General features: G+C 71.4%; 45 protein-coding genes (2 of these 45 cut by a window edge). 29 read left to right on the top strand and 16 right to left on the bottom strand.

The annotated features are described in order from the left end of the window. The 3 genes in view from KYK13_RS29290 to rsmA are tightly spaced (at most 52 nt apart) and all read left to right on the top strand, a layout consistent with a single transcriptional unit that may run on beyond the window. Positions 1–1123: the final stretch of a DUF4388 domain-containing protein gene (locus KYK13_RS29290; protein ID WP_223636278.1), read on the top strand. It extends 1640 nt beyond the left edge of the window; 1123 of the gene's 2763 nt are visible here — the last part of the coding sequence; its start codon lies off the left edge, out of view; its stop codon occupies positions 1121–1123. Between the two features lie 52 nt (positions 1124–1175). Then, positions 1176–2174: a tRNA (adenosine(37)-N6)-threonylcarbamoyltransferase complex transferase subunit TsaD gene (tsaD, locus tag KYK13_RS29285; protein WP_223636276.1), complete on the top strand. Its 999-nt coding sequence runs from the start codon at positions 1176–1178 to the stop codon at positions 2172–2174. Between the two features lie 10 nt (positions 2175–2184). Further along, a complete protein-coding gene (gene rsmA, locus KYK13_RS29280) occupies positions 2185–3063 on the top strand; it encodes a 16S rRNA (adenine(1518)-N(6)/adenine(1519)-N(6))-dimethyltransferase RsmA (RefSeq protein ID WP_223636274.1) in 879 nt (292 codons plus the stop codon). Between the two features lie 9 nt (positions 3064–3072). Here the strand turns inward: rsmA and KYK13_RS29275 are convergent, their stop codons facing one another. After that, positions 3073–3360 (bottom strand): hypothetical protein, encoded by a 288-nt coding sequence (locus KYK13_RS29275; protein WP_223636272.1) that lies wholly within the window; start codon positions 3358–3360, stop codon positions 3073–3075. 183 nt (positions 3361–3543) lie between these two features. Here KYK13_RS29275 and KYK13_RS29270 point away from each other — a divergent pair, with 183 nt between their 5' ends. The 5 genes from KYK13_RS29270 to KYK13_RS29250 all read left to right on the top strand — a co-directional run bounded on the left by KYK13_RS29270 (position 3544) and on the right by KYK13_RS29250 (position 7207). Further along, positions 3544–4185 carry a deoxynucleoside kinase gene (locus KYK13_RS29270; protein WP_223636268.1) on the top strand — a complete coding sequence of 214 codons (642 nt, stop codon included), beginning with the start codon at positions 3544–3546 and terminating at the stop codon, positions 4183–4185. 170 nt (positions 4186–4355) lie between these two features. Beyond that, positions 4356–5264 (top strand): 3-methyl-2-oxobutanoate hydroxymethyltransferase, encoded by a 909-nt coding sequence (panB, locus tag KYK13_RS29265; protein ID WP_223636264.1) that lies wholly within the window; start codon positions 4356–4358, stop codon positions 5262–5264. 3 nt (positions 5265–5267) lie between these two features. After that, positions 5268–6122, top strand: coding sequence for a pantoate--beta-alanine ligase (panC, locus tag KYK13_RS29260; RefSeq protein ID WP_223636261.1), 855 nt, complete (start codon positions 5268–5270; stop codon positions 6120–6122). A 17-nt stretch (positions 6123–6139) separates the two neighbouring features. Then, a complete protein-coding gene (gene smpB, locus KYK13_RS29255) occupies positions 6140–6625 on the top strand; it encodes an SsrA-binding protein SmpB (protein WP_223636257.1) in 486 nt (161 codons plus the stop codon). Between the two features lie 36 nt (positions 6626–6661). Beyond that, positions 6662–7207, top strand: a complete 546-nt coding sequence (locus KYK13_RS29250) for a ClpXP protease specificity-enhancing factor SspB (RefSeq protein ID WP_223636254.1) — start codon at positions 6662–6664, stop codon at positions 7205–7207. A gap of 31 nt (positions 7208–7238) precedes the next feature. Here KYK13_RS29250 and KYK13_RS29245 read toward each other — a convergent pair whose 3' ends face one another. The 6 genes from KYK13_RS29245 to KYK13_RS29220 all read right to left on the bottom strand — a co-directional run bounded on the left by KYK13_RS29245 (position 7239) and on the right by KYK13_RS29220 (position 13606). Continuing rightward, a complete protein-coding gene (locus KYK13_RS29245) occupies positions 7239–9197 on the bottom strand; it encodes a serine/threonine-protein kinase (protein ID WP_223636251.1) in 1959 nt (652 codons plus the stop codon). Between the two features lie 31 nt (positions 9198–9228). Beyond that, positions 9229–9615, bottom strand: a complete 387-nt coding sequence (locus tag KYK13_RS29240) for a DUF971 domain-containing protein (RefSeq protein ID WP_223636248.1) — start codon at positions 9613–9615, stop codon at positions 9229–9231. 57 nt (positions 9616–9672) lie between these two features. Continuing rightward, a complete protein-coding gene (locus tag KYK13_RS29235) occupies positions 9673–11388 on the bottom strand; it encodes an HD domain-containing phosphohydrolase (protein WP_223636245.1) in 1716 nt (571 codons plus the stop codon). A 26-nt stretch (positions 11389–11414) separates the two neighbouring features. Further along, positions 11415–12266 (bottom strand): peptidoglycan-binding protein LysM, encoded by an 852-nt coding sequence (locus KYK13_RS29230; RefSeq protein ID WP_223636243.1) that lies wholly within the window; start codon positions 12264–12266, stop codon positions 11415–11417. Further along, positions 12263–12673, bottom strand: coding sequence for a FecR family protein (locus KYK13_RS29225; protein WP_223636240.1), 411 nt, complete (start codon positions 12671–12673; stop codon positions 12263–12265). The genes KYK13_RS29230 and KYK13_RS29225 overlap by 4 nt, the downstream gene beginning before the upstream one ends. A gap of 129 nt (positions 12674–12802) precedes the next feature. Next, positions 12803–13606 carry a carbon-nitrogen hydrolase family protein gene (locus KYK13_RS29220; protein WP_223636237.1) on the bottom strand — a complete coding sequence of 268 codons (804 nt, stop codon included), beginning with the start codon at positions 13604–13606 and terminating at the stop codon, positions 12803–12805. 209 nt (positions 13607–13815) lie between these two features. On the opposite strand from KYK13_RS29220, the gene rimP reads away from it, so the two are divergent. The 16 genes from rimP to purB all read left to right on the top strand — a co-directional run bounded on the left by rimP (position 13816) and on the right by purB (position 33044). Continuing rightward, the gene (gene rimP, locus KYK13_RS29215; RefSeq protein WP_223636234.1) at positions 13816–14301 is read left to right on the top strand and encodes a ribosome maturation factor RimP; all 486 of its coding nucleotides are present in this window, start codon (positions 13816–13818) and stop codon (positions 14299–14301) included. A gap of 70 nt (positions 14302–14371) precedes the next feature. Further along, positions 14372–16072 (top strand): transcription termination factor NusA, encoded by a 1701-nt coding sequence (gene nusA, locus KYK13_RS29210; RefSeq protein WP_223636231.1) that lies wholly within the window; start codon positions 14372–14374, stop codon positions 16070–16072. A gap of 17 nt (positions 16073–16089) precedes the next feature. Further along, positions 16090–16386 (top strand): YlxR family RNase P modulator, encoded by a 297-nt coding sequence (locus tag KYK13_RS29205; protein WP_370645185.1) that lies wholly within the window; start codon positions 16090–16092, stop codon positions 16384–16386. Between the two features lie 120 nt (positions 16387–16506). After that, complete coding sequence (infB, locus tag KYK13_RS29200; RefSeq protein ID WP_223636227.1) at positions 16507–19722, top strand: translation initiation factor IF-2; 3216 nt, start codon at positions 16507–16509, stop codon at positions 19720–19722. A gap of 120 nt (positions 19723–19842) precedes the next feature. Further along, positions 19843–20448: a DUF503 domain-containing protein gene (locus KYK13_RS29195; protein WP_223636225.1), complete on the top strand. Its 606-nt coding sequence runs from the start codon at positions 19843–19845 to the stop codon at positions 20446–20448. Next, positions 20445–20804: a 30S ribosome-binding factor RbfA gene (gene rbfA / locus KYK13_RS29190; protein ID WP_223636223.1), complete on the top strand. Its 360-nt coding sequence runs from the start codon at positions 20445–20447 to the stop codon at positions 20802–20804. The genes KYK13_RS29195 and rbfA overlap by 4 nt, the downstream gene beginning before the upstream one ends. A gap of 10 nt (positions 20805–20814) precedes the next feature. Beyond that, on the top strand, positions 20815–21678 hold the full coding sequence (gene truB / locus KYK13_RS29185) for a tRNA pseudouridine(55) synthase TruB (protein ID WP_223636221.1): 864 nt from the start codon (positions 20815–20817) through the stop codon (positions 21676–21678). Positions 21679–21706: 28 nt separating this feature from the next. Beyond that, the gene (locus KYK13_RS29180; protein WP_223636219.1) at positions 21707–22009 is read left to right on the top strand and encodes a hypothetical protein; all 303 of its coding nucleotides are present in this window, start codon (positions 21707–21709) and stop codon (positions 22007–22009) included. 125 nt (positions 22010–22134) lie between these two features. Then, positions 22135–22404, top strand: coding sequence for a 30S ribosomal protein S15 (gene rpsO, locus KYK13_RS29175; protein ID WP_014398807.1), 270 nt, complete (start codon positions 22135–22137; stop codon positions 22402–22404). Between the two features lie 414 nt (positions 22405–22818). After that, the gene (gene pnp, locus KYK13_RS29170; protein WP_223636217.1) at positions 22819–24975 is read left to right on the top strand and encodes a polyribonucleotide nucleotidyltransferase; all 2157 of its coding nucleotides are present in this window, start codon (positions 22819–22821) and stop codon (positions 24973–24975) included. Positions 24976–25426: 451 nt separating this feature from the next. Continuing rightward, complete coding sequence (locus tag KYK13_RS29165) at positions 25427–26224, top strand: hypothetical protein (RefSeq protein WP_223636215.1); 798 nt, start codon at positions 25427–25429, stop codon at positions 26222–26224. A 12-nt stretch (positions 26225–26236) separates the two neighbouring features. After that, on the top strand, positions 26237–27247 hold the full coding sequence (locus KYK13_RS29160) for a M23 family metallopeptidase (protein ID WP_223636213.1): 1011 nt from the start codon (positions 26237–26239) through the stop codon (positions 27245–27247). A gap of 61 nt (positions 27248–27308) precedes the next feature. Next, positions 27309–27764, top strand: a complete 456-nt coding sequence (dut, locus tag KYK13_RS29155) for a dUTP diphosphatase (RefSeq protein WP_223636211.1) — start codon at positions 27309–27311, stop codon at positions 27762–27764. A gap of 113 nt (positions 27765–27877) precedes the next feature. Further along, positions 27878–30778 carry an SUMF1/EgtB/PvdO family nonheme iron enzyme gene (locus tag KYK13_RS29150; protein ID WP_223636208.1) on the top strand — a complete coding sequence of 967 codons (2901 nt, stop codon included), beginning with the start codon at positions 27878–27880 and terminating at the stop codon, positions 30776–30778. Next, positions 30775–31734: an ABC transporter substrate-binding protein gene (locus KYK13_RS29145; protein ID WP_223636205.1), complete on the top strand. Its 960-nt coding sequence runs from the start codon at positions 30775–30777 to the stop codon at positions 31732–31734. The genes KYK13_RS29150 and KYK13_RS29145 overlap by 4 nt, the downstream gene beginning before the upstream one ends. Then, positions 31731–33044 (top strand): adenylosuccinate lyase, encoded by a 1314-nt coding sequence (gene purB / locus KYK13_RS29140; protein ID WP_223636202.1) that lies wholly within the window; start codon positions 31731–31733, stop codon positions 33042–33044. Before KYK13_RS29145 ends, purB begins: the two co-directional genes overlap by 4 nt. 30 nt (positions 33045–33074) lie before the next feature. Here the strand turns inward: purB and KYK13_RS29135 are convergent, their stop codons facing one another. Beyond that, a complete protein-coding gene (locus KYK13_RS29135) occupies positions 33075–34031 on the bottom strand; it encodes a phosphoribosylaminoimidazolesuccinocarboxamide synthase (protein WP_223636199.1) in 957 nt (318 codons plus the stop codon). Positions 34032–34109: 78 nt separating this feature from the next. After that, entirely contained in the window at positions 34110–34700 is a 591-nt protein-coding gene (locus KYK13_RS29130; RefSeq protein WP_223636196.1) for a hypothetical protein, read from the bottom strand. Positions 34701–34751: 51 nt separating this feature from the next. On the opposite strand from KYK13_RS29130, the gene KYK13_RS29125 reads away from it, so the two are divergent. Continuing rightward, positions 34752–35492: an RNA methyltransferase gene (locus KYK13_RS29125; RefSeq protein ID WP_223636193.1), complete on the top strand. Its 741-nt coding sequence runs from the start codon at positions 34752–34754 to the stop codon at positions 35490–35492. A 38-nt stretch (positions 35493–35530) separates the two neighbouring features. Here KYK13_RS29125 and KYK13_RS29120 read toward each other — a convergent pair whose 3' ends face one another. From KYK13_RS29120 to KYK13_RS29110, 3 genes are all read right to left on the bottom strand, one after another. Continuing rightward, positions 35531–35803, bottom strand: coding sequence for a vegetative protein (locus KYK13_RS29120; protein WP_223636190.1), 273 nt, complete (start codon positions 35801–35803; stop codon positions 35531–35533). Between the two features lie 151 nt (positions 35804–35954). After that, the gene (locus KYK13_RS29115) at positions 35955–37190 is read right to left on the bottom strand and encodes a S1C family serine protease (RefSeq protein ID WP_223636187.1); all 1236 of its coding nucleotides are present in this window, start codon (positions 37188–37190) and stop codon (positions 35955–35957) included. Between the two features lie 129 nt (positions 37191–37319). Next, positions 37320–37610, bottom strand: a complete 291-nt coding sequence (locus tag KYK13_RS29110; RefSeq protein WP_223636184.1) for a hypothetical protein — start codon at positions 37608–37610, stop codon at positions 37320–37322. A gap of 114 nt (positions 37611–37724) precedes the next feature. Here KYK13_RS29110 and KYK13_RS29105 point away from each other — a divergent pair, with 114 nt between their 5' ends. The 3 genes from KYK13_RS29105 to KYK13_RS29095 are packed head-to-tail and all read left to right on the top strand — an operon-like array spanning position 37725 to position 41215. Beyond that, the gene (locus tag KYK13_RS29105; protein WP_223636181.1) at positions 37725–38789 is read left to right on the top strand and encodes a CFI-box-CTERM domain-containing protein; all 1065 of its coding nucleotides are present in this window, start codon (positions 37725–37727) and stop codon (positions 38787–38789) included. Beyond that, complete coding sequence (locus KYK13_RS29100; RefSeq protein WP_223636178.1) at positions 38786–39367, top strand: TlpA disulfide reductase family protein; 582 nt, start codon at positions 38786–38788, stop codon at positions 39365–39367. Before KYK13_RS29105 ends, KYK13_RS29100 begins: the two co-directional genes overlap by 4 nt. Positions 39368–39376: 9 nt before the next feature. Further along, positions 39377–41215, top strand: coding sequence for a DHHA1 domain-containing protein (locus tag KYK13_RS29095; protein ID WP_223636175.1), 1839 nt, complete (start codon positions 39377–39379; stop codon positions 41213–41215). A gap of 3 nt (positions 41216–41218) precedes the next feature. On the opposite strand, the gene trxA is transcribed toward KYK13_RS29095, so the two are convergent. The 3 genes from trxA to KYK13_RS29080 form a co-directional block, all read right to left on the bottom strand. Continuing rightward, positions 41219–41545 carry a thioredoxin gene (trxA, locus tag KYK13_RS29090; protein ID WP_223636172.1) on the bottom strand — a complete coding sequence of 109 codons (327 nt, stop codon included), beginning with the start codon at positions 41543–41545 and terminating at the stop codon, positions 41219–41221. A gap of 116 nt (positions 41546–41661) precedes the next feature. Then, entirely contained in the window at positions 41662–42552 is an 891-nt protein-coding gene (locus tag KYK13_RS29085) for a LysR family transcriptional regulator (RefSeq protein WP_223646817.1), read from the bottom strand. 85 nt (positions 42553–42637) lie between these two features. Then, complete coding sequence (locus KYK13_RS29080; RefSeq protein WP_223636170.1) at positions 42638–43321, bottom strand: PKD domain-containing protein; 684 nt, start codon at positions 43319–43321, stop codon at positions 42638–42640. Positions 43322–43457: 136 nt separating this feature from the next. Here KYK13_RS29080 and KYK13_RS29075 point away from each other — a divergent pair, with 136 nt between their 5' ends. Continuing rightward, a complete protein-coding gene (locus KYK13_RS29075; RefSeq protein WP_223636168.1) occupies positions 43458–43928 on the top strand; it encodes an FBP domain-containing protein in 471 nt (156 codons plus the stop codon). Between the two features lie 37 nt (positions 43929–43965). Here KYK13_RS29075 and KYK13_RS29070 read toward each other — a convergent pair whose 3' ends face one another. After that, a protein-coding gene (locus tag KYK13_RS29070) for a non-ribosomal peptide synthetase (RefSeq protein WP_223636166.1) crosses the window boundary here: on the bottom strand, positions 43966–57671 show its 3' portion. It continues 145 nt past the right edge of the window; only the last 13706 of its 13851 coding nucleotides appear in the window; its start codon lies beyond the right edge, outside the window; the stop codon is at positions 43966–43968.

Genomic DNA, 57671 nt, shown 5'->3' with positions numbered 1-57671 from the left:
GGTGGAGGAGTCCGCGCCGCCGCAGCTCGCGCTGCCGCCGTATCCGGGCCACGGCATCGTGCCGCCCCAGGTGGCCCCGGTGGCGCTCAACGTCGAGTTCCCCGCGACGACGCCCTTCGACGCGCAGCCTGCCGCCCTGGAGCCGGTGGAGCCCGCCGCCCCACAGGACGTGCCCGCGTCCGAGGCGTACTTCACGGAGCCCGAGGCCCCCGCTCCCGTGGCGCCCCCCGCCGCCAGCCCGAGCCCCACGGCGCCGGCGAGCCCCGCGTCCACGCACGGCCCCGCCGCCGCGGCCAGCACGACCTCCGCGAAGCCCGCGAGCGCGAAGCCCGCGCACGACGAGGACGACGCGGAGCTCATCGCCGCGATGAAGCCCAAGCGCACGGGCCTCTTCGTCGCGGGCGGCCTGCTGCTCGTCGCGGCCGTGGCCGCGGTGGTGATCTCCAAGGGCTCGGGCGGCACCGAAGCGCCGCGGCCCACCGAACCCAAGGTGACGCAGCCCACGAAGCCCGTGGAGGCGCCGAAGCCGCCGGAGGCGACGCCCAAGCCGCCGGACGTCGCGCCGCCGCCCGCGAAGACCGCGGACGCTCCGGCCGACGCGGGCGCCCCGCCGGCGAAGACCGTCACCGCCCCGGAGGACGCGGGCGCGGCGCCGGTGAAGACGGCCACGCCCGAGCCCGCCGCCATCCCCGACGCGGGCATCGCCGTCGCGCCCACGCCGGAGGCGACGCCGCCCGTGGCGCAGGCGAAGGCCACCTACGCGGACTACATCAAGGACGGCCGCACGTTGCTGGCGCGCAAGAGCTTCAAGTCGGCCATGGGCGCGTACCGCAAGGCGCTGGCGCTCGATAACGACTCCGTCGAGGCGAAGACGGGCCTGGCCATCTCCCTGGCCAACAACAGCAGCACCAGCGAGTCCGGCTACCGGGAAGCGGCCAGGCTGCTCCAGGACGTCGTCAAGGCGGAGCCCAAGAACGCGAAGGCCTGGTTCTGGCTGGGCAGCTCGCTCCAGTTCTCCGGTGATCAAACCCGAGCGGCCGAGGCCTATAAGAAGTATCTGTTCCTCGAACCGACGGGAAGCTCGGCGGACGAGGTGCGTGCCCTGCTCAATGGGATGAAATGAGCAGGGGAGGCGGCCTGTCCGCCTCCTGCCCGCCCTTGTTGTCGGAGTCGTCGTGCTCGTCCTGGGACTTGAAACCTCGTGCGATGAAACCGCCGCCGCCGTCGTGGAGGACGGGCGGCGCGTCCTGTCGGACGTCGTCTCCACGCAGGTGGACATCCACCGCCGCTGGGGCGGCGTCGTCCCGGAGCTGGCCAGCCGCAATCACATCGTCCAGGTGATGCCCGTCATCCACGAGGCCCTCACGCGCGCGAACCGGACGCTCGACGACATCGACCTGCTCGCGGTCACATCCGGCCCTGGCCTCATCGGCGCGCTGCTCGTGGGGCTCCAGGTGGCCAAGGGGCTGAGCCTCGCCACCGGCAAGCCCTTCGTGGGCGCCAACCACCTGGAAGGGCACCTGCTCGCCATCCGCCTCCTGGAGGACGCGCCCGCGCCGCCGTTCCTGGGGCTCGTCGTCTCCGGCGGACACACCAGCCTCTACGAGGTGCGCGACTACGGGAACTACCGCCTCGTGGGCCGCACGCGCGACGACGCCGCGGGCGAGGCCTACGACAAGACGGCGCGCATCCTCGGCCTGCCGTACCCGGGCGGGCAGCCCATTGATCAGCTGGCGCAGAAGGGCGACCCGGAGGCCATCCGCTTCCCGCGCGCGCTGCCGGGCGACAACTTCGACGTGTCCTTCTCCGGCCTGAAGACGTCGGTGCTGCACCACGTCCAGAAGCACGGCGTGCCGGAGGGCCAGGCCCTGCACGACCTGTGCGCGTCGTTCCAGGAGGCGGTGGCGGACGTGCTGTCGAAGAAGCTCGTCGCCGCGGCCCGGAGGCTGGGCCACAATCAACTGGTGCTGTGCGGCGGCGTGGCGGCGAACTCGCGGCTCAGGGCGCTGTGCAAGCAGCGCGCGGAGGAGCGGGGGCTGCGCATGTTCCTGCCGCCGGTGCGGCTGTGCACGGACAATGGCGCGATGATCGCCGTCGCGGGGTATGAAGCGTGGCGCCGCGGCTTGCGCGGTGACTTCCGCCTCGCGGCCGACCCCGCCTGGCGCATGGAGTAGGGACCTGACAGTGGATTCTCCGCGCGACATCCTCAAGCGCCACGGCCTGCGCGCCAAGCACAGCTGGGGACAGAACTTCCTCGGGGACCCGGACGCGCTCCAGGCCATCGCGGACGCGCTCGCCCTGCGCGAGGGCGAACCCGTGGTGGAGCTGGGCCCCGGCCTGGGCCACCTCACGCGCTTCCTCGCCGCCACCGGCGCGCGCGTCACCGCCGTGGAGCGCGACCGCGACATGGTGGCCGTGCTGGAGAAGGAGGCCATCCCCGGCGTGCGCGTGGTTCCAGGCAACGCCGCCACGGTGGACTTCGCCCAGGTGGCCGGCGCGCCGGAAATCGCGCTCGTGGGCAACCTGCCGTACCACCTCACCAGCCCCATCCTCTTCCAGGTGCTGGAGCAGCGCACCCGCATCTCGCGCGCCGTCTTCACGCTCCAGAAGGAGGTCGTGGTGCGGCTGGCCGCGGAGCCCGGCAACCGAGACTACGGGCTGCTCACGGTGCTGCTCGGCCTGCACTTCGACGTGGAGAACGTGCTCACACTGGAGGCGTGGCGCTTCCATCCGCCCCCGAAGGTGGACTCCGCCGTGCTGCGCCTCACTCGGCTCAAGCAGCCCCGCGCGCCCCTGGTGGATGAGGCCCGCTTCACCCGGCTGGTGAAGGCCGGCTTCGCGCAGCGCCGCAAGACGCTGATCAACTCGCTCAAGTCCGACAAGGGCCTGGCGCCGCCGGAGGTGCTGCTCGCCGCGCTCCAGACGGCGGGCATCGACCCGGGCCGCCGCGCGGAGACGCTCTCCCCGGAGGAGTTCGCCGCCATCGAGCGCGCCCTGGGCCCCATCACCGCCATGGCGCCGCCGCCCCCGGACGCGCCGGAAGAGGACACCGCGCAGGAGTAGGGGAGCCCTTCAGCGCTTCTGGCCCAGCGCGGCCAGGAGCCCACCCTGCTGGGAGAGGAACTCGCGGAACGCGTCCTCGTCGATGCGCATGCGCGCGAGCACGCCGCTGAGGACCTCGTCCACGGAGCCCTCGGGCCGGCGCTTCAATTCGAAGGCCGTCTTCAGCAGGGCCACGCCATACAGTGGATCCGCGTCCACCGGAGGTGCGGGAGGGGCCGTGGCCGGACGGGCGACGGGCGCCGCTTCCGGCGTCTCCACCAGGTCCACCACCGTCTTCACCCGCTGCCTGCCGCGCATCTGTGGCCCGCTGCTCCCGCTGTCCGTGTGCGCGGGCACCGTAGGGGATGACCCCTTGGGGCGCAAGGGTGGGGTGGGCCCGGCGAAAATTGCCGGATGCACGGGGGCATGGTTGTGTTATCCGCCCCCCGCGCGCGCATGTGTCTCATGCGTGGCATTTCCGGGGGCGGAGGCCTCGGGCCGATGGACCACCGCTACATCGTCGTCGAAGGCCCCATCGGCGTGGGCAAGACGAGCCTCACCAACCTCCTCACGGAGCGACTGGGCAGCCGCCGCATCCTGGAGGTGGTGGAGGAGAATCCCTTCCTCTCCAGCTTCTACGCGGACCGGCAGAAGTTCGCGTTCCAGACGCAGGTGTTCTTCCTGCTCTCGCGCTTCCGCCAGCAGCAGGAGCTCTTCCAGCAGGACCTGTTCCGCTCCGTCACCGTGAGCGACTACCTGTTCGCGAAAGACCGCATCTTCGCCAACCTCACGCTCGCCTCGGACGAGCTGGCCCTCTACGACCGCGTCTTCGAGGCCCTGGGGCCCCGCGTCCCGCAGCCCGACCTGGTCATCTACCTCCAGGCCCAGCTGGACGTGCTGCTGCATCGCATCAAGAAGCGCGGCCGTGAGTTCGAGCGCAAGTTCGACGCGGGCTACCTGGAGTCGCTCACGCACGCGTACAACGACTTCTTCGCGCATTACTCGGATACGCCGTTGCTCGTGGTGAACACGTCGGACATCGACTTCGTGCACAACGAGGCGGACCGCGAGGACCTGATGAACGTCATCGCGAGCGTGAAATCCGGCGTTCAGCACTACACCCCCAGGTCCCGCCGGGGCTGACGGCCGACGCCCGCCTGGCTGCCTGGCGTGGGTTGATCCCCCACGCGGCGCCGAGGGCGTTAGAGTGCATCCCCGTGGAACCCCGGCCTCCGGCGATCCCCCCTGGGGACGGTGAGGGGCCTGACGTTCCACGAGGCTGTCCCACCCGTCTCACACACAGGAGGTGAACCGTGAAGGACAAGGTCACCATCCACACGCTGAAGCGCCTGAAGCAGTCCGGTCAGAAGATCTGCATGGTCACCGCATACGACGCGACGTTCGCGCGCATCCTCGACGAGGGCGGCGCGGACGTGCTGCTGGTCGGTGACTCGCTAGGCATGGTCATCCAGGGGCAGGAGTCCACGCTGCCCGTCACCATGGACCAGATGGTCTACCACTGCGCGGCCGTGAGCCGCGGCGCCAAAAGGGCGCACGTGGTGGGCGACCTGCCGTTCATGAGCTACCAGGTGTCGCCGCAGGAGGCCGTGCGCAACGCCGGGCGGCTCGTCGCCGAAGGCAACGTGGGCAGCGTGAAGCTGGAGGGCGGCGCCGAGTTCGCCGACACCGTGCGCGCCATCGTGCGCGCCAGCATCCCCGTCATGGGCCACCTGGGGCTCACGCCGCAGTCGGTGCACAAGATGGGCGGCTACGTCGTGCAGGGCCGCGACGAGGATGCCGCGCGCCGCATGCTGGAGGACGCGCTCGCGCTGGAGGCCGCGGGCGCCTACGCGCTGGTGCTGGAGGGCGTGCCGCTGGAGCTGGCGCGCACCATCACCCAGAGCCTGAAGATCCCCACCATCGGTATCGGCGCGGGCAAGCACTGCGATGGCCAGGTGCTGGTCTGCTACGACCTGCTGGGAATGAACCCGGACTTCAAGCCCAAGTTCGTGAAGCGCTTCGCCAACCTGCACGGCAACATCACCGAGGCCACGAACACGTTCTTCTCCGAGGTGCGTGCGGGCACGTTCCCGGATGAGGAGCACAGCTTCAAGGCCACCAAGGGCATCCGGCTGGTGACGCCCACGCCGGTGGCCCCCGACGCGGCGGGCGCCAGCGAGCCCGCGGAGAAGGTCGGCGGCATCTACGGGGCTCCGGTCTAGGCCATGGCACCCCACGTCCTGCGCACCGTCGCGGAAGTGAAGGCCTGGGTCGCGTCCCTCCAGAAGGAGGGCAAGACCCTGGCGCTCGTGCCCACCATGGGCTTCCTCCATGAGGGCCACGTCTCGCTCATGAGGGAGGGGGGCCGGCGCGCGGACGTGGTGGCTGCCTCCATCTTCGTGAACCCCACGCAGTTCGGCCCCCGCGAGGACCTCGCGCGCTACCCGCGCGACTTCGAGGGGGACCTGGCCAGATGCGCGAGCGCGGGCGTCGCGGCCGTGTTCGCGCCCGAGCCCGCGGCGATGTACCCCGCGGGCTACCAGACCTACGTGGAGGTGACGGAGGTCAGCCAGGGGCTGTGCGGCGAGCGGCGTCCCGGACACTTCCGGGGCGTCGCCACCATCGTCACCCAGCTCCTGGCGCTGTTCCGGCCCGCCGTGGCGCTGTTTGGAGAGAAGGACTACCAGCAGCTGCAGGTCATCAAGGCGCTCAACCGCGACCTGCACCTGGGCGCGGACATCGTGGGCATGCCCACCATCCGCGAGGCGGACGGGCTGGCCATGAGCAGCCGCAATGCCTATCTGTCCGCGGATGAACGCCAGCGGGCGCTCGCCCTGTCGAAGGGCATCCGGGCGGCCCAGGCCCTGCTTGCCTCCGGAACCCGGGACGCGCGGGCGCTGGTGGACGCCGCCCGCCGTGAATTGCAGGCGGCCGGCCTGCGCGAGGACTACGTCGAGGTGCGGGACGCCGGGACGCTCTCACCCCTGGACACGGTGGCGCCCGGGCAGACGGCGCGCATGCTGGTGGCGGCCTTCTCGGGCACCACGCGGCTCATCGACAACATGCCCCTGGCCGGTTAGGAGACTCGGGACACGTTATGGCCGCTGGAAAGTCGAAGGGTGTGGGTGCGGAGCCGGGGGTGAAGCTCATTGCCGAGAACCGGCGTGCGCGCTTCGACTACACGGTGGATGAGAAGATAGAAGCCGGGCTGGAGCTCACGGGGAGCGAGGTGAAGTCGTTGCGTGAAGGAACGGCCAACCTGTCGGACGCCTACGCGCTCCAGAAGGGCACGGAGCTGTTCCTGCTCAACGCCCACATCGGCTCCTACAAGGCGGCCAGCGTCTTCGACCACCTCCCCACCCGGGGCCGGAAGCTGCTCATGCACCGGTCGGAGATCGACCGGTGGACGGCGAAGGTGCGCGAGCGCGGTTACTCCATCATCCCGCTCGTGCTGTACTTCAGGAAGGGGCGGGCCAAGGTGGAACTGGGCCTGTGCCGCGGCAAGACGCACGAAGACCGCCGCCACGACATCAAGGAACGGGAGACGAAGCGGGAGATGGACCGGGAAGTGCGCCGTCGTTGAGGGCGCTCCCGCAATTCCCCCGCCGGACAGGCTGGAATGGACAAGAAGGTTTCCGACAAGAAGGAGCGGCTGCTGGCCGCGCTCGACCAGGGCATGGTGATGATCCACCTGGACGCGCGCCGCCCCGGTGTGCTCGTCCCCGCCAGCCTGCGAGGCGAAGCGCACCTGCGCCTCAACCTCTCCTACCGCTTTGATCCGCCCGACCTCACGGTGGGCGAGTGGGGCGTGCGCTCCACGCTGAGCTTCTCTGGTTCGCGCTTCACGGTGGCGGTGCCCTGGTCGGCGCTGTTCGCCATCGCCAGCCACGTGACGAAGGAATTCTGGATGTACCCGGAGGAGATGCCGCCGGAGCTGCTCCAGCAGCCCCCGGCGGCGTCGGCCTCCATCGCGCGTCCGCCGCCGCCCACGCCGGTGCCCGCCGCCGCGGAGAGGCCCCGCGCCTTCCTGCGCGAGGTGCAGTCCGAGCGCCCCGACGAGCCGGAGTCACGCCCGGAGGTGGCTGCCGCCCCGCCGCCGCCCGAGGGTGGGCCCCCGGACGAGCCGCAGCCTCCGCGCCGCGGTCACCTGCGCCTGGTGAAGTAGGGCAGGCCGCCTGGCGGAGGTGGGCGGCGCGTCAGCGCTTGAGCTCCGCTTCCACGTCCGCCTTCTTGCCGCCCATGAACGAGCCCGTCCAGGTGCGGTAGCCCTTGAGCTTCAGCTGCACGGAGACGGAGCGCGGGGGATACGTGTTGTCCATGGCCATGGGCGTCACGCCCACCTCCACGCCATCCACCAGGACGGTGGCGCCGGAGGGCTCGCTGCGGATGGACAGGACATCCGTCGGAGCTCCGAGCGCGCGCATCACCTGCGTCCCGTAGCGGGGCCACAGGAACAGCACGCCCCCCGCGAGCACCGCCGCGATGCCGAACAGCGCCACCGCCGGCACCCAGCGCCTGCGAGGCCGGGGCGTCGTCACGGGCTCGAACTCCCAATGCGGGGTGGTCTCGGCCTTGGGCGCGCGCTCCTCCAGCTCCAGGTCTCCCTGGGCCGCCTGGCGGATGTGGGGCCGGCTCATCCGCTCCGCTTCATCCACGTCCGACAGGGACTGCGTGGCCAGCGCGGGAGCGTTGGCGGTGGCGGCGGCGGAGGGCGCGTTCGGCCGGGCCCGCGCGGGCTCGGAGGCCGCCGCGTTCGGCGGGGGCCGGGAGTCGGACCTCGCCACCGCGTGCGCGCCCGCCTGGGGCGGGGAGGTGGTGGGGCCCGCTCCCCGGGGAGCCCGTGGCGGTGCCGCGCTCGCGTCGCTCCGGGCCGCGGAGGGTCCGCGCGTGCAGGACTCACAGGGCGAGTCCGGGGACTCCAGCGCCGAGCCACACAGGGCGCAGGTGTGGACCACGGCGCCGGACGCGGACAGCGAGACGCCGCCGGTCGCAGGGCTCCACGGCTCCTCTTCTTCCGCCCCCACGGGGACGGCCGGAGGCGGCTTCCACGAAGGGGGCGCGCCCCGCGAGGCGCCGACCGCTCCCGAAGGCACGGGCGCCCCAGCGCCATAGGCCACGGTGCCCGAAGCGGCCCCGGACGCGGAGGGGAGCCGCCCCGCGTCCACGCCCTCGCGAGGCACGACGGACATCACGAACGACGCGGACGTCGAAGCCGGGGCCTCCGCCAGCGCGGCCCGGGCCACCTCTCCCACGGAGAGGGGCATCCGGACGCCGCGCAGGAACGTCGCCAGCGCGTGCGACGACGCGGGCTCGCCCGTCTGCGCGAGCCACCGCGCGAGCGCCTCCGACACGTCCTCCGGCTCCGGGAAGCGGGCCGCCGGGTCGCGCGACAGCATGCGCAGCACCAGCGTGGCCAGCGACGCCGGCACGTCCGGCAGCGAGGTGGGCGCGCGGTTGAGGATGGAGTACGCCACCGCCATCGGCTCCGACGCCGACTGGGCTCCGAACGGGTGCTGCCCCGCGAGCATCTCCGCCAGGATGATGCCCAGCGAGAACTGGTCGCTCAGCGCCGTGGCCGGCGCGCCCTGGAGCACCTCTGGCGCCGCGTAGGGCACCTTGCCCTTGAAGGCGCCGGGCTCCGTGCGCGACAGACCCGCCAGCCGCGCGATGCCGAAGTCCGTGACCTTCACCTCGCCCTCGCGGGACACCAGCAGGTTGGACGGCGACACGTCCCGGTGCGCCGTCACCACCGGGTGGCCGTCGTGCTGGCGGCGGTATGCGTGCTGCAGTCCCGCCTGGGCCTGGCTCGCGATGAACACCGCCAGGTGTGGCGGCATCCGCAGCCCCTGGCGCGTCACCGCGCGCATCAGCGCGCCCAGGTCCCAGCCGTCCACCAGCTCCATCACCAGGAAGAGCCCTTCCGCGCTCTCCCCCACGTCGTGCACGGTGACGATGTTCTGGTGTTGCAGCTGCATGGCCAGCCGCGCCTCGGACACGAACATCCGGGAGATGTCCGCCTCGCGCGCCAGGTGCGGCAGCACGCGCTTGATGGCCACGGTGCGCTCGAAGCCCTCCGCGCCCTTCGCCACTCCCAGGAACAGCTCCGCCATGCCACCCGTGGCCAGCGGTTGCAGCAGCCGATAGCGCGACGTCACAGGGACCTCCGGAGAGACGCGGTGGAGATGCTCACCCCTGCGACTGGGTGATTTCGCGCAGGTGCTTCCACGGGTAGATGCCCGTGCTGTGCTGGTCGCTGAAGACGAACGCGAGCGCGTAGTTGCCCACCGGCTGCATCTGCAGCACGCGCAGGTTCGCGGGCACCTGCGAGGGGTCCAGCGTGCGCTTCGCCGTCCACTCGTCCACGCACGCGGCGCACGGGCACTGCTGGCGCAGCACCTGCGCGGTGGCGGTCGTCGTCACGCCATCGTCCCACGTCAGCGTCAGCGACTCGCCGTCCGCGGACAGCTTCGCATCCGTCGCGCTGACGGGCTTGGGCGCGGGCTTGATGCGATCCCAGAAATTGCTCACCGGTCCACCTTCCAAGGCTTGGGGACAGCAGCCCCTCCCTACCATCCTTCCGGCGGGGTGGGGGACCTGCCGCGAAAGCGAAAGGGCCGGGAGCCCCAGGCTTCAGGACGCCAGCTTGACGGGCTGCCGGTGGCCTTCCAGCCGCACGCCCCGCTGGGCCAGCACCGCGCGCAGGGCCTGCACCACCCGGGGGTCCAGCTGCGCGCCGCTGAGGTTGTCCAAAATCTCCATCGCCTTCTCCAGCGGCATGGCCTTCTGGTAGGGGCGCGTGGAGGTGCACGCGTCGAAGGTGTCCGCGCACGCCACGATGCGCGCGAGCAGCGGGATGGCCTCGCCCTTCAGCTTGTCCGGGTAGCCCGTGCCGTCCCAGCGCTCGTGGTGGTGGCGCACGCACGCGCGCACCGGGACCAGGAAGCTGACGGGCCCGATGATGGCGTCGCCAATGGCGGGGTGCTCGCGCATCGTCGCCATCTCCTGGTCGGTGAGCCGGGACTGCTTGCAGAGGATGTTCTCCGCGATGCCAATCTTCCCGATGTCGTGGAGGATGCCGCCGTACTGCAGCTGGCGCAGCTCGCGCTCGGTGAGCTTCAGCTCCCTGCCAATCTCCACCGCCACGTCGCCCACCCGCTGGCTGTGGCCACGCGTGTACGCGTCCTTGGAGTCGATGGAGTTGGCCAGCGCGACGATGGTCTCCAGGTAGCCCTTCTCCAGGCTCTCGTAGAGGCCGCGCGTCTCCATGTCGTACGCCATGAGCTGCTTGCTCATGTAGTTGAACGTCTGGGCCAGCTCCCCCAGCTCGTTCTTCTGCTTGAGGTGCACCTCCACGCCGAACTTGCCGCGCGCCAGCTCCAGCGACGTCGCGATGAACGTCTTCAGGGGCTGCGTGAGGTTGCGGGAGAAGATGGCCGCCAGCACCAGCGCCACCAGGATGGCGCCGCCCAGGCCCAGGAGGATGCGCCGCTCCATGGTCTCCACCTGGCGGTACGCGTGCTCCACCGGCTGCTCGGACACGATGGCCCAGCCCGCCTCCGGCAGCACCGAGTACGCGGACACCACCGCGTCGCGCCCCTCGCCGAAGTTGCCCACGTGGAACAGCTCCGTGTCCGGCGTGCCCTCGCGCTGCTTGAGCAGGTGCGCCAGGGGCAGCCGCCTGGACACGTCATCGCCCACCGCGCCCAGGTCTCCGCCGCCGGCAATCAGCCGGCCGCGCCGGTCCGCCAGGTACGCGAAGCCCGTGCTGCCCACGCGCTCCTGGGACAGCATCTGCCGCAGGCCCGCGAGCGTGAGGTCCGCGGCCATGTAGCCCTGCACCGGGTCGCCCACCGGGAAGGCCAGCGTCACCACCGGCCCGCCGCCTCCGCCGTGGGACGCCACGACGTCCGAATAGCGCACCCCGGTGAGCCCCGAGTCCAGCAGGGCCCGCGCGCGCTCCTCGTGCTCCGCCACCGCGCTGGGCGTCATGTCGTGCACCGCGAAGGCCTGCAGCCCCGGCAGCCGCTGCCGGTCCGCGCCGAACACGGTGAGCGCCAGCACCTCCGGGCGCTGGTTGAGCACCGCGGAGATGTGCAGCCGCTGCGTGTCGCGCGGCAGGGTGAAGAAGCCGCCCGGCACGCTGGACAGCCCCACCACGCGCGCCGTGGGCTCCTCCAGGAAGTTCTCCGCCTTCAGGCGCAGCTGCTTCACGCGCTCCTGCGCCAGCTCCTGCGCGTCGCGGATGAGCAGCTCGCGCGTATGGGACACCGACACCCAGCCCACCATCACCGTGGGGATGATGCTGACCACCAGCATCAGCAGGAGGATGACCTTGAACAATCGCACGGGGTGGCTCCTCGCGGGGAAGGCGGCTACTTCTGCCACCCGTCCTTCACCTTGACGTTGAGTTCGAGCGATTCCGCGGCCAGCTCGAAGCGCCGTGTCTGCGAGGGCAGGGACCGCCCCTGCTCCAGACTCACCGCCGTCACCGTCCAGCGATAACGGCCCGCGGGCAGCGACGGCAATGTCCATTGCCGCGAGGCCACCACCGAGCGCACCGGCGCCGGCGTCGCCCCCCCCTCCACGCCCTCCGCGACGACCTCCACCTCGTAGCGCGTGGCGCCCGCCACGGAAGTCCACGACAGCGTCACCGGCCCCAGCAGTCCCCCGGGCGCCGGCTTCAGCGTGAAGCGGGCGTTGTCCGCGGGCTGCCCGAGCAGCGGCGCGCCGGGCGGCTCCGGCAGCACGGTGCCCTGCTGCACGCGCACGGACTCGCCCCTGGCCAGCACCCGGGTGGCGTGCTGCGCCTCCACGGTGACCGGAGGCCCCTGGCGGTGGGTGACGGTGGTGGTTCCGCCGTCATGGTCCACCTCCACCGTGAAGTTGGACGGCTGGGGCGGGTTGAGCAGCGCCCACGCCTCGTCCGCCTTGTGCAGCGCCTCCGCGTACCGGGCGGCCTGGAAGTGCGCCTCCGCTTCCTTCAGGCGGGACTCGGCCTCGCGGCGGCGCGCGTCGTCCGGCGCGGCCGTCACCGCCGCGCGCGACATCTCCAGCGCCTTGAGCGCCGTCTGCGGCTCCGTGCCGGGCGCCTTGCGCGCGGCCGCCGCGGCGCTGTCGCCGGAAGGCGCCGAGCCATCCGGTGACTGGCGCCCCACCGAGGTCGGGGCCGTCGAGGGCACCACGGACAGCCCCATCCACGCGCTGAGCCAGAGGGCGGCCTTCATTGGAATTCAATCTTCCTGCCCGCACGAACCGTGGCGGATGGGGTGGTGACGGACAGCGACTGGGCGGCCGGTTTCTCCAAGGTGGCGTCCACCCGTCCCCGGAGGACGGTGACGTCCGTTCGAAGCTTGCTTTCCGCGATGCCCACCAGGGAATCGCCCCCCAGGTGCAGCGTGCTTCCGTTGGCGAACACGACCTGGGCGCTGGCCCCGGCCTCGGTGCGGACCTTGTCGTTTTCGTAGAGGGGCAACTCGTCGCGCGCGGGGCTCCACTCGTCCGCCACCGCGCGTTTGATCTGCACGTCCCCCGTCAGCTCCCGCAGGTGCGCGCGGGGCGCGGGCGGAGGCAGGGGCGCCTCGGCGGGCCCAGGAGGCTTCTCATCGGCGGTGCAGCCGGGAGGAAGGGCCATGAGTGCGACCGCGAAAAGCAGGGGGGGCCAGCGTCGTGCGTTCACCAGAGGGGTCTTCCTGCGGACCACTCTAGCCGGAAAAGCCGCGCGGGAAGGGCCTCCCACCCCCGCTTCTTCACGAGCGCCTGCTCAGTCCAGCCGTCTGTGCGCCAGGCACGGCAAATTCCGCCGGATGCGTGCCTGGAGCTCGGGGTCCACCGGCGCCACCGCCAGGCCCTCGCCCTCGGAGGCCCGCGCCGTCACCAGGCCCCACGGGTCCACCACCATCGCGTGGCCGTACGTCAGCCGCTGCGCGGAGTGCCGCCCTCCCTGGGCCGGGGCCAGCACGTAGGCCTGGTTTTCGATGGCCCGGGCGCGCAGCAGCACCTCCCAGTGGTCCTTGCCCGTCATCATCGTGAAGGCCGCCGGCACCGCGAGCAGCGTCGCCCCGTCCCGGGACAGCCGCCGGTACAGCTCCGGGAAGCGCAGGTCGTAGCAGACGCTCATGCCCAGCCGTCCCACCGCCGTGTCCGCCGCCACCACCTCCGTCCCCGGCGCCACCGCCGCGGACTCCTGGTAGGTGGCCCCGTCACCCACGTCCACATCGAACAGGTGCATCTTCCGGTAGACGGCCAGGCGGGCGCCGTCCGGGCCGAAGAGGACGCTGGTGTTGTAGAGCCGGCCGCCGGGCGCTCCCTCCTCCAGGATGGAGCCGGCCAGCAGCGTCGTCTTCGTCCCCCGGGCCAGCTCCGCCATCCGGCTCAGGGTGGGGCCATCCAGGCCCTCCGCCGCGGAGGGGCGCTCGGGCTCCGGGCCCATCCAGGAGAAGTTCTCCGGCAGGCCCACGAGGTGGGCACCCAGGGAGGCGGCCTGGCGCACGAGGCGCGTGGCCACATCCAGGTTGTGGGCCTTGTCCGCGGTGGACACCATCTGTGCGGCGGCGATGAGGTGCATGCGGGCGTTATAACGCCACCGACGTCACTCGGAACCCCTGGGAATCCTTCGTTCCCGGGGGACGTTTGACCCGGCGCCTCGGGGTGTGTCCTTCCTTTACACCCCGAGGGGGCGTGTGTTACGGACGCCCCGACATTTTTCGACGCATCACATCGAAAAGTGGGCCGCCGTGCCCGCTTTTTGTGTTTTTGGAGACCTGTTTCCTGGCCATGGAGTCGAAGAACATCAAACAGACGGTGGAGGAGAAGGCGGCGTCGCTGCTGGAACCCATCGTGGCGAACGAAGGCCTGGAGCTCCTGGACGTGGAGTACGTCCGCGAGCGTGAGGGCTGGGTGTTGCGGCTGTTCATCGACAAGCCCGGTGGCCGGGTGGGTCTGGACGAGTGCTCCCAGGTGTCGCGCGCCGTGGATCCGGTGCTCGACGTGGAGGACTTCATCCCCCAGGAATACAACCTGGAGGTGTCCAGCCCCGGGGTGAACCGGCCCTTGAAGAAGCCGGCGCACTTCCAACGGGTGAAGGGGCAGAAGGTCAAGGTGAAGACCTTCGGCCCGCTGGGTGATCCTCCGCGGAAGAACTTCAGCGGCACGCTCACCGAAGTGGCGGCCGACGCCATCTCCGTGGACGTGGAGGGGGGCGGCGTGTTCGTCATCCCCTTCAAGGACATCGCCAAGGCCCACCTGGAGTTCGAGTTCTAGAAGCCAACATACAGGGGACCCTGTTCGCGCCAGGGCCGCCCGTGGACCCATTTCCGGAGAAGACAACGCCATGCCCACGCCCGCCAACCCGGCCGTCAACCTCAACCTCGTCCTGGATCAGGTCGCCAAGGACAAGGGCATCGAACGGGCCGTGCTCATTGCCACCCTCGAGGACGCGATGAACACCGCGGCCAAGAAGCACTTTGGCCAGGACCGCAACCTCGAGGCCAAGTACGACCCGGAGAAGGGCGTCGTGGAGCTCTTCCAGGCCATCACCGTGGTCGCGGAGATCACCGACCCCGTCCAGGCCGTGAACCAGATCACCATGGACGAGGCCCACAAGAAGGGCATGGAGGTGGAGCCCGGCGACGAGCTCGTCTTCCAGATCTTCTACCGGGACGAGGACGCCAACGAGGCCAAGGCCCAGGATGACCAGTACGGGGACATCCTCCGGCTGAAGACCTTCCGCCGCGGCTTCGGCCGCATCGCGGCGCAGACGGCCAAGCAGGTCATCCTGCAGCGCACCCGCGACGCCGAGCGTGAGAACGTCTTCAACGAGTACAAGGACCGCAAGAACGAGATCGTCACCGGCATCGCCCGCCGGTTCGAGCGCGGCAACATCGTCGTGGACCTGGGCCGCGCGGAGGCCGTGCTGCCCGTGCGCGAGCAGGTCCCGCGTGAGACCTACCGCCCGGGCGACCGCGTCCAGGCGTACGTGCTGGACGTGCTGCGCGAGTCCAAGGGCCCGCAGATCGTGTTGTCGCGCGCGTCCGTGAACCTGCTCACCAAGCTCTTCGAGATGGAGGTGCCGGAAATCGCCGAGGGCATCGTCGTCATCGAGGCGGCGGCGCGTGAGCCGGGCGGCCGCGCGAAGATCGCCGTGTCCAGCCGCGACTCGGACGTGGATCCTGTGGGCGCGTGCGTGGGCATGAAGGGCAGCCGCGTGCAGGCGGTGGTGCAGGAGCTGCGCGGAGAGAAGATCGACATCGTCCCCTACGACGAGGACCCGGCGCGCTTCGTGTGCTCGGCCCTGGCCCCCGCGGAGGTCAGCCGCGTCATCATCGACGAGGCCAACCACGCCATGGAGCTCATCGTCCCGGACGACCAGCTGTCGCTGGCCATTGGCCGGCGCGGGCAGAACGTGCGCCTGGCGGCGCAGCTGACCGGCTGGAAGCTGGACATCAACAGCGAGAGCCGCGTGCGGGAGATGCGCGAGTTCGCCAGCCGCTCGCTGGGCGCCCTGCCGGGTGTCAACGAGATGCTGGTGGAGACGCTCTACGCGCACGGCTTCCGCCAGGCGCGTGACGTGGCGGACGCGAACCCGGAGGTGCTGGCGCAGATCCCCGGCATCGACCCCACCCGCATCCCCTCCATGCAGGAGGAGGCGCGCAAGCGCATGGTGGAGGACCAGCAGGAGCTGTCGCGCATGGACTACGAGCGCGAGCAGGCCCGGCTGGCCGAGGCCCGCCGCCACCCGGACGAGCTGTCCCAGCCGGAGCGAATGGCGCGCGTGCGCGGCGTCGGAGAGAAGACCATCGAGCAGCTCATCCTCGCCGGCTACCGCTCGGTGGAGGACATCGCGAACGAGAAGGACCTCACCCGCCTGGGCGACGTGCCGGGCGTGGGCATCAAGAAGGCCCGCCAGCTGAAGAGCGCGGCGGAGAACTATCTGGTGGAGGAGGCCAAGCTGCGCGCGGAGTTGAACGCGGAACGGGGCGCGCTGGCGTCGGCCGGCGGCTCGGAGGGCGCGGAAGCGGCCAAGGCACCGTAAAGTCAGGGGGTAGGTGGATGCGCCGCGCAACCAAACGGCCCGGGACACATCCCATGGAAATCACGGCGTCAGGTCCGCTCAGGACCTGCGTCGGGTGCGGTTCTCGCAAGGCACAGGCGGAACTCACCCGGTTCGTGGTAGGTCCCCAGGGCAGCGTGGTGGCGGACAGGCGGCGGCGGCTGCCGGGGCGGGGGGCGTACCTGTGCGGTGCCGGTTGTCTGACGGCAGCGCTCAAGCGTAAGGCGCTAGGCAGGGCCTTCCGGGGCAAGGCGGGTCAGGTTGACCCGTCGGTGCTCGGGCAGGCATGGGAGTGAGGGCGGGAGGGTGGAGAGGTTGCGGGGGGAGGTGGTTGTTAAGCACCACTCGCACACAATTTCGGCTTTGGACTAGGGTGCTCGGCCTCGTCGTCGGCGGAGCAGAAGGCCAATCAAGGTATGTCGAAGAAGCGCGTTCACGAAATCGCCAAGGAGCTCAAGAGCCACGGGATTGAGCTCGACAACAAGGAGGTCGTGACCGAGCTCGCCGGGCTGGGTTACGACGTCAAGAGCCACTCGTCCTCCCTGGACGATGACCAGGCCACGGCCGCGGTCCAGAAGATCCTGGACAAGCGCAAGCCGAAGCAGGCCGCCGCGCCTGTCGCCGCGAAGGGCTTCGTGGTGCGCCGCAAGGTCGGCGCGCCCGCGGGGACGTCCGCGCCCGAGGCCCAGGACGCCCACGCGCAGACCGCCGAGCCGGCCTACGAGCAGCCGGAGGCCATGCCGGAGCCGCAGGCCGCCGCGCCCGTGACGCAGGAGCCGCCGCAGGCGCCTGCCGCCCCGGAGCCGCCCCCCGCGCCCGTGGAGGCCGCGCCCGCGGCCCGCGCTCCGGAAGCGCCCGCCGAGACGGCCGCTCCGCCCGAGGCGACCGTCGCCACCATCGCCGCCGCCCCGGAGCCGACCCCGGCCCCCGAGGCCCCGGCCACCCCGTCTGTTGCCGCATCCGTCACCCCGCCCGTGACACCGCCGTCCACCCCGCCTCCCGCGGCCGTGGCGGAGACGCCCCGGGCCGCCGAGCCGACCCCGGCCACGGCGACACCGCGCAGTCCTACGCAGGAGAGTCCCCGCTTGCCCAACCCCCCTACGCGCTCGCCGGTCCCGCCCACCGCACGGACGCCTTCTTCCACGTCGACGTCCGCGACGGTCATCTCCCGAGGTCCCGGTTACGTGCAGCGTCCGGGTTCCACGGGCGGGCGCCCCGGTGGGCCGCCGGGCAGCCGTCCGGGGGGGCCGGGTGGTGCCGGTGGTCGTCCGGGTGGGCCCTCGGGTCCGGGCAGCCGTCCTGGCGCGCCCATGCAGGGCCGTCCGGGTTCGGGGCCCATGCAGAACCGCCCGGGAGCGCCCGTGCAGGCGCGCCCCGGCCAGACGGGACCGGTGCGTCCGTCCACGCCTCCCTCGGCGGGCGCCACGGGAGCGACTCCGGTGCAGCCCACCGGCCCGACCATCATGGTCGGCGGCGTGCCGCACGCCCAGGTCGCGCCCACGCCGGGTGCCCAGGCGCGCCCCACGGCCACCCAGGCCGTGGTGATTTCGCGCCCGCTCATCCAGGTCCGCCGCGTCACGCCCACCACGACCCAGGCCAAGCAGTACCCCATGGCCCCGGGCCGCGCCGGCATCCCGACGGAGAAGCGCGAGTACAAGGTCGTCCAGGATCACCTGGGCCGCGGCCGCGAGCTCGTGGACGTCTCCAAGAACAAGGAGCGCGGGCAGCGCAAGCGCACGGGGCCTGAGACGACCAGCGTGTCCAAGCAGGAGCTGTCGGACATGGTCTGGGGCCGCATCCAGATCCCCGTCCGCGGCAAGAAGCGCAAGCCCACGAAGAAGGGCGCCAAGACGCAGATCACCCAGATGGCCGAGGAGAAGAAGGTCATCAAGCTCCAGGAGGGCATCAGCGTCTCCGACCTGGGGCAGCGCATGGGTATCCGCACCGCGGAGCTCATCAAGAAGCTGATGGGCATGCAGAAGATGGCCACGGCGAACCAGATCCTGGACGCCGACACCGCGGAGCTCATCGCCAGCGATTACGGCTGGAAGGTCGAGCGCGTCGGCTTCGAGGTGGAGGACTACCTGCCGGAGGTCACGGCCAAGGCCGAGGACGAGCGTCCCCGTCCGCCGGTGGTCACCATCATGGGCCACGTCGACCACGGCAAGACGAGCCTCCTGGACGCCATCCGCCAGGCCAGCGTGGCCGCGGGCGAGGCGGGCGGCATCACCCAGCACATCGGTGCGTACAGCGTGTCCACCGCGCGCGGCGACGTCACGTTCCTGGACACCCCGGGCCACGAGGCCTTCACGTCCATGCGCGCCCGTGGCGCCAACGTGACGGACATCGTGGTGCTGGTGGTGGCCGCGGATGACGGCGTGATGCCCCAGACCATCGAGGCCATCAAGCACGCCAAGCAGGCGGAAGTGCCCATCGTCGTCGCCATCAACAAGATGGACGTCCCGGGCGCCAACCCCGACCGCGTGAAGAAGGACCTCGCGGGCCACGAGCTGGTGCCGGAAGAGTGGGGCGGCGAGACCATCATGGTGCCCGTCTCCGCCAAGACGAAGATGAACCTGGATCTCCTCCTGGAGAACCTGGCCCTGCAGGCGGAGGTCCTCGAGCTGACCGCCAACCCGGCGCGCCCGTCCGTGGGCGCCATCGTGGAGGCGAAGCTGGAGCGTGGCCGCGGTCCCGTGGCCACGGTGCTGGTGCAGGAGGGCACGCTCAAGCTGGGCGACGCCATCGTCACCGGCACGCACTACGGCCGCGTCCGCGCGATGAACAACAGCCGCGGCGAGCAGGTGAAGGAAGTGAAGCCGGGCTACTGCGCGGAGGTCGTCGGCCTGTCCGGCGTGCCCACCGCGGGTGACGCCATCAACGTCGTCTCCGACGAGAAGGCGGCCAAGCAGATCGCCGACCACCGCGCCATGAAGGAGCGGCAGACGGAGCTCAGCAAGGTCAGCCGCGAGTCCCTGGACCAGCTCTTCGCCAAGACGAAGGCGGGCGGCGGGCCCAAGGAGCTGCGCGTCATCATCAAGGCGGACGTGCAGGGCTCGGCGGAGGCCGTGCGTCAGGCGGTGGACAAGCTCACCACGCACAAGGTGCGGGTGGTCATCATCGACGCGGGCGTGGGCGCCATCACGGAGACCGACGTCATGCGCGCCGCCGCTTCCAAGGGCGTCGTGCTCGGCTTCAACGTGAAGCCGGAGTCGGGCGCGGAGGCCGCGGCCAAGGCGCAGCAGGTGACGCTGCAGAGCTACTCCATCATCTACGAACTCATCGACGGGGTTCGCACGGAGATGGAGGGCCTCCTGGAGCCCATCCGCACCGAGCGCAAGCTGGGCCGTGCGGAGGTGCGCAACACCTTCAACGTGCCGAAGCTGGGCACCATCGCCGGCGCGGCCGTCCTGGACGGCGTGATGAAGCGCGGCTCGTTCGTGCGCCTCATGCGCGAGAACAAGCAGCTCTTCTCCGGGAAGATGGCGTCGCTGCGCCGCTTCAAGGACGACGTGAAGGAAGTCGCCCAGGGCTTCGAGTGCGGTATCGGCATCGAGAACTTCAACGACCTCAAGGCCGGCGACATCATCGAGGCCTACGAGATCGAGGAGACCCGCCAGAGCCTCTCGTAACCCCGAGGGGCGTACTCGACGGACCCCGGGGAAGGCCCCACCTTTCCCGGGTGAAGGAAGACGCGACGGAGCCTGGGCGCAGGTGCTGCGCCCGGGCGGCCGCCGGCCCGGGGGACCTCTATGTTCGTGGGAGTCGCACGCCTCACCCTCCAGATTCCGGAGAGCGCTTCGCTGAAGTCCAAGCGGCAGGTGCTCCGCCGGGTGACGGACCGGGTGAAGGCCCGCTTCAACGTGGCCGTCGCGGAAGTGGACGACCAGGACCTCTGGCAGAAGGCGTCGGTGGCCCTGGCCGTGGTGGGCAACGACCGCCGGCACGTGGATGAGCAACTGGAGAAGATCATCCACTTCGTGGAGGAGATGTACGTCGCGCCGCTGATGGCCCGGGAGACGGAGGTCCTCGCCTTCGGGGACCAGCTCTATTCCGACAAGGGCCCTGGGGGCGCCTTCCGCGCGCCGGTCCGGGTCCCCGAACCGGAGGCCGAGGACGCCCACCTGTCCCCCGAGGACGCGCACGCGCACACGGAGGCGGCCATCGCGCGCTTCCTGCGCAGCGACCGTTCCCTGGCGGAGGCGGAGGGGCTGGGCGCGTGGGAGCAGCGGCACGAGGGCGCGGGCCCCGGGCCCGGGCCTGCCCGCTCCACGGGTGAGGGTGGAACGCTGACGTTGGATGACGCACGGGCCAAGGCCCGGGCGCTGCGCAACCCGCGAGATTGGGAGAAGAAATGACGACGCATGCACGACCCGAGCGGGTGGGGCAGGAGATTCAGGCGGCCATCGGCGACCTGCTGACGCGGGGGCAGTTGCGCGACCCGCGCATCGGCTTCATCACCATCACCGGCGTGAAGGTGTCGCCGGACCTGCGGGTGGCGAAGGTCTTCTATTCGATGCTGGGCACGGACCAGGAGAAGGCGGACACGCAGAAGGGCCTGGACGCGGCCAAGGGCTTCGTGCGCCGCGAGGTGACGTCCGCGGTCAACCTGCGCGTGTCGCCGGAAATCTTCTTCGCCTTCGACGCGTCCGTGGGCGAGGGCGATAAGATCGACCGGCTCCTGCGCGAGGTGCGCGGGAAGGAAGGCTGGTAGGCCCCGCTTCATGGACGGCGTTCTCGTCATCGACAAGCCCCTGGGCCCCACGTCCTTCGACGTGGTCCGCCAGGTGCGCGGCCTGCTGAAGGTGAAGAAGGCGGGCCACACGGGCACGCTGGACCCCATGGCCACCGGCGTGCTGCCGGTGTGCCTGGGAGAGGCCACCAAGGTCGCCGGCATCATCACGGAGGGCGACAAGGCCTACGACGCCGTGGTGAGGCTGGGCGTGGAGACGGACACCCAGGACGCCCAGGGCAAGCCCACCGCGGAGGCCCCGGTGCCCCCGCTCACCGCCCCGCTCCTGGAGGCGGTGCTCGCCCGGTTCCGGGGCACCTTCGAACAGGTGCCGCCCATGTACTCGGCGGTGAAGGTGGCCGGGAAGCGGCTGTACGAGCTGGCGCGCGCGGGTGCAGAGGTGGAGCGGGCGAGCCGCACCGTCACCGTCCACGAGCTGGTGCTGCGCGACTTCTCCGCGGACCGGCTGACCCTGTCCGTGCGGTGCTCCAAGGGCTTCTACGTGCGCACGCTGGCGTATGATCTGGGCCGCGCGCTGGGCTGCGGGGCGCACCTGGAGGCGCTGCGGCGCACCATGAGTGGCCCCTTCACGCTGGCGCGGGCGATTCCCCTGGGGGACCTGGCCTCGCTGCCCCGCGAGGCCGTGGCCGGGCGGCTGGTGTCGCTGGCGGAGTCACTGACGGACCTGCCTGCGGTCCGGGTGAACGCGGAGGAGGCGCGGCGGGTGTCGCACGGCGTCCCCGTGGAGGTCGCCCCCGTGCCGGGCCGGGTGCGGGTGCTGGGCCCGGATGACGCGCTGCTCGCCATGGCGGAAGTGGTGGGCGGGCGGCTTCGCTACCTGCGGGTCTTCGTCTGAAGTGGCCTCCCGGACCCATGACATCTCCGTGAGCGTGGCCCCGGGCCTTCGCGGCGCCTTCGACGGGCGGCGCGAGCTGTCCCTGGGCGTGCCCGCGACGGCGGACATCGGCGACGTGGTGGAGGCGCTCCTGCGGCTGTACCCGCGCACCCAGAAGCTGCTGGCGGGCGACGGCGGCGACGCGGGGGGCCCCTACCTGCACATGGCCCTGGACGAGGCCTCGGCCCGGGAGCTCTCCCCGGGTGGGGGCGGAATGGATGCCGGGTGCCGGTTGTACGTCTTCGCACTGTCACGCCCCCCGAAGGGCGGACGGACGGGCGGCGAAGGTTGACCCCCCAGGGGGTGAAGCTTATAAGCGGCCCGCTCGTTAGTAGGACCATGTGGCCGGGTCTGTACCCCTCCGCGGACCCAGGCGGCACGAGCAGTCACCCCGGAGCGGGATTCAGGAAGAAGCCCATGTCGTTGCATCAGGAGCGCAAGAGCGAGCTGGTCACGAAGTTCCGCACCCACGAGTCCGACACCGGCTCGCCCGAGGTGCAGGTGGCGCTGCTGTCCGAGCGCATCAACATGCTCACCGAGCACTTCAAGACCCACAAGAAGGACCACCACTCCCGCCGCGGTCTGCTGAAGCTGGTCGGTCAGCGCCGCCGCATGCTGGACTACCTCAAGTCCAAGGACGTGGCCCGCTACAAGAAGCTCATCGAGGGCCTCGGCATCCGCAAGTAGTCCTCGAGCAGCACCCGGGGCGCTGGCACATCACCAGCGCCCCGCGCATTTGGGCAGCACGGTTTTTTGAAGCAGCAGTGGTTCAACACGAAGCGCGGACGCAGGCGAAGGAGTCGGGCGAGGGAGTGGTGGAGGCGGGCTCTTTTGGTTTCCGTTCAGACCGGCCGACCTGACGTTTCAGGTGGGCGGGTGTGATCAGGGATCAAGAGGTCTGGTCCATCCCTCCGGCGCTCCGCAACGGAGCCCGTTTCCGCAGTACAGGCAGCGTTCGTCTGGCATGTGCCTGCTTCAGGCCCTGGCGACCGCTCATTCCCAGAGGACCCCTTTACGGGCGGCCTCCGCCCCACGCATGTGGGCGGGCCGCGCCTGTCAAAGGGTCCTCGCACGCGAAGCAGGCACGGAAGGCCACACGACATGTTGAAGAAGAGCGTCAAGATTGGTGAGAACGAGCTGAGCATCGAGACGGGCCGCCTGGCCAAGCAGGCCGACGGCGCGGTGGTGGTCCGCTACGGCGACACCATGCTGCTCGTGACCGCGGTGAGCGCGCGGGAGAAGAAGGACGTCGACTTCCTGCCCCTCACGGTGGAGTACCAGGAGAAGCTGTACTCGGCGGGCCGCATCCCGGGCAGCTACTTCAAGCGCGAGGGCCGTCTGACGGAGAAGGAGACGCTGGCCTCCCGTCTGGTGGACCGCTCCTGCCGCCCGCTGTTCCCGGAAGGCTACGCCTACGAGACGCAGGTCATCGCGTCCGTCATCTCCGCGGACCCGGAGAACGAGGGTGACATCCACGGCATCACCGGCGCCTCCGCGGCGCTGTGGGTGTCGGACATCCCGTTCAACGGCCCCATCGCGGGCATCCGCGTGGGCCGCGTGGGCGGCCAGTTCGTGGCCAACCCCACCGCGAAGCAGCGCGAGCAGAGCGACCTGGACCTCGTCATGGCGGTGAGCCGCGAGGCCATCGTGATGGTGGAGGGTGGCGCGGAGGAGGTCAGCGAGGCGGACATGGTGGCGGCGCTGGAGTTCGGCCGTCAGAACGCCCAGCCCGCGCTGGACCTGCAGGACCAGCTGCGCGCGGAGCTGAAGAAGCAGGTGCGCGCCTACGAGAAGCTCCCCACCATCGACGAGGGCCTGCGCAACCAGGTCCGCGAGCTGGCGATGGAGGGCGTGAAGGCCGGCTACGCCATCAAGGAGAAGGCGGCCCGCTACGAGGCGCTCTCCAAGGCGAAGAAGGCGGCCGTCGCGGCGCTGAAGGAGAAGCTGGGCGAGGCCTTCACCCCGCAGGTGGAGAAGCACGCCAAGCAGGTCATCGAGGACCTGAAGTACGAGCACATGCGTGAAATCACGGTGAACGGTGGCCGCATCGGTGGCCGTCCGCACAACGTGGTGCGCCCCATCACCAACGAGGTGGGCGTGCTGCCCCGCACGCACGGCAGCGCGGTGTTCACCCGCGGCGAGACGCAGGCGCTCGTGGTCGTCACGCTGGGCACCAGCGAGGACGAGCAGCGGCTGGAGCTGCTCAGCGGCCAGGCCTTCAAGCGCTTCATGCTGCACTACAACTTCCCGCCGTTCAGCGTGAACGAGACCAAGCCCCTGCGCGGCCCCGGCCGTCGCGAGGTCGGCCATGGCGCCCTGGCGGAGCGCGCGCTGCGCAACATGATTCCGGGCAGCGACTCGTTCCCGTACACGGTGCGCCTGGTCTCCGAGATCCTGGAGTCGAACGGCTCGTCCTCCATGGCGTCCGTGTGCGGTGGCACGCTGGCGCTGATGGACGCGGGCGTGCCCATCAAGGCGCCGGTGGCGGGCATCGCCATGGGCCTGGTGAAGGAGGGTGAGAAGATCGCCATCCTGTCCGACATCCTGGGTGACGAGGACCACCTGGGCGACATGGACTTCAAGGTCTGCGGCACGTCCAAGGGCATCACGTCCATCCAGATGGACATCAAGATCACCGGCCTCACCACGGAGATCATGAGCCGCGCGCTGGAGCAGGCGCGTCAGGGCCGCGAGCACATCCTGGCGGAGATGGCGAAGACGCTGAACGCGCCGCGCAAGGAGATCAGCCAGTTCGCGCCGCGCATCACGACCATCCAGATCCGTCCGGAGTTCATCAAGAACGTCATCGGGCCGGGCGGCAAGGTGATCAAGGACATCATCGCCCGCACGGGTGCGGCCATCAACATCGAGGACTCCGGCCGCGTGGACATCGCCAGCGCGAACGGCGAGGCGGTGAAGGCGGCCATCGCGATGATCCAGGCGCTCACGCGAGAGGCGGAGATCGGGAAGATCTACACGGGCACGGTGCGGAAGATCGCCGAGTTCGGCGCCTTCGTGGAGCTGTTCCCGGGCACTGACGGCCTCATCCACATCTCCGAGCTGTCCGACAAGCGCGTGAAGAGCGTGTCGGACGTGCTGAGCGAGGGCGACGAGGTGCTGGTGAAGGTCGTCAGCATCGACAAGACGGGCAAGATCCGCCTGTCGCGCAAGGAGGCCATGGCCGAGCGCGCCAACGCGCAGGGCACGCCCCCCGCGGTCGCCGCCCCGGTGACGACCACGCCGGACGCGAAGGCCTGAGTCCGGCCCCCGCGTAGCGGCCCTCCGTGAGGAGGGCCGCTTCCGGAAAAGACGCCCCGTCTGCTTCCGCCTCCGGGCGCGAAGGGGCGGGGCGTTGTCATTGCGGGGCAGGGGACCTCGTCGGCGGCGCATCTTGGGAACCTGTCCGACAGTCGGACAGGTTTCGAGAACCGTGGCCGACCTGCCGCGCTGACGCACTCGCACGGAGGGGTCTCTCACCGCCGTGGCTGGAGTGCTTCCGCTCCGCCCGAGCGGCGGAAACCTGTCCGACGCTCGGACCGGTTCGGAGCGCGTGGCGCGGGAGCGCGCAGCAGGTCCTTCGTTTCGGCCCCTGGCCGCGCCAGGGTGGCTCAGGATGGGGGCAGGGGGTGTTTTCGTCCTGGGGGACGGGACGCTTAAAACCCGGGGAGGGCCTCCCGCGTTGATGGGGGACCGCCCGGAGGCGCGCTCCATGCAGGTCCACCCATCCCACTCCTCGGAGCCTTCGAGCAGCTTCCTCACGGATGTCTCCCGGTTCCTCGGGGCGTTCCGCTGGGCGTTCATGCCGTTGGGGCTGCTCGCGCTGGTCGCGGTGGGCGTGCACGCGGCGGCGGACACGCTGGATGACCGCATCCTCACGGCGGTGGACCGGCTGGACTCCGCGTTCGACGCTTGGGTGGGGCAGTTCCCCTCGCTCGCGTCCATGGTGGATTGGGTGTCGCTGGAGACGCGCACCCGGCTGGCGCGCGCGCTGGCCCTGTGCTGGGAGCTGGCGGCGGACCTGCTCCTGGCGCTGCCGGCGCTGGGCTATCGCGAGACCGACGCGGCCCGGCCCGTGGAGTCCTGGCGTCCCGTGACGGCTCCCGCTTCAGAGTCCTCGTCGTGGAAGGCGCTCGTGCGGCGCTGTTTGCGGCGGCCCGCTCCCATGCGATGGGTGCGGCCCCTGGCCACTGCCGGCGTGGTGCTCGCGGGGGCTTGCACGGTGGCGCGGCTCGTCCAGGGGACGGTGTACCTGTCGTGGCGGCCGCTGTTTGGCGACGCCGCCTCGGATTGGGCGGCTCGGGGACTGGCGGTGGCGGCGCTTTGCGGTGTCTCCCTGTCGCTGGGGTGGCGCGCGGTGCTTCGCAACCTCCAACACGCGGACGCGGCGTGTGAAGCGGCGGGACTGCGGCGGGCGTGGACTCGCGGGCTCTTGGGGTGCCTCGTGGTGGCGCCCCTGGGACTGGCCGCGGCGTGCGATGCGGCCCCGGTGCTGTCCTTCCTTCGCTGAGGCTTGTGCCGCATGTTCGCTCGACGCGCCCGGGGACTGCTGGACTTCACCTTCGCGCTCCTGTGCGTGTGGTGCGCGTACCACCACACGCCCGCGGGCGCGCTCTTGCGGCGTGCGGGCGCCTGGGCCTTCCACGCTCGCACCACGGCCCGGCCGCTGCTCGCCTACTACGACGGCGTGAGCGGCACGGCGGTGCCCGTCCCGGATGCGCTGCCCGCCGCGCTGCTCACGCGGGTGCCCACGAGCGCGGAGGCGCTGGCGTGGGGGACGCACGCCGCGCTGAAGGCCCTGGACCCGAAGGCCCGTGAGCCCGCGCTCGCGCTGGCCCGGGAGCTGAACCTCGCTCCGGAGGCTCTGGTGGACCCGGTGGCGGGACCGGCGGCGACCCAGAGGCTGCTGGAGGCGCTCGCCGCGGACTTCCCTGCGGAGGAGGCGCGGGTGACGGCGGTGTTCGTCGGGCGGGTGCCCGCGCGCTTCGCGCTGGAGCGGGTGGGGGCGGAGGGTGGGGCGCTCAACCTGGAGCGCCTCGCGAAGCAGCTGCCCCCGGGCTTCGAGGGCTCCGCCGTGGGCGCGGCCCAGGCGCTGGCGCTGTCCACGGCGCTGATGCTCGGGTGGCCGGTGTCGCAGAGCGCTCCCGTGACGAGCCCCTTCGGCTATCGCGTCCACCCCACGCTGCGCACGCGACGGATGCACACCGGCGTGGACCTGGCGGTGCGCTCGGGGACGACGGTGACGGCCGTGGCCGCGGGCGTGGTGCGCCGCGCGAGCGAGGACTCCGTCAACGGCCGCGTGCTGGTGCTGGATCACGGGCGGGGCGTGACGACGGCGTACTGCCACAACTCCGAACTGCTGGTGAAGGCGGGCACACGGGTGGAGAAGGGCCAGGCCATCGCGCTGTCGGGCAGCACCGGCCGGTCCACCGGGCCGCACCTGCACTACCAGCTGGAGTTGGCCGCGCGGCCGGTGGATCCGCTCGGGTTCCGCACCGCCCCGCGCATGGTGGACGGCGCGACCGACTTGTGACGGGGCCGGAGGCCAGGGCCAGGAAGTAGAGGGGGGCCGGCGTGCGTGTTACGGCGGGACCATGGACGCCAGGCTGACTGTTCCCGTGCGCCGGGTGCGCTCGCATCCGGACCCGCTGCCCCTGCCTCGGTACGAAACGGAGCTGGCCGCGGGCCTGGACCTGCGGGCGGACATCGACGGCGAGCGGGTGCTCCAACCCCTGGAGCGGATGGCGGTGCCCACGGGGCTGGCCTTCGCGCTTCCGCCGGGCTTCGAGGGCCAGGTGCGGCCCCGCTCGGGGCTGGCGCTGCGGCACGGGGTGACGTGCCTCAACTCCCCCGGGACGGTGGACGCGGACTACCGGGGGGAGGTCCAGGTGATTCTCATCAACCTGTCCAACACCCCCTTCACCCTGCGACGGGGAGACCGGGTGGCCCAGCTGGTGGTGGCCCCGGTGACGGCCTCGGCGCTGCGGGAGGTAGAGGTGCTGGAGGCGACTTCCCGGGGGGACGGAGGTTTCGGGTCCACGGGCCGTTAGGGCCCGGCGCGCAACGTCGTTCCTCAATGGCCTGGGAGCGGGCAGAATGGAGGCCCCCGGCCGTCCGCCGGGGAGGCCGCCCCCCCGCGGCCCCGTTCCGGAGTTTCACAGCTTTGCTCTGCTACCGCTGCGGCAGCCATGTCCCCGATACGAGTGAAACCTGCGCCACGTGTGGCCAGAAGTTCGACGCGGCCGCGCGTCAGGCTGCGGGGGCGGCGCGCCGCAAGGGCACGGAGGGCGCGCCGTACAGGCCGGGCGACGTCGTCGCGGACCGCTATGCCATCCAGGAAGTGGTGGGCGCGGGGCCGCTGGGCTTCGTCTTCCGCGCGCAGGACCAGGCCATTGACGTGGAGGTGGCGCTGAAGGTCGTGCAGCCCCGGCTGGTGCAGCAGCCGGAGGAGCGCACGCAGTTCGCGCTGTCCATGCGGGTGGGCAAGAAGCTCAACCACCCCAACCTGGTGCGTGTGTACGAGGAGGGCGTGGACGGGGACCGGCCCTTCTTCACGATGCAGCTGCTCGAAGGCGTCACCCTGCGCCGGATGATGGAGCAGCGCGCGGCGAAGGGGCAGCTGTTCTCGCTGAAGGAAGTGGAGCCGCTGCTGGCGCAGATGGCGGCGGCGCTGGACGGGGCGCACCGCTTCGGGCCGCACTCGAACGTGAAGCCGGAGAACGTCTTCGTCCTGCCGGACATGCTGAAGGTGTCGGACTACGGACTGGGGCTCGCGGTGCCGCACCTGCCCTTCGCGCAGGCGCAGAAGGGGCACCGGGCGGCGGCGTACATCGCCCCGGAGTACGTGAATGGCGCGGAGCTGGACACGCGCATGGACGTGTACTCGCTGGGCGTGCTGGTGGGGGAGCTGGTGACGGGGCTCCTGCCGGAGGACGGCGGGGTGCCCGAGGTGTCCGTGCGGCACCCGGACCTGCCGCCCGCGTTCGAGTCCCTCTACCGGCGCGCGCTCAACATGAACCCGTTGGCCCGGCCGAGGTCGGGCGGTGAGTTGCACGCGGAGTTCGCGGCGCTGGTGCAGAAGCACCCGGCCGCGGCGTCCAGGCAGCGCGCGGTGCCCGCGGGAGTGTTGTCGCCGGCGGCGGTGGCCGCGCGCGCGGCGAACAAGCCGTTGCCGCCGGTGCCCACGGGCATGTTGCCGGCGGTGGCGAGCGCCCCGACGCCGGCCGCGCCCGTTCCTGCCGTGGAGGAGGAGCCGCCTCCGGATGCGACGCAGCCGCTGGACGCGGCGACGCTGGCGGCCATCCTGGGCTCGAACGCGCAGGCGCTGGACTACATCACGGGGCCGGAAGCGCGCTCCGTGTCCGACGCGGCGACGCAGCAGGAGATGCGCGCGGTGGCGGCGCCGGGCCGCAAGGGCGCGGAGGCGGCACCGCAGGATCCGCGGTTCCTGGGGCAGGGGGCCGAAGCCGCGACGCAGCAGGAGGCCCGTGCGGCCTCGCGCGCGCCGGATGAACCGCGCGCGGCTCCGGCCAAGGCCGCCGAGCCCGTGATGCGCATCTTCGCGAAGGCGGAGGAGCCGTCACTCCTGGCGGAGTCCCGTGGCGCCCGCTCCGCGGACGAGTCGCGGTCCCAGGGCCGTGGCGGCGGTGATGCGGAGGCGCGTTCCAACGGCCGGGGTGAAGCCTCCGTGGGGGATGGGCGCTCCGGTGGCCGCGGTGAGGCGTCTTCGGGCGACCTTCGCTCCAACGGCCGCGGCGAGGCCGCGTCCGGCGACGGACGCTCCGGTCGCGGTGAGTCCTCCTCGGGAGACCTGCGCTCCAACGGCCGTGGCGAGTCCTCCTCGGGCGAGGGGCGCTCCAACGGTCGCGGCGAATCCTCGGTGAGCGAAGGGCGCTCGGGTCGCGGCGGTGAGTCCTCCGACAGCCGCCCCAGCCACCGCAACGCGGATGCATCCGCAGCGGAGTCACGGTCCGGCCGGGGCTCGGATGACGACGAACCCTCGGAGTCCCGTTCCTCCGGCCGCGGTGGCCGCTCGTCGCGGGCCTCTGGCGCGGTGTCCTCCGCGAGCCCGCGCGGGGCGGACCCATCCGGTCCTCGCGCCCCGCGGGCCCCGGCGGCCCAGGGGGCGGCCCGCTCCTCCAGCGTTCAAGGCGAGAACCCCACGGGCGGCCGCTCCCGCAAGGGCGAACCTCCTCCCGACGTGTCAGGGGCCCGCTCCTCGGCGCGGCGTCTGCCGCCCTCGACCTCCGGGCTGCACACGCTCCCCACGACGCGCGCCGCGCAGGCGAAGCCCGCCCGCGCCGGTCCCAGCTCCATGATGTGGATGGTCATCCTCGCGGTGGCCGGCGTCGTGCTGGGCGCGGGCGGTGGTTACCTCTACCTGCGCCTGCGCCAGTCCCAGGCCGCGAAGAATGGCCATGTCCCCGGGACGCCCGCGCCAGCCGCCGCGACGGGCGCGCTCATCGACACGCTCCACTGTCCGGCCGGCATGAAGCCGGTGAGCGGCGGCAGCTTCAAGAAGGGCACGTCCCCGGAGGACCTGCAGGCATCCGGCTCCACCGATGAGATGCCCATGGAGAGCGTCATGGTGGACTCGTTCTGCATCGACGAATTCGAGTTCCCCAATCAACCCGGCAGGAAGCCGCGTGTGCAGGTGACGTGGCTCGACGCCAAGGCCGCCTGCGAGGGACTCGGCAAGCGGCTGTGCTCGGAGGATGAGTGGGAGAAGGCCTGCAAGGGCCCCGGCAACGCGCGCTTCTCCTCCGGTGAGGAGCAGGCCCAGGCGGCCTGCAACACCGGCACGACGGATGCGGCCGCCGCGCGGTCCCTGGCGCAGGCCGGAGCCTTCCCGTCCTGCCGCTCCGCCTACAGCGTGGCGGACCTGTCCGGCAACGCCGCCGAGTGGACCGCCTCCAACCTCCCCGGCTCCGAGGACCGGCTGATCAAGGGCGGCGCCTTCGACACGGCCGGCGACACCGCCCGGTGCTCCGCGCGCCGTCGCGCCGCCCCGGCGTTCAAGGCCGCGAACGTGGGCTTCCGCTGCTGCCAGAACGTGCCGCAATGACGACCCTCCGGAGGCTCGCGCTCCTCACGCTCCTCCTGCCCGCCGTCGCCCTCGCGCAGGCCTCACCGCGAAGTCCCGCGCGGCCCCGCGTGGTGGCCGTGAAGTCCTCGGCCCTGGCGCCGTACGCCTCCTTCCTCGCCGGCTTCACGTCCGAGGCCCGCGCGGACGTCACCGAGCTGTCCCTGGAGGAGAGCCCCACGGAGGCCGCGCGCGTCTTCAAGTTGCTGGCCGCGCAGAAGCCCGCGCTGGTGCTCGCCCTGGGGCCGCTGGCCGCCAACACCGCGCGCCGCTCGCTGGGCGAGGACGTGCCCGTCCTCTTCGCCATGGTGCCGTACCACGAGAAGTACGGCCTGGAGGCGTCCAACGTCACCGGCATCGCGCTCACCAGCGACTTCGGGCCGGAGCTGGCCGCGCTCAAGGCCGTGGCTCCCGGCGCGAAGCGCGTGGGCATCCTGCATGACCCCCGCTCCTCGGCGGGCGCGGTGGCGCAGGCCCGCTCCGCTGGCTCGGCCCTGGGCCTCACCGTCGTCCCGCTGGCCGTGGAGGCGCAGGAGCGGGTGGGCGAGGTGCTGGAGGGCGCGGCGGGGAAGGTCGACGGGCTGTTGATGGTTGCGGACAAGACCGTGGGCACCGCATCCGTCGTCCAGGCGCTCATCGCCTTCAGCACCTCCCGCAAGGTGCCGCTGGTGGCGCTCACGGCCAGCCAGGTGAAGGAGGGCGCGACGCTGGCTCTCTCGCCGGCCTCGGTGGCGCTCGGGCAGCAGGCAGGGCGGCTGGCGAACCGAATCATCCTCGAGAAGGTCGACCCCGGCGCGCTGGCGGTGGCGCGGCCCGAAGGCCTGGACCTCTCGGTCAACCTCACCGCCGCGAAGCAGTCAGGTCCGTCCTGTGACGTCGTGCTGGAAGTGCTCCGGTTCGCGGCGCGCCGGGACTTTGCCGTGAAGGTCTACGAGTGATTCCACGCTACAGCCGTCCCGAAATGGCCGCCCTCTGGTCCGACGTCGCCCGCTACCGCCGCTGGCGCGACGTGGAGCTCGCCGCGCTGGAGGGCATGGTCGCGCAAGGCCTCGCCCCCAAGGAGGCGCTGACGGACTGCCTCGCCCGCGCCGGTGACTTCACCGAGGCGGACGCCGCGCGCATCGAAGAGATTGAGCGCACCACCAAGCACGACGTCATCGCCTTCCTCACCTTCGTGGAGGAGCGCGTGGGCCCCAGCGCCCGTTGGCTGCACCTGGGCATGACGTCGTCGGACGTGCTGGACACGTCGCTGGGCCTCACCCTGCGCGACTCCCTGGACCTGCTGCTCAAGGGCATGGACCGCGTGATGGCCGCGGTGGAGAAGCGCGCGTTCGAGCACAAGCACACGCTGCAGATGGGCCGCAGCCACGGCATCCACGCGGAGCCCATCACCTTCGGGCACAAGCTGGCCATCTGGTACGACGAACTGCGCCGGGGCCGCACGCGCCTGTTGCACGCGCGAGACACCATCGCGGTGGGCAAGATTTCCGGCGCGGTGGGCACGTTCGCGCACCTGCCGCCGTCGGTGGAGGAGCACGTCTGCCAGAAGCTGGGCCTCAAGCCCGCGCCCGCCTCCAGCCAGGTGGTGCAGCGCGACCGGCACGCGGAGTTCTTCACCGCCATCGCCCTGGTGGGCGCGAGCCTGGAGAAGTTCGCCGTTGAAGTCCGCCACCTCCAGCGCACGGAGGTGCGCGAGGCGGAGGAGCCCTTCACGCCGGGACAGAAGGGCTCCAGCGCCATGCCGCACAAGCGCAACCCCATCCTGTCGGAGAACCTCACGGGCCTCGCGCGCCTGCTTCGCGGCTACGCGGTGAGCGCCATGGAGGACGTGGCGCTGTGGCACGAGCGGGACATCTCGCACTCGTCCGTGGAGCGCGTCATCGGTCCGGACGCCACCATCCTGCTGGACTTCATGCTCCACCGCTTCGCGGGCCTGGTGGAGAACATGCGCGTCTACCCGGAGCAGATGAAGAAGAACCTGGACCTGCTGGGCGGCGTGGTGAACTCGCAGCGCCTCTTGCTGGAGCTCGCGCGCAAGGGCATGGACCGGCAGGCCGCGTACGTCGTCGTCCAGCGCAACGCGATGAAGATGTTCGAGGAGGGCGTGGACTTCCGGCAGGCCCTGCTCAACGACGCGGACCTGCTCAAGATGATGACGCCCGAGGAGATCGCCGACTGCTTCTCCCCGGGCTACCACACGCGTCAGATGGACGCGGTGTTCCAGCGCGTCTTCGGCCGCGCGAGCTGAACACCCGCGCGGCGCTGACGGGCGAGGGGCCTAGAGGTAGCCCTTCGCCCGCAGGTGCCCCTCGATGCGCGAGTGCACGTCCCCGGGCGTCAGCGCGAGGGACGTGCCGGTGATGCGCTCGTAGGCGGCCACGTACTTGGTGGCCAGGTCCACGCGCACGTCGTCCGGGATGGCGGGCACCGCGCCGTGGCCGGAGAAGTTCCGCTCGCGGATGAGCCACTGGCGGATGTTCTCCTTGTCCAACATCTTCTGGTCCTCGCCCCTGGCGAAGCGTGCCTCGTACTCGTCCGCCACCCAGTAGCGGCTGGAGTCCGGGGTGTGCATCTCGTCGATGACGTAGAGCGCGTCACCCACCTTCCCGAACTCGTACTTCGTATCCACCAGGATGAGGCCGCGCGTGCGCGCCCACTTCTGGCCCTCCAGGAACAGGCCCCGGGCGGCCTCCGTGATGCGGGCCCAGTCGCGCGGCGTTGCGAGCCCGCGGGAGAGGATTTCCGCCTCGGAGATGGGCTCGTCGTGCTGGCCGTACTCGGCCTTGGTGGACGGCGTGAGGATGGGCGCTTCGAACGCGCTGTCCTTGCGCAGCCCTTGCGCGAAGGGGACGCCGTAGGCGGTGTGCGTGCCCTTCTGGTAGTCGCGCCAGAGGCTGCCCGTCAGGTAGCCGCGCACCACCACCTCCACGGAGAAGGGCTGGCAGGCGCGCGCCACGGTGACGTTCGGGTCCGGCACGTCCAGCACGTGGTTGGGGACGATGTGCTTCGTGCGGTCGAACCAGAAGGCCGCCAGGCGGTTCAGCACCTCGCCCTTGAAGGGGATGGTGGTGAGCACGTGGTCGAACGCGGAGAGGCGGTCGCTCGTCACGAGGATGAGCGTGTCGCCCTTGCGGTAGGTGTCGCGAACCTTGCCCTTGTAGGGCGTGCCGAGCGACGGCAGGTCCGTCTGGCGAAGGGTGTGGGTGAGTTGCGCGTGGAGGGCGGAGGTGTTCACGTCGGAGGCGCCTCGCGGCCCCGGCCACTGACCGCCGGAAGGCGGCGCGAGCGGGGCCAGCTCATGAGGCGCGCGACTCTACTGGAGGCCCGCCGCCATGGAAGCAGGACCGTAGGCCGTTGCCAGATAGAGGAACGCCGGGTTGATCCGCAGGATGCCGTCCACGTAGGCGACCGCATACGGCGCGCCCGCGGCCCGGTCCACCCGCACCGCGCCCTCGGGCTGGATGTTCCACAGCGCCAGGAGCGTGCGCGCCACCAGCTCCGCGGCCTCGCGCTCGGACAGGCCCTGCAGGCTCTCCCGGCGGTCCTCCGGCCAACGGTCACCCGTCCGCGCGTCGAAGACGAACTGGAGGCCGCTGCCCGCGTCCGGCGGCTGGAGCAGGTCCGCGCGGGACTCGAAGCCCGGCGCCGCGACGAACTCGTTGCCCTGGATGATGGGGAAGAGCGCCACGCCCTGCGCGGACTGGCCGGCCTGAAGCTCCGACTGGCGCGCGATGTCCCGGAAGAGCTCCAGGCGGACGGCCGTGGACTCGAACTCCACCACCTCTGGCGAACTGCTGAGCGCCTGCCGCGCCGTGAGCGAGGAGCGCACGGGCGCGCCCGTGCCGTCACACGCGGTGGTGAGCAGCGACAGCGACAGGAGCAGGCCAGGGACCCAGCGACGCATCAGCGGGAATATACCGATCACGCTGACGCACCACCAGCTAAACTCAGGTGCATGCGTCCAGGTGCGGAGCTGACCGTCGTCCTTCATCAGACCCGTTCACCCGACAACCTCGGTGCGGTGTGCCGGGTCATGGCGAACTTCGATTTCGAACGTCTCGTCCTCTCCGAGCCCGTGGTCCAGGACTTCAGCGCCGCGGAGAAGATGGCCGTGAAGGGCGGCCACATCCTCGCGGGCATGCGTGTCGCGCCGGACCTCAAGGCCGCCCTGGAGGACTGCGTGTACGTGGTGGGCACCACGTCGCGCACCCAGGTGGAGAAGCGCACGCCCTTGAGCCCGGAGGACGCGGCGCGTCGGCTGGCGGAGGAGAGCCGGCGGGGGCGGGTGGCGCTGTTGTTCGGTGGCGAGCAGCGCGGGCTGTCCGACGAGGACCTCACCCATTGCCAGGACCTGCTCGTCATCCCCACCTCGGACGTGCAGCCGTCCATGAACCTGGCGCAGTCCTCGGCGGTGCTCCTGTACCTCTGCCACCGGCAGGGGCTGACGTCAGGGCCCGCGCAGCCGCCGGAAGCGGAGGCAGGCGCGCGGCTGGGGACGCTCAACGCGCTGAGCGGGCGCATGCGCGCGGCGATGCTGGCGGCGGACTTCCTCAACCCGCAGGCGCCGGAGCACGTGCTGCATGAGCTGGAGCGGACGTTGATGCGTGCGCGGCTGACCCAGCGCGAGGCGGAGCTGTGGCTCAACGCCTTCAAGCACCTGGGCCGCGCGGTGGCGCCGGGGACCTCCCGCGGGTGAGGCGGGGGGCCGGCGCCACGCGAACAGCCTGAGGCGATTTAGGCCGCCGCTTCCTTCTTGTAGGTCTCGGCGTAGTGCTTCTCGCACAGGCCGGCCTTGGGGCCGACCTTGGCGCGGCACTCCGGCTTGGAGCACACGCGGTAGCGCGAGTGGGGCAGCTCGCCCTGGCGCCACTTCTTGAAGTGGAAGAAGCAGTAGCTCTTGGCGCGGTAGGGGCGCTTGCAGCCCTCAACGGTGCACGCCTTCTTGCCGCCGCCCTTGGCGGTGCGCGGCCAATGGGTGAGCTTCGTCGTCTGGGTGGCCTCGGCCATGGTACGGACTCTCCTGCGAAACGATGCTTTGAAAACCCGCGGCGCCACCAGGAGGTGGATCCGCCACGATGTGAAGGCGGACGGTGTATCGCCGGGTTTCGCGGAACGCAAGGAGGCTGGAGACCCGCCAGGGCCCTGGAGGCCCCATCCGTCAGGGGGCGGCCAGGCCGTCCTCCTGCTCCCGGGGACCGCCCGCCCGGCCCGTCCGGTCACGGGGGACGGGGGAGAGGAGATCCTCCAGCACGGAGCGCGCCCCGGCCGCCCGCTCGCCCGGCGTTCCGCCCGAGGCCAGCGTGGACGGAGGCGCCTCCACCAGGGGCAGGTCCTCCAGCTTCACCTTCACCGTCAGGGGGCGGCCCAGCCGGCGCAACTGCAGGCGGATCTGCTGGCCCACGCCGCGCGCGGCCACCTGCCAGCGCAGCGTGTGCGCCCGCTCCACCGCCAGCCGGTCCATGTTCAGGATGACGTCGCCCGTGCGCAGGCCTGCTCGGGCCGCGGGGCCGTCCTCCACCACGTCCGTCACCACCACGCCCCGGCCGCGCGGGTTCAGGTTGAAGGCCTGCGCCACCTCCGGGGAGAAGTCCTGCACGCTGATGCCCATCCACCCGCGGCGCATGCGCCCGTGGGCCTTGAGCTGCGGAATCACCGTCTTCGCGATGTCGATGGGGATGGCGAACCCGATGCCCTGGCCGGACACGTTGACGGCGTTGGCCACCGCCACCACGTCGCCGTGCAGGTCCAGCACCGGCCCGCCGGAGTTGCCCGGGTTGATGGAGGCGTCCATCTGGAGGTAGTCGAAGTCGCCGTCGCGGCCGTTGGGCGTCACGTCCGTGCGGCCCACGTAGCTCACCACGCCCACCGTCACCGAGTGCGCCAGCCCGAACGGGTTGCCGATGACGACCACCCAGTCCGCGATGCCCACGTGGGACGCGGACGCCAGCTTCAACACCGGCAGCTTCCGGGGCGTGTCCACCTTGAGGAGCGCGCAGTCCGTGCGCTCGTCCTCGCCCACCACGGTGGCGGGGAACTCCTCCACGTAGCCGTTGGCGCTGCGGATGGAGATGGTGACCTCCGAGGCCCCGTCCACCACGTGCGCGCTGGTGAGGATGTAGCCGTCCGGATGGATGATGAACCCGGAGCCGATGCCGCGCTGGGGCTCTTCTCCTGGAGCCACCTCCGCGCTGTCCTGGCGCGTGGTGATGGACACCACGGCCGGCATGGCCCTGCGGGCCACGTCGCTGATGTTCGAGTGCTGACGGGAGACGGCGCGGTTCTGCGCCTCCAGCCACAGCTTCCCGGGCGTGCGGGCCCCGGCGCTCCCCGCTGTCCCCAGCGCGCACGCCAGCGCCGCCACCCTGATGCAGCCCCCGAACCGCTTCCAACCCATGGGCCCCGCCTTCCCACCGCCGTCCACCCAATGCCCCGGCGCAACCTAGGCACGGGGGCGAGCGGGGGGAAGTGGGGGACGCGGGCGATCAGCAACCGGCCCGCGAGGGTGGGGTCCCTACCAAGGCGCCTACTTCTTCTTGGCGATGATGTCGTTGATGGCCGCCCGGTCCTCGGCGGTGATGCGCTCGCGCGGGCCCGCGGCCGCGTTGGCGGACTTCTGGGACACGGCGCCCCTCGCGTCCTCCAGCGCGTCCTCCACGCTGCCCTTCACCTTGTCCATCGTGGAAGGGTTCACGGTCCGCTTCCAGGTGCGCTCCAGGTGGTCCAGCGGCGAACGGCCGTCCACCTTGCCCCGCGCCAGGAAGACGCCCAGGCCCACCGCGCAGGTCGTCCAGACCAGGAACTTCAACACGCCCATGATTCACATCCTCCTACGTCGTCTTACATCGGTCTGGGGCGGATGGCGAGTTTCCGGACCAGGGCGGGTGGCAGTCGCTGACAGGGGGCTGGCGGGCCCTTAAGGTCCACGCGCTTGCAGCCCGAAGAACTCATCAGGGCCGCCCAGACGCGGGCGGCGGGATTGGACGTGGGGCGCGGGGACGCGGCGCTGGAGCGCGTGCGGGCCCAGGCCTCGGCGTTGTTCGCGAAACTGCCGGAGCCCCCGGTGTACCGGCGGGCGGAGGACCCTTCGCGCAAGGCGGCCCAGGCGCTGTTGCCGGAGATGGAGCGGGTGCTGGCGGAGGCCTTCGCGGTGGCGCGAGAGCCGGCGGTGTCGCCGCTGGTGGACCGGCTGGTGGCGGCCCTGCGCGCGCACGCGGAGGCGCTGGTGCACACCGCGGACGGCCGGCTGGAGGCGGCGGAGCTGGCGTGGCGGAAGGCCCAGGAGCTGGAGCGGGCCGCGCACCCCACGCGCCAGATGGTGGGCCCGCCGCCGAGGCCGCCGCCGGTGTTCGACAAGGGCACGGGCGTGTCCCGCTACGACCCCCGCAACGCGGCCCAGGCGACCGTGAGGCTGGTGTGCCCCAACACGGGCTGCAAGCGGATGGGCGACTACGCCTTCATCCCGACGCACGCCTACCACCGGTTCGTCTGCCCGGCGTGCCGGGTGCCCTTCCTGGCCTACTTCGGCGAACTGAAGGGGCTGGAGGTGGAGCACCGGCGCAGCTCCAAGCGCTACCGCTTCACGGTGGACGAGGTGGGCAGCGCCGTCACCACGCGCATCGACTTCGAGGAGGCGGGCGGGCAGGAGTTCCCGGCGGCCCGGCGCGACCTGCTGTCCTTCCTCTACACGGAGCAGCGCGAGCTGAAGGTCGTGGTGAACCTCACCAACGGCAAGCTGATGTGGGTGAGCCCCGCGTCGTCCTGCTTCGTGGCGACGGCGGCCTTCGGCGAGGGCGCGCCGGAGCTGACGGCCTTCCGCGCCTTCCGCGACGACGTGCTCCGGAAGAGCCGGCTCGGCCAGGGGTTCATCGACGGGTACTATCATTGGGGCCCGCCGCTGGCGGCGTGGGTGGTGCGCCGGCCGCGGGTGCGGGCCGGAGTGCGCTGGGCCCTGACGCGGGTGCACGACCGCCTGACACGGAAGGAACGCGGATGACACAGCAGGACGGGACGGAAGGCTCGCCGCCGGCGCCGAGCGCGCGCGGGGACAAGGCCAAGACGGCGCTGGCGGTGGTGGCGGTGCTGGGGCTGGCGGCGCTGGCGTTCCTGGGCGTGCGCGAGGCGCAGCGGGCGCGGCTCGTTCCGGACGGGGCGTCGCCGCCGGCCTTCCAGTTGAAGAAGCACGAGGGCGGCTCGCTGACGCTGTCGGACCTGAAGGGCCGGGTGGTGATGCTCGACTTCTGGGCCACGTGGTGCCCGCCCTGCCGCGAGGAGATGCCCTCGCTGGTGAAGCTGGCGAAGGAGTACGAGTCCCAGGGGCTCATCTTCGTGGCGGCCAGCCGGGACGAGGGCTCCACGGCGCCGCAGGAGGTGGACTACTTCCTCCAGCGCTTCCAGCCGGAATTGCGTCCCTACGTCGTGTACGCGGACGACGACATGGCGCGGGCCTTCCAGGTGAACGCGCTGCCCACGCTCTACTTCCTGGATCGGGACGGCAAGGTCATCGACGCGCAGCGCGGCATGTTGTCCGAGGACGGCCTGCGCCGCCGCATCGAGCGCGCGCTCAAGCGCTAGGGTGGGGACATGATCCTCTACGACGCGGACACGGTCGACGCGTGCACCTGGCCGGACACCGCGCAGGCGCGGCTCGCGCGCGACTACTTCGTCCCGGTGATGAAGCGCGGCAGCACCGCCTTCCTCTCCGACCGCACCACCCTGCGGCTGGTGGCGATGGACGACCTGCGCATCCCGCTGGCCATCAACGAAGCGGAGTACGACAACTCCCCCCTCCACTCCACGTGGGTGCGCTACATCGGCCTGCCGGTGGCGGCGGTGACGGCGGAGACGTACGGCGCGGCGCGCGCGGTGGTGATGCGCGGGGCCATGCGGACGCTGGGCGCGATGCTGAAGGCGGCGCGCATCGACAAGTGCGTCTACGTGGACCACTGGCTGGTGCTGCGCAACCTGCACGTGAGCCTGGGTGAGGCGCAGGTGGAGCGCCTCACCGCCTTCCTGGTGGAGCACTTCCCCGGGCACGCCATCGTGTTCCCCACCATCAACCCGGCGAACGCGTCGCCCCTGCTCAACACGCTGGCCGCCAGGGACTACGGCTTCCTCTACGCGGCGCACACGCGCATGACGCTGCCCACGCAGGACGTCAGCCGGCAGGTGCGGGAGAACCGGCGCCGCGACGGGCGGCTCCTGGAGGCCGCGGGCTACCGCATCGTGGACGGGCGGGAGATGCCCGGCTGCGCGCCGCGCCTGCGGGAGCTGTACCGGTCGCTCAACGCGGACAAGTACCACTCCACGCTCGACTTCACGGAGGAGTTCTTCGCGTGGACGCTGCGCGAGGGAATCTTCCAGTACTGGCTCGCGGTGAAGGACGGGCGCGTGGACGGCTTCTACGCCACGCACGTCAGCGACGACGTCGTGTGGTCCCCGCTGTTCGGCTACGACCTGTCGCTGCCGCAGGAGCTGGGGCTGTACCGGGGGCTCGTGCACCGCCTCATGCAGGACGCGCTGGAGGTGGGGCTCACCATCGAGCTGGGGCCGGGCGCGGATCCGTTCAAGAGCCTGCGCGGCTCGCAGCCGGTGCCCCGCTGGAGCGCCTTCCACGTGAAGCACCTGTCCGGCTTCCGCCAGTACGCGTGGCGCACGCTGCAGCGCTACGTCAACGGCGGGGTGCGGCCGGCCGCCAACGCGATGCTGAAGAAGATCGACGGTGACGCCGCCGTCGGCTTTGGCCCCCTGGCGCTGCCCTTCACGCCGCCCACGGGCCAGACGCCGCGCGAGTCGGCCCGGGCGCTGCGCGAGCAGGTGGACGCGCTGGAGGCGGCGCTGGAGTCCGCGGCCCGGCTGGAGGGCGAGGCGCGGCTGCGCGAGCTGTCGCCGCTGTCGCAGCCCCTGCACAACTGGCCGCAGCCCATGCCTCGTGTGGTGGCCCTGCGCGAGCGGCTGACGCGGCTGGAGCAGGAGGCGCGCCGCAAGCCCGCGCAGGCCCCGGCGCCCGCGAGCGTGACCCCCGCGGACCAGGCCCGGCAGCTGCTCCAGGACGCGACGCGCTGGGGGGACACGGCGCTCGTCGCCGCGCACCTGGGCGAGACGCCGGCCCCGCACCTCAAGGCGCTGGTGGAGGCGCTGCGGCAGGCGGCGGGCAGCGTGGGCGTGGTGCTCACCGCCACGCGCGGCGACAAGGTGGTGCTGGTGACGGCCGCGAGCGAGGCGCTCCGCGGCCAGGGCGTGGACGCGGGGCAGCTCATGGCCCAGGCGGCGCCCTGCGTGGAGGGCAAGGGCGGCGGTTCCCCGGAGGTGGCCTGGGGCGGAGGCTCGCGCGCGGACGGCATCGACGCGGCGCTCACCGCGACCCGGCGCTTCGTGGAGTCGCGGCTCGCGGGCCCGGTGCCGTCCGGCGGCGTGGGCTGAGCGTCAGAGGACCTGGCGCACGGCCTCCTCCAGCTTCGCCCTGGGCACGGCGCCCACCACCTGCTTCACCACCTTCCCGCCCTTGAAGAACAGCAGGGTGGGCATCGCCCGGATGCCGTACTGCTCGGGCGTGCGCGGGTGGTCGTCCACGTTGAGCTTGGCCATCTTCATCCGGCCCTTGTACTCGGCGGCCAACGAATCGATGACCGGCGCGAGGACCCGGCACGGCGGGCACCAGGTGGCGGTGAAGTCCACCAGCACCGGCTCCTTCGCCTCCAGCACCTCGCGTTGGAACTCCGCGTCTCCCAGCTCGATGACGTCGCCAGCCATGTGTCCCATCCTCGCGTGAAGGGCGCGGGCTTCCTTCGGGGCCGCGCCTCGTGTCCACGGGATGTAGTCGCGGGCGGCGCCTCGGACGAGCGCCCCTGGCGGGACGCATTGTTCCGTCAGGAGCCCTCTTCCTCCTCCCACGGCAGCGCGGCGCCGCGCGCGGACAGCAGCTTCAGGAAGGCGCGCACCTTGAGGGGCAGCTGCCGGCGGCTGGGATAGACGGCGTAGATGGGCAGGCCCGGGGGCGTGTCCGCCGCGAGCACGGGGATGAGCAGCCCCGCGCGCACGTCGTCCGCCACGAGCGAGGCCGGAAGCCGCACGATGCCCAGCCCCGCGCGCGCCGCTGCCTGGCCCGCGCGCTCGCTCGGCACGCGCAGGCGGCCCGTCACCGGGACGGTGCGCGCGCTCCGGCCCTCGCCGAAGAACCACACCTCGTCGGTGCCGGACTCGGCCAGCAGGATGCACTCGTGCGCCGTCAGCGCCTCTGGTGTCCGGGGCGTGCCGTGGCGGCTGAGGTAGTGCGGGCTGGCGTAGTAGCCCGTGCGCACGCGCCCGAGCCTGCGCGCCATCAGCGACGAGTCCGCGAGCGGCCCGGTGCGCAGCGCCAGGTCGTAGTCCTCCGCGATGAGGTCCACGTGCGTCTGCGCGAGCGACACCTCCACGCGCAGCCGGGGCTGGTGCAGCAGCAGCTCCGCGATGACGGGCGTGAGCAACTCGCCCAGGAGCGACAGGGTGGCGATGCGCAGCGTGCCCTGGGGCGTGCCGCGCGACTCGCTCACCGCCGCGTTCACCTCGCGGGCCTCGGCCACGAGCCGCGCGCAGTGGGCGTGGTACTCGCGGCCTGCTTCCGTGAGGCGGAGCCTGCGCGTGTTGCGCTCGAGCAGCCGGATGCCCAGGCGCTCCTCCAGGGCGGCCAGCCGGCGGCTCACCGTGGACTTGCGCAGGCCCAGGCGCTCCGCCGCGGACGTGATGCTGGCCGCCGCCACCACCTCCGCGAAGAGGAGCATGTCGTCCAGCAGGGGCGGGTTCGCGGCCACGGAGGCGAGCCTATGCCCGGGCCGGAAGCGGTGCGAGCCCCCCGTGGCCCGGCCATCAGTCGTTGGCCGCGCCCGCGAGGATCCACGAGCGGACCAGGACGTTCAGCCCCGGGTGCTGATCGAAGTACTCCGGCGTGCCCATGGGCATGCGGTCCCCGCACGCCGTGCCCTCCATCTTGCGCACGAGCGCGGACAGCTCCGGGGCGCCGGGCGTGACGCGCGGGAGCGTGCCGCCACAGGCCATGGCGAGGGTGTCCATCAGGCTCGCATGGCTGCTGTCCGCCGCGAGGCTCAGGTTGCCTGCCTTGCCGTGGCAGTTCGTGCACTGCGAGGAGCTCCACACCGGCTGGACATCCGCGGCGTAGCGGGGCACGGACACTGGCAGCGTGACGGTCCGCACCACGGGTGGGTTCACGCCGTCCGTGACACTCACGGCGAAGGTGAACGCGGTCTGCGCGGCCACGACGGGCGAATACCACTGCATGCGCTCGCGGATGGTGTCACCCACCCAGGTACCTGGAGTGCTTGGAGAGACCTGCGTCCATTTGTACGTCAGCAGGTCTCCGTCCGGATCCTCCGCGGCGACGGTGAAGGTGCCGGTCGCTCCGGCCACCAGGGCGGTGGGCGCGGTGATGGCGTCGCTGACGGTGGGCGGTTGGTTGGACGCATCGTTGCCGCAGGCGCTGCCCCCCGTTCCGACGAGCAGCAGGGGCAGGAGGAGCTGCTTGGAGGGGAGCATGGGGGGCCTCGGAAGCGCGAGTGCCCGGCAAGCTGGTATCCGATGGTGATTTCAACCCAGTGTCCGGAGGGACCGGACAAAATCAGGCTGACGCACGTTGGGGTTGGCCGTGAAGGCAGGCAGGGAAGAGCACGACATGTTTCGAGTCGAGTCGGAGAAAGAGTTGCAGCGCGCGTTCCGCTCGCGGGACCGCAAGTACGTTGAATTGCCCAGGGGCACCCAGCTTCCACTCTTCGTCCGGGACTACCTCTCGTGGGTGGATCCGTATGGGGTGCGCGTCTTCCTCGTGTTCGTCGCGCCCGGGAGCAAGCAGCCCACGGGCATCACCTTCCGTAGGGATCAGCAGGGCGACCCGACCCTGGCGCCCAAGATGTGTGACTGGTGCCAAACACCCACCGAAGCGGAGGTGGGCCTGCTTACGACGGATGTCGACTCGAAGCGGCGCGTGGGCGTGAACGTCTGCCTCGACCTGCGCTGCGGTGAGCGCCTGGAGGCCCTCGCGGACCGCTCGGGTCGCAGCGCCCTGGACGAGAAGGCGCGGCTCCTCGAGCGCATGGCGCGCTTCGCGAGCGAGGCGCTGGGGCTGGAGCCCGACGCGGACGCTTGAGGAGGCGGGCCCGCGTCCAGGCCCGCGCTCCCGCGCGCTACCGCCCCTGCAGGTGGCGGCGCAGGTGCTCCGCCACGGTGGAGACATGGGGGGCGCTCAGCATCGTGTAGTGCTCTCCGGGCACGTCGTGCATGGTGACGGGCCCCGTGAGCCACGTGCTCCAGAGGGGCTCCCCGGAGGCGGGCTGCTGTCCCGCGGTGGCGCGGAAGAGGAGCGTGGGCCCCGAGTAGCCACCGGTGGGCACGTAGCGGCGCTGTGCCTCGTAGAGCCGCGTGTGCAGGGCGAGGAGGCGCTCGGCGCTCTCCAGGTCCAGCCCGGGATTGCCTTCGGGCGTGTTCCGGAGCTGCTCCAGGATGTACGCGAGGCGCTCGCGTCCATCCATGCGGCGCAGCCGCTCCAGGTGCAGGGACTGTTCCTGCCACCGCACGCCGAGCGTCCGACCCCAAAGCGCCAGCAGGCCGAGCGGATCCGCCTCGGGCCGCGGCTGGGGTGTGGGCACGGTGGAGTCCATCAAGGCCAGCAGCTCCACCTGCTCACCCAGCGCCTGGAGTTGACGCGCCATCTCCAGTGCGACGAGTCCTCCGAAGGACCAGCCTCCCAGCAGGTACGGCCCTCGCGGCTGCACGGTGCGGACCTGGTCGAGGTAGTCGCGAGCCAGCGCTTCGACGGACGCGGGAGGAAGCGCACCGCCCTCCAGGCCCGGCGCGGACAGGCCGTAGACAGGCCGTTCGCGGCCCAGCTGGCGGACGAGCTCGGAATAGCCCATCACGCCACCGCCGCCGCCGTGGACGAGGAAGAAGGGTCGGATGCCCTCCGCGCCGGCCGCCAGTCGCACGAGGTTCGCGGGAAGCGAAGGCGTCTCCTGCTGGAGCCGCCGTGCCAGTTGCTCGACGGTGCCGTATTGGAAGAGGGCCGCCATGGGGAGCGCGTGCCCGGTGTGCACGCGGATGGAAGCGATCAACCGCAAGGCCAGCAGCGAGTGGCCACCCAGCTCGAAGAAGTTGTCGGTGATGCTGACGCGAGGCACGCGAAGCACTTCCGTGAAGGACCTGGCCAGCTGCTCTTCGAGCGACGTGCGGGGTGTGACGTGGCTTCCGGACGTGGAGGTCTCCAGCGCGGGAAGGGCCTGGAGGTCCACCTTGCCGTTGGAGGAGAGGGGCAGGGCGTCGAGGTGGCCCAGGGCCGAGGGCACCATGTAGTCGGGCAGCCGGTGCTTGAGGAAGGAGCGCAGCTCCGCCATGTCCAGCGATGCGGCAGCGACGACGTAGGCCACGAGCCGCTTGTCGCCGGGCACGTCCTCGCGGACGACTGCGACGGCTTCGCGGACGTCAGGGTGAGAGCGCAGGGCGGCTTCGATTTCAGGCAGCTCGATGCGGAAGCCGCGCACCTTCACCTGGGCGTCCGCGCGGCCGAGGAACTCCAGCACACCGTCCTCACGCCAACGGGCGAGGTCGCCCGTGCGGTAGAGGCGCGCACCAGGAGTGGAGGAGAACGGGTCAGGGACGAAGCGCTCCGCGGTGAGGGCGGGCTGGCCCACGTAGCCGCGAGCCAGTCCATCGCCCCCGACGTAGAGCTCTCCCTGGACACCCGGAGGAAGAGGGTGTCCCGAAGCATCCAGCACGTACACCTGGGTGTTGCCCAGGGGGCGTCCCAGCGGGACGGACGTCCCCACCTGCGAGGCATGGGTGAAGCGGTGACTGGTGGCGAAGACGGTGGTCTCGGTGGGGCCATAGCCCGCGATGACGGGGAGGCCCAGGAGCTCCAGCACGCGGCGCACGTGAGGAGCGGAGACGACGTCGCCACCGGTGAGCACCTGGCGCAGCGAGCGCAGCGCGGGCAGGTGCGAGTCCACCAGTTGGGAGAAGAAGCCCGCGGTGAGCCACAGCGTCGTCACGCTGTGGCGCACCAACACGCGCTCCAACTCAAGCGGGTCCGCCGGCGGGTGGGCGGGGAAGACGGCCAGCTTCGCGCCATGCAGCAGCGCGCCCCAAACCTCCAGGGTGGAGGCATCGAAGGCGAGGGGCGCCATGAGCAGCAGCGTCTCGTCGGGGCCGAAGCGAGCGTAGTCGACACCGAGGAGGGTGCGGAGCACGGCGGCGTGAGGCGTGCCGACGCCCTTGGGCCTGCCAGTGGAGCCGGAGGTGAAGTCGATGTACGCGAGGCTCTGGGGCAGGGCGCCCGAGGAGGGCGCATGCGTGGGCAGCGAGTCGAGAGCCAGTTCCTCCAGCACGACGGGCCGCAAGTTCTCGCAAGGCAGCCGCGAGAGCAGCGCGCGAGAGGTGAGGAGGACGTGAGGCCGTGCATCCTCCACCATCGCGTCCAGGCGCGAGCGTGGATAGGCAGGGTCCAGCGGTACGTAGGCCGCACCGGCCTTGAGGATGGCGACGAGGGAGACGACGAGGTCCAGCGAGCGCTCCAGGGCCACGGCCACGCGCGCGTCAGCGGTGACGCCCAGTGAGCACAGGTGCCACGCGAGCTGATTGGCGCGTGCGTCCAGCTCCCGGTAGGTGAGGCGCGAATCCCCGAACTCGACGGCCACCTTCTCCGGGAAGCGGGCCACCACCTGCTGGAAGACTGATGGCAGCGTGGAGTCACGCGGGTACTCGGCCGCGGTCGCGTTCCACTCCACCAGCACCTGCTGACGCTCTGCCTCCGTCAGCAGGGATACGGCCCCCAGGGGCGCTCCGGGCCGGGCCACGAGCCCTTCCGCCAACATGCGGAGTCGCTCCGCCATGCGAGTGGCCGTGCGCGGCTCGAACAGGTCGGTGTTGTAGCCGAGAGTTCCCACGAACCCGTCGGAGGACTCCGCCAGGTTCAACTCCAGATCGAACTTGGCCGTGGTGTCCTCCACGTCCAGCGCGTGCATCGTCAGTGCGTCCGCGCGCGGTGACCAAGGTGCGGGGTCCTGCAGCGTGAAGACCGTCTGGAATAGCGGCGACCGGCTCGGGTCACGCGCTGGCTTCAGCTCCTCCACCAGCTTTTCGAACGGGAGGTCCTGGTGGGCGTAGGCCCCCAGCGCGACCTCCTTCACCCGGCGCAGCACCTGGCGGAAGGAATCGCGGCGGTCCACGTAGGCGCGCAGCACCAACGTGTTGACGAAGAATCCGACGAGCCCCTCCAGTTGTTCATGCTCACGGCCCGCGATGGGCGAGCCGACGGCGAAGTCCTCCTGCCCGGAGCAGAAGGCCAGCAGGATCTGCCAGAGCGCGAGCAGCGCCATGAATGGCGTGACGACCTCCTGCTGGCAGAGGGCCTTGAGCCCCTGCGCGACCTTCTCCGACAGGACCACGGGCACCCGCGCGCCACGGTAGGTCTGCACGGCCGGGCGAGGCTTGTCCGTGGGCAGCTCCAGCGCATGCGGCACGCCGTCGAGCTGCTGCTTCCACCACTGCACCTGCTGCTCCAGCACCTCGTCCCGGAGCCAGTCCCGCTGCCATGCGGCGTAGTCCGCATACTGGAGCGGCAGGGGCCGCAAGGGCGAAGGCTGCTCCCGCGAGAACGCCGCATGGAGCGCTCCCAGTTCCTCGACGAGGATGCGGTTGGACCAACCGTCCGAGACGATGTGGTGCAACGTGACGAGCACGACGTGACGCTGCTCCGACAGGCGCAGCAGCGTGGCGCGCATCAGGGGCGGACGCGAAAGGTCGAAGGGCTTGCGCGCTTCTTCCTGGGCCAGCCGGCGGACCTCCTCGGGCTGCTCCGCCTCCGGCAGGTGGCGCAGCTCCACCAGGGGCACGACCAGCTCCACATGCGGATGCGGGTGCTGGACCGGCTCTCCGTCCTCACGTGCGTGGAACGTGGTGCGCAGGGCTTCGTGACGGTGGACGAGCTCCTGGAGGCTTCGAGACAGCGCCTCGGCGCTCAACGGGCCGTCGAGCCGCAAGGCGGCGGGGATGTTGTAGTGGACGCTTCCCGGTTGGAGCCGGTCGAGGAACCACAGGCGCTGCTGCGCGAAGGACAGCGGCAGTGGGCCGGTGCGGTGAACAGGCACCAGCGGAGGACGCCGCACGGCCTGCCGGGGATGCGAGCCGCCCTCGATGCGCGAGGCGAGCGACGCCACGGAAGGCGCCTCGAACAACGCGCGCAGCGGCAGCTCCACGCCCGTCTCCGTGCGCACCCGCGACACCACCTGCGTGGCCAGCAGGGAGTGGCCGCCCAGCGCGAAGAAGTCGTCCTGTACACCCACCCGGGGCACTCGCAGCACCTCCGCCCAGATGGCCGCCAGCTTCGCTTCCAGCGCCGTGCGCGGCGCTTCGTACGTGCTGACGGACGCCGGCGCGTCGGGCTCCGGCAGGGCCTTGCGGTCCACCTTGCCGTTGGCGTTGAGCGGCAGCGCCTCCAGCACCACCACCGTTCCCGGCACCATGTATTCCGGCAAGCGCTGACGCAGGCGCGTCCTCAGCACCTGCGCTTCAATCGTCGCGCCTGCCTTCGGTGCCACGTACGCCACGAGGTGCTTCTCCGCGCCCTCGCCCTTCGCCACCACCACCGCGTCCTTCACCGCTTCCTGCTGGCGCAGCGCGGACTCCACTTCACCCAGTTCGATGCGGAAGCCTCGCACCTTCACCTGGAAGTCCACCCGGCCCAGGTATTCCAGCACGCCATCCGCGCGGTAACGCACCCGGTCTCCCGTGCGATACATGCGGCTGCCTTCGGGGCCGTACACCTCAGGGAGGAACTTCTCCGCCGTCAGCTCAGGCCGCTGGAGGTAGCCGCGCGCCTGGCCTTCGCCCGCCAGGTACAGCTCTCCGGCTACTCCCACCGGCACCGGCTGGAGGAACTTGTCCAGCACGTACGCCCGCGTGTTGGTGAGAGGCCGGCCGATGTTCGGAACCTCCTCGCGCCCCACCAGCGACCACGTCGAGTACGTCGTGTCCTCCGACGGGCCGTAGAGGTTGTAGAGCTTCTTCACCGAGGGCAGCGCGTACACGGCCTTCGTCAGCGTCTCCGGCAGCGCTTCGCCCGCGAGGTTGATGACCTGCGCCGACAGCGGCACCGCCCCCAGCTTCACCAGCTGCGCCATCGCCGAGGGCACCGTGTTGATCAGCGTGACCTCGGCGTCTGGCTTCGCTTCGGCCAGGGACAGGGCGTTCTGCACCACCACCACGCTGCCGCCCCGGATCAGCGGCGCGAACAGCTCGAAGACGGAGAGGTCGAAGTTGAGGCTCGTCGCCGCGAGCACGGCCTTCGTCTCCTCCTCCGTGAACGTCTCCGTGGCCCACGTCAGGAACGCCACCGCGTTCCGGTGCGTCACCGCCACGCCCTTGGGGCGCCCCGTGCTTCCGGACGTGTAGATGAGGTACGCCACGTTCTCCGGGTGGACCTCCACCGAGGGCGGTGTGGACGGTCCCTCCTGGAGGTCCGCGTCCGTGTCCAGGCACACCGCCTGCGCGGTGAAGGCGGGCAGGAACTCCCGCAGCCGCGAATGCATCACCAGGGCCGGACCGTCCGCGTCTTCGAGCAGCCAGCCCAGGCGCTCCTTCGGATAGCTCGGATCCAGCGGCACGTACGCGCCGCCCGCCTTGAGGATGCCCAACGTCCCCACCACCACGTCCGCCGTGCGCTCCACGCATAGGCCGACCCGCGACTCGGGGCCTACGCCCAGCTTGCGCAGCCGGTGGGCCAGCCGGTTCGCCCGGAGCTCCAGTTGCTGATAGGTCAGCCGCTGTTCGCCGCTCACCACCGCGACGGCCTCCGGCGTGCGCCGGGCCTGCGCTTCGAAGAGGCGGGGGATCGTCGCGTCGCGCGGATACTCCGCCCGCGTCTGGTTCCACGTCACCAGGACCTGCTGACGCTCCGCGGCCGTGAGCATGGGCAGCAGCCCCACGGCTTCGTCCGGCTTCGCCACCACGCCTTCCAGCAGCACGCGCAGATGTTCCGCCATCCGGCGGAGGGTGGCGGCCTCGAACAGGTCCGTGCGGTAGCTCAACGCGCCCTGGAGTCCCTGGGGTGTCGGAGCCAGGGCCAGCGTCAGGTCGAACTGGGTCGTCTGCTCCTCCTGCTCCAGGGGCAGCAGGCGAAGCGGCGCGGATCCACCTGGCAGCGACAGGGGCTGCGTCGGCGCGTTCTGCAGGGCGATCAGCACCTGGAAGAGCGGCGAGTGGCTCAGGCTGCGCTGGGGTTGCAGCGCCTCCACCAGCTTCTCGAAGGGCGCGTCCTGATGCTCATAGGCGGCGAGCGTGGTGGCGCGCACCTGGGCCAGCACCTGGCGGAAGGGCGCCTTCGCGTCGACGTGCGTTCGCAGCACCAGCGTGTTGACGAAGAAGCCGATGAGCCCCTCCGTGTCCTCGCGCGTGCGGCCGGCGATGGGCGAGCCGAGGGTGATGTCCTCCTGCCCTGCGTAGCGCGCAAGCAGCACCTGCCACGCGGTCACCAGGCCCATGAAGAGCGTGGCGCCCTCGCGCTGGCACAGCGCCTGGAAGGACTCCGACAGCGAGCCCGGCAGGCGCACGGGGACCTGCGCTCCCTGGTGGGACAGGACGCGCGGGCGTGGCTTGTCGGTGGGCAGCTCCAACAGCGGCGGTGCTCCGGCGAGCTGACGGCGCCAGTAGGACAGGTGGTGCTCCAGGGCTTCGTCCTTCAGCCAGTCGCGCTGCCACGCGGCGTAGTCCACGTACTGGACAGGCAGGGGTGCCAGCGTCGAGGGCCGGCCCGAAACATGGGCGCCATACAGCGCGGACAGCTCGCGCACGAGCACTCCCATGGACCACCCGTCGGAGACGATGTGGTGCATGTTCAGCCACAGCACGTGCGCCTCGGCTCCCAAGCGCAGCAGCGACACGCGCAGCAGCGGTCCGCGTGTCAGGTCGAACGGGCGCCGCGCTTCTTCTCGCAGCCGCGCCTCCAGCACCTCACGGGAGGCTTCGCCCAGCTCCACCACGTCCAGTGCGAAGGGCACCTCGGGGAGGATGACCTGGGCGGGCTCTCCGCCTTGGGAGACGAAGACGGTGCGCAGCGATTCGTGGCGGGCGATGAGCGTTGCGAAGGCCTTTTCCAGCGCGGCCACATCCAGCGCGCCCTCCACGCGCAGGGCCAGGAAGATGTTGTAGGCGGCGCTGCCCGGCTCAAGCTGATCAATCAGCCACAGCCGCTGCTGTGAGAACGACAGCGGCAGCGGGCCGGTGCGCGGGACGGGGACGAGCGGCGGCGCGGGAGGCAGGGCCACCACGCCGCGCATGCGCAGCTCCCGGAGGACCTCGCGGGCCCGGCGGAACGCTTCCGCCCAGGTCAGCGTGTGGCCTTCGTGTTCGACGGCGACTGTGTCGGGGTGGCGCAGCGCCTGGGCCTGGAGGAGCCGGTGCAGGGAGGCATCCTCCGCCGAGGCGTTGCCGGCCTCGCTCCAGGAGTGGAGCAGGAGCCCGCGCTCCGCGAGCGTGAGCATGTGAAGCGCGGAGAGGCGGCGCTCCGGAGCGTGGAGGGCGCTGTCCAACAGGACGCGCAGGTGCCCCACCATGTGGCTGGCGGTCGCGGCGTCGAAGAGGTCGGTGTTGTATTCGAGCAGGCCCTTCAGCCCTCCGGCGGTGTCGTTGAGCGCGAGGGTGAGGTCGAACTTCGCCGTGCCGCCCCGGGGCTCCAGCGGCTGAAGCTTCAGGCCCGTGCTCAGCGTCTCCGGCATGGGAGCGTTCTGGTACGCGAGCATCACCTGGAAGAGAGGCGGGCGGCGCGGGTCGCGCTCTGGCTTCAGCGCCTCCACGAGCTTCTCGAAGGGCACGTCCTGGTGCGCGTACGCGCCCAGGGCCACGTCGCGCACGCGCGCGAGCAGCTCGCGGAAGCTCGGGTCGCCGTCCAGTTTCGTGCGCAGGACCAGGGTGTTGACGAAGAAGCCGATGAGCCCCTCTGTCTCCGCCTGCGTGCGGCCCGCGATGGGCGAGCCCACGGAGATGTCCTCCTGGCCGCTGTAGCGCGAGAGCAGCAACTGGAACACGGCCAGCACCACCATGGAGGGCGTGACGCCCTCGCTCCGGCAGAGCGCGTGCATCGCGTCTGACAGCTCACGCGAGAACTGGAAGGGCACCACAGCGCCACGGAAGGTCTGTGTCGCGGGCCGGGGGCGATCCGTGGGCAGCTCCAGGGCCTTCGGTGCGCCGTGCAGTTGCTGGCGCCACCAGCCGAGCTGCGACTCCAGCGCCGCGTCGCGCAGCCAGCCGCGCTGCCAGACGGCGAAGTCCGCGTACTGCACGGGCAGCGGCTTCAGGTGGGGGGCGCGGCTCTCGGCGTGGGCGGCGTACAGCGTGGTCAGCTCCTGGAGCAGCACGCCCATGGACCAGGCGTCGGAGATGACGTGGTGCATGGTGAGCAGCAGCAGGTGGTGTTGCTCGTCCATGCGAACCACGAGGACGCGCCACAGCGGGCCGGCTTCCAGGTCGAAGACCTGTCGTGCCTCGTCGTCGAGGATGGTGCCGAGCGCGCGCTCCGCGTCGGGCAGGGCGCTCAGGTCCATCCACGCGGCGGGCAGCGAGGGGGCGGACGCGATGACCTGGACGGGGCCGGACTCCTGCTCACGGAAGGTGGTGCGCAGGGATTCATGGCGCTGGAGCAGGTCGCGCAGGCCGCGAGTGAGCGCGGGCACGTCCAGGGCTCCTTCGAGCCGCATGACGAACGGGAGGTTGTACGCGGTGCTGTCGGGCTCCAGCTTCGCGAAGAACCACAGCCGCTGCTGGGCGAAGGACAGGGGCAGTCCGCCATCGCGTGGCACCGGCTTGAGCGAGGGCACTGACAACGCGGGACGCACCGGGCCCTGGGACTCCAGGCGCCGGGCAATGGCTTCCACGGTGGGGGCCGCGAAGAAGTCCGCGATGGACAGCTCCGCCTGGAACGCGCGCCGGATGCGCGAGAGGAGCTGCGTGGCGCTGAGCGAGTTGCCGCCCAGGTCGAAGAAGTTGTCCTCGGCGCCGACGGTGCCCGCCTGGAGGACCTCTTCCCAGAGCGTGGTGAGCAGCCGCTCGGTGTCCGTGCGCGCCGGGCGCGTCCGTGCGCGAGTCTGGAAGGTGGAGGGGGCCGGCAGGGCCCTGCGGTCCACCTTGCCGTTGGAGGAGAGGGGCAGGGCGTCGAGGTGGCCCAGGGCCGAGGGCACCATGTAGTCGGGCAGCCGGTGCTTGAGGAAGGAGCGCAGCTCCGCCATGTCCAGGGATGGGGCAGCGACGACGTAGGCCACGAGCCGCTTGTCGCCGGGCACGTCCTCACGGACGACTGCGACGGCTTCGCGGACGTCAGGGTGAGAGCGCAGGGCGGCTTCGATTTCAGGCAGCTCGATGCGGAAGCCGCGCACCTTCACCTGTGCGTCCGCGCGGCCGAGGAACTCCAGCACACCGTCCTCACGCCAACGGGCCAGGTCGCCCGTGCGGTAGAGGCGCGCGCCAGGAGTGGAGGAGAACGGGTCAGGGACGAAGCGCTCCGCGGTGAGGGCGGGCTGGCCCACGTAGCCGCGAGCCAGTCCATCGCCCCCGACGTAGAGCTCTCCCTGGACACCCGGAGGAAGAGGGTGTCCCGAAGCATCCAGCACGTACACCTGGGTGTTGCCCAGGGGGCGTCCCAGCGGGACGGACGTACCTACCTGCGAGGCATGGGTGAAGCGGTGACTGGTGGCGAAGACGGTGGTCTCGGTGGGGCCATAGCCCGCGATGACGGGGAGGCCCAGGAGCTCCAGCACGCGACGCACGTGAGGAGCGGAGACGACGTCGCCACCGGTGAGCACCTGGCGCAGCGAGCGCAGCGCGGGCAGGTGCGAGTCCACCAGTTGGGAGAAGAAGCCCGCGGTGAGCCACAGCGTCGTCACGCCGTGGCGCACCAACACGCGCTCCAACTCAAGCGGGTCCGTCGGCGGGTGGGCGGGGAAGACGGCCAGCTTCGCGCCATGCAGCAGCGCGCCCCAGACCTCCAGGGTGGAGGCATCGAAGGCGAGGGGCGCCATGAGCAGCAGCGTCTCATCGGGCCCAAAGCGAGCGTAGTCGACACCGAGGAGGGTGCGGAGCACGGCGGCGTGAGGCGTGCCGACGCCCTTGGGCCTGCCAGTGGAGCCGGAGGTGAAGTCGATGTACGCGAGGCTCTGGGGCAGGGCGCCCGAGGAGGGCGCATGCGTGGGCAGCGAGTCGAGAGCCAGTTCCTCCAGCACGACGGGCCGCAAGTTCTCGCAAGGCAGCCGCGAGAGCAGCGCGCGAGAGGTGAGGAGGACGTGAGGCCGTGCATCCTCCACCATCGCGTCCAGGCGCGAGCGTGGATAGGCAGGGTCCAGCGGTACGTAGGCCGCACCGGCCTTGAGGATGGCGACGAGGGAGACGACGAGGTCCAGCGAGCGCTCCAGGGCCACGGCCACGCGCGCGTCAGCGGTGACGCCCAGTGAGCGCAGGTGCCACGCGAGCTGATTGGCGCGTGCGTCCAGCTCCCGGTAGGTGAGGCGCGCATCCCCGAACTCGACGGCCACCTTTTCCGGGAAGCGGGCCACCACCTGCTGGAAGACTGATGGCAGCGTGGAGTCACGCGGGTACTCGGCTGCGGTCGCGTTCCACTCCACCAGCACCTGCTGACGGTGTTCATCCGCGAGAACCGTCACCGTGTCACGCGGCTGCGCTGCGGCGCGGGCCGCCCACTCACGCGCGACGTCTTCCAGCGGAACCATGGGCACGGGCCGGGCACGGGCCTCCCGTGGCTTGGTCGGTGACGCAGCCGGCGGCCCCTTGCCTGCGAGCGCCTCGTCGATGAGGCGGGCCACGGCCTCCAGCGTGGGGGACTCGAACAGGCGCCGCAGGGGCAGGTCCACCGTGAAGGTCTGGCGGATCCGGCTGAGCGCCTGCGTGGCCAACAGCGAGTGCCCACCCAGGTCGAAGAAGTGAGCATTCGCTCCGACGCGAGTCACGCCGAGCAGCTCCTGCCACAGCCCCGCCAGGCGCTGCTCGGTGGGGGTGCGTGGCGCCACGTACTCCCGGGGATCGCTTCCCGCCACGTCCGGAGCCGGCAGGGCCTTGCGGTCCACCTTGCCGTTGGTCGTGAGCGGGAGCGCGGGCAGCACCACGACGGCGGAGGGCACCATGTACTCGGGCAGGGCGTCCTTGAGGGCCGTCCGCAGCTCGGTTCCGGTGGCGGTGACACCGTCGCGAAGCACGACGTAGCCCACCAGCCCCTTGCCGCCGGGCCCGTCCTCGCGCGCCACCACCACGGCGTCACGCACCGGGGGCAGCTTCGCCAGCGCGGCCTCGACCTCGCCCAGTTCGATGCGGAAGCCGCGCACCTTCACCTGCGCGTCCGCGCGGCCCACGAACTCCAGCGTGCCGTCCTCGCGCCAGCGCACCACGTCGCCCGTGCGGTACAGCCTCGCGCCCGCTTCGCCAGAGAAGGCATCCGGTACGAAGCGCTCGGCCGTGAGCGAGGGCCGGCCCGAATAGCCTCGCGCCACGCCCACGCCGCCCAGGTACAGCTCACCCTTCACGCCCACGGGCACGAGCCCGCCCCGAGCATCCAGCACGTACGCGCGCACGTTGGCCAGCGGCCGGCCGATGGAGGGCACACGGCCGTCCGCCGTGCACCCGGTGAGCGTGGCCATCACGGTGGCCTCCGTGGGGCCATACGTGTTGAGGAACGTGCGGCCCGGCGCCCACCGCGCCACCACCTCCGGAGGCAGCGCCTCACCGCCCGAGATGACGGTCCGCAGCGCGGGCAGCCCCTCCGGCGCCGTGGCCGCGAGCGTCGCGGGCGTGAGGCTGATCACGGTGAGGGCCTCGTCGCGCAGCAGCGTGCGCAGCGGCTCGCCCGGCATCAGGTCTTCCCGCGGCGCCAGCACCAGCGTCGCGCCGCTGCACAGCGTGGTGAAGATCTCCTCCACCGACAGGTCGAACGACAGGCTGGCGAACTGGAGCACGCGGCTGCCCGGCCCGATGCCGTAGGCCGTGGCCTCATGCGTGACCAGGTTGCAGACGCCCCGGTGCTCGATGGCGGTTCCCTTGGGAGTGCCCGTGCTGCCGGAGGTGTAGAGCACGTATGCCAGGTTCCGCGGCCCCACGCCGGAGGCAGGCGCCAGCACGCTCTTTGCCGCGAGCCGCTCCCCCTCCACGTCCAGGCACAGCGCCCGGGCGCGAGCACCCTCAGGGAAGCGCTCCAGCAGCGGAGCCTGCGTCACCAGCACCGTGGCGCCGCTGTCCTCCAGCATGAAGGCCAGCCGCTCCCGAGGCAGCATCGGATCCACGGGCACCCACGCGCCGCCCGCCTTGAGGATGCCGAGCAGCCCCACGGCCACCTCCAGCGAGCGCTCCACGCTCAAGGCCACCCGCACCTCCGGCCCCACGCCCCGGCGGCGCAGGGCGTGCGCGAGCTGGTTGGCGCGCGCGTCCAGCTGCGCGTACGTGAGCGTCCGCCCCTGGAACCGGACGGCCACGGCGTCAGGTGTCCGCCGCGCCTGCGCCTCGAAGAGCGTGTGCAGGCAGCGGTCCTCCGGGAAGGGCGCGGCATCTCCGGCCCAATCGCGTTGGAGCCGCGCCGCCTCGGCCGCGTCCATCAGGGGCAGGTCACCGACGCGCCGGCCCGGATCCGCGACCGCGCCCTCCAGCAGCGTGCGCAGGTGCGCGAGCAGCCGCTGCATGGTGCCGGGGTCGAAGAGGTCCGTGTTGTACTCCGCCGTGAGGCGCATGCCCTGGGGCACCTCCATGGCGATGAGCGACAGGTCCGTCTTGCTGGTGCGGTTGTCCACCGGCTCCGCATCCAGGACGAGCCCCGGCAACCGCAGCGGCGGCAGGGGCGCGTTCTGCAGCGTCAGCGCGACCTGGAAGAGCGGATTCACGCTCAGCTGGCGCTCCGGCTTCAGCGCGTCCACCAGCTTCTCGAAGGGCACGTCCTGGTGCGCGTAGGCCTCCAGCGTCGTCTCGCGCACGCGGCCGAGCAGCTCGCGGAAGGACGGCTGTCCGGACAGGTCCGTGCGGAAGGCCAGGTAGTTGGTGAACAGCCCGATGAGCCCTTCCAGCTCCGCGCGGCCACGGCCCGCCACGGACGTGCCCACCACCACGTCCTGCTGGCCGCTGTAACGCGACAGCAGCACCTGGAAGCCCGCCAGCAATACGCCGAACAGCGTGTTGCCCTCCGCCAGCGCGAGCGCCTTGAGCGACTCCACCAGCGGCACGGGCAGCACCGCGTGGAGGCGCGCGCCGCGTCCGGAGAGGACCGCCGGACGGGGCCGGTCCGTGGGCAGCTCCAGCACCGCGTCCGGATCCAACCGGCCGCGCCAGAAGGCCAGGTGCGACTCCAGCACCTCGCCTCGCAGGAACTCGCGCTGCCAGCCCGCATAGTCGGCGTACTGCATGGGCAGCGGCGCCAGCGGTGAAGGCCTCCCTTCCGCGAGCGCCGGGTACAGCGCGCTCAGCTCGCGCACCAGCACGCCCATGGACCAGCCGTCCGTGATGATGTGGTGCAGCTTGAGCAACAGCACGTGCTCCAGCGCGTCCAGCCGGTACAGCACGGTGCGCAGCAGCGGCCCCTTCTCCAGGTCGAAGGGCCGGCGCGCCTCCTCCGTGATGAGCCGCAGGGACTCGGCCTCCCGCTCGGGAGCGGGCAGCGACTGCAGGTCCACCAGCGCCAGCGCGAGCTCCATCGCCGGCGCGATGTGCTGCAGCGGCCGGCCATCCTGTTCGATGAACGTGGTGCGCAGCGGCGCGTGACGCCGCACCAGCGCCTGGAGGCTGGCGCGCAGCACCGCCACGTCGAGCACGCCGGAGAACCGCACGCGCACCGGGATGTTGAAGGCCGCGCTGCCCGGGCTCAGGC

Source organism: Corallococcus sp. EGB (genome assembly GCF_019968905.1).
Lineage (GTDB): Bacteria > Myxococcota > Myxococcia > Myxococcales > Myxococcaceae > Corallococcus.
Note: the sequence above shows the minus strand (reverse complement) of the source record. Positions and strands in the feature narration are given on the sequence as shown.

Coding starts and splice junctions, on each gene's coding strand:
- smpB (WP_223636257.1), top strand. CDS start 6,140: ATGGCCGCTGGAAAGTCGAAGGGTGTGGGTGCGGAGCCGGGGGTGAAG.
- KYK13_RS29095 (WP_223636175.1), top strand. CDS start 39,377: ATGATCCTCTACGACGCGGACACGGTCGACGCGTGCACCTGGCCGGAC.
- KYK13_RS29275 (WP_223636272.1), bottom strand. CDS start 3,360: ATGCGCGGCAGGCAGCGGGTGAAGACGGTGGTGGACCTGGTGGAGACG.
- KYK13_RS29205 (WP_370645185.1), top strand. CDS start 16,090: ATGCGCCGCGCAACCAAACGGCCCGGGACACATCCCATGGAAATCACG.
- pnp (WP_223636217.1), top strand. CDS start 22,819: ATGTTGAAGAAGAGCGTCAAGATTGGTGAGAACGAGCTGAGCATCGAG.
- KYK13_RS29100 (WP_223636178.1), top strand. CDS start 38,786: ATGACACAGCAGGACGGGACGGAAGGCTCGCCGCCGGCGCCGAGCGCG.
- truB (WP_223636221.1), top strand. CDS start 20,815: ATGGACGGCGTTCTCGTCATCGACAAGCCCCTGGGCCCCACGTCCTTC.
- KYK13_RS29125 (WP_223636193.1), top strand. CDS start 34,752: ATGCGTCCAGGTGCGGAGCTGACCGTCGTCCTTCATCAGACCCGTTCA.
- KYK13_RS29115 (WP_223636187.1), bottom strand. CDS start 37,190: ATGGGTTGGAAGCGGTTCGGGGGCTGCATCAGGGTGGCGGCGCTGGCG.
- dut (WP_223636211.1), top strand. CDS start 27,309: ATGGACGCCAGGCTGACTGTTCCCGTGCGCCGGGTGCGCTCGCATCCG.
- KYK13_RS29270 (WP_223636268.1), top strand. CDS start 3,544: ATGGACCACCGCTACATCGTCGTCGAAGGCCCCATCGGCGTGGGCAAG.
- infB (WP_223636227.1), top strand. CDS start 16,507: ATGTCGAAGAAGCGCGTTCACGAAATCGCCAAGGAGCTCAAGAGCCAC.
- nusA (WP_223636231.1), top strand. CDS start 14,372: ATGCCCACGCCCGCCAACCCGGCCGTCAACCTCAACCTCGTCCTGGAT.
- KYK13_RS29165 (WP_223636215.1), top strand. CDS start 25,427: ATGCAGGTCCACCCATCCCACTCCTCGGAGCCTTCGAGCAGCTTCCTC.
- KYK13_RS29080 (WP_223636170.1), bottom strand. CDS start 43,321: ATGCTCCCCTCCAAGCAGCTCCTCCTGCCCCTGCTGCTCGTCGGAACG.
- KYK13_RS29225 (WP_223636240.1), bottom strand. CDS start 12,673: ATGGCCCTTCCTCCCGGCTGCACCGCCGATGAGAAGCCTCCTGGGCCC.
- KYK13_RS29145 (WP_223636205.1), top strand. CDS start 30,775: ATGACGACCCTCCGGAGGCTCGCGCTCCTCACGCTCCTCCTGCCCGCC.
- KYK13_RS29230 (WP_223636243.1), bottom strand. CDS start 12,266: ATGAAGGCCGCCCTCTGGCTCAGCGCGTGGATGGGGCTGTCCGTGGTG.
- KYK13_RS29110 (WP_223636184.1), bottom strand. CDS start 37,610: ATGGGCGTGTTGAAGTTCCTGGTCTGGACGACCTGCGCGGTGGGCCTG.
- trxA (WP_223636172.1), bottom strand. CDS start 41,545: ATGGCTGGCGACGTCATCGAGCTGGGAGACGCGGAGTTCCAACGCGAG.
- rimP (WP_223636234.1), top strand. CDS start 13,816: ATGGAGTCGAAGAACATCAAACAGACGGTGGAGGAGAAGGCGGCGTCG.
- rpsO (WP_014398807.1), top strand. CDS start 22,135: ATGTCGTTGCATCAGGAGCGCAAGAGCGAGCTGGTCACGAAGTTCCGC.
- KYK13_RS29240 (WP_223636248.1), bottom strand. CDS start 9,615: ATGGTAGGGAGGGGCTGCTGTCCCCAAGCCTTGGAAGGTGGACCGGTG.
- KYK13_RS29075 (WP_223636168.1), top strand. CDS start 43,458: ATGTTTCGAGTCGAGTCGGAGAAAGAGTTGCAGCGCGCGTTCCGCTCG.
- KYK13_RS29220 (WP_223636237.1), bottom strand. CDS start 13,606: ATGCACCTCATCGCCGCCGCACAGATGGTGTCCACCGCGGACAAGGCC.
- rbfA (WP_223636223.1), top strand. CDS start 20,445: ATGACGACGCATGCACGACCCGAGCGGGTGGGGCAGGAGATTCAGGCG.
- KYK13_RS29195 (WP_223636225.1), top strand. CDS start 19,843: ATGTTCGTGGGAGTCGCACGCCTCACCCTCCAGATTCCGGAGAGCGCT.
- KYK13_RS29120 (WP_223636190.1), bottom strand. CDS start 35,803: ATGGCCGAGGCCACCCAGACGACGAAGCTCACCCATTGGCCGCGCACC.
- KYK13_RS29160 (WP_223636213.1), top strand. CDS start 26,237: ATGTTCGCTCGACGCGCCCGGGGACTGCTGGACTTCACCTTCGCGCTC.
- KYK13_RS29085 (WP_223646817.1), bottom strand. CDS start 42,552: ATGCTCCTCTTCGCGGAGGTGGTGGCGGCGGCCAGCATCACGTCCGCG.
- panC (WP_223636261.1), top strand. CDS start 5,268: ATGGCACCCCACGTCCTGCGCACCGTCGCGGAAGTGAAGGCCTGGGTC.
- KYK13_RS29130 (WP_223636196.1), bottom strand. CDS start 34,700: ATGCGTCGCTGGGTCCCTGGCCTGCTCCTGTCGCTGTCGCTGCTCACC.
- KYK13_RS29250 (WP_223636254.1), top strand. CDS start 6,662: ATGGACAAGAAGGTTTCCGACAAGAAGGAGCGGCTGCTGGCCGCGCTC.